The following is a 56,187-nucleotide window of genomic DNA, read 5'->3' as shown; positions in this document are numbered from 1 at the left end:
CTCCCGGACGGCGCCTCGGGCGTCCTGCCGAACCAGTACCTGGACGCGGCGATCCGCGAGGGCGTCGTGCACGCCGGCGGGTTCACCATCCCGCGCGAGAACGTGCAGCCCGCCAGCCTGGACCTGCGCCTGGGCGAGGTCGCCTACCGCATCCGCTGCAGCTTCCTTCCCGGACGGCACGCGGTCGAGCAGCGCATCAAGGACTACGTGATCGACGAGCTCGACCTGCGCCGCGAGGGCGCCGTGCTCGAGACCAACCTGCCGTACCTGATCCCGCTCAAGGAGCAGCTCGAGCTGCCCCCGGGCATGCGCGCGAAGGCCAACCCGAAGAGCTCGACCGGACGGGCGGACGTCTTCACCCGCGTGATCACCGACGAGGGCTCGCGCTTCGACGAGGTCGCACCCGGGTACCGCGGCCGGCTCTACCTCGAGGTGGTGCCGCTGTCGTTCCCGGTGCGGGTGCGCGAGGACCTCGCGCTCAACCAGCTGCGGCTGTCGGTCGGGCACGCCGACCTCACCGACGACGACATCCGCGCCGCGCACCTCGTCGACCCGATGCTGTTCGAGGACGGCGCGCCCGTGCCCGCCGAGCGGCTCTCGCTGGCCCAGGGGCTGTTCCTCAGCCTCAACCTGCGCGGCGAGGACACCGGCGGACGGGTCGGCTACCGCTCCCGCGGCAGCGCCCCGCTGCTCGACCTGCGCAAGGTCGGTGCCACCGACCCGGACGCGTTCTGGGAGGCCGTCCGCCGCGAGGACGGCGACCGCGTCGTGCTCGATCCGAAGAGCTTCTACCTGCTGATGTCGCGAGAGGCGGTGAGCATCCCGCCCGGTCTCGCCGCCGAGATGACCGCCTACGACCCGACCAGCGGCGAACTGCGCACGCACTACGCAGGCTTCTTCGACCCCGGTTTCGGCTACGACCCCGACAGCGGGTTCCGCGGCTCGACCGCGGCGCTCGAGGTCCGGGCGCACGACGTGCCGTTCATGATCGAGGACGGCCAGAACGTCTGCAAACTGACCTTCGAGCGGATGCTCGAGGCGCCCACGCAGCTCTACGGGCAGGGCATCGGGTCGAACTACCAGCGTCAGACCGACACGCTCGGCAAGCACTTCCGCCGCGCGGTGCCGCCGACGGGCTGAGACCAGTTCGCCCCGGCCGTCCGAGGACGACCGGGGCGACACCGCGGAGGATATGGGATTTGAACCCATGAGGGGTTTCCCCCAACCCGCGTTCCAGGCGAGCGCCATAGGCCACTAGGCGAATCCTCCGTCGAACAGGATACGGAAGCGGCCAACAGGTCGACCACATGGACCCCTTGGCCCCATCCCGGCGTCGTCAGTCGATCTCCACCGCGACGCGCGTATGGGGCCGAGCAGCGTTCGGTCCGGCTGCGTAGACTCGGACGCCGACCCCCCGCGTGGCGCTCACCCTGCGAACCTCCCCAGGGCCGGAAGGCAGCAAGGATAAGCAGGCTCTGGCGGGTGCGCGGGGGGTCCTCGTACGCCGCCTACGCCGCCTACGCCGCCGGCGCCGACTCCAGGACCACGGTGACGGTGGTGCCCTCGCCGACGCGGCTGCTCATCGTCACCCGTCCGCCCTGCAGCTCGACGAGCTTGCGCACGCTGCTGAGCCCCAGGCCCGTCCCGCCGTCGTCGGTGGCCAACCGGCCGCGGACGAACTCGGTGAAGATGACGGGGACGTCCTCGGGCGCGATGCCGCGGCCCTCGTCGCTGACGCTCAGCTCGACCCAGCTGCCCATGTCGCGGGTGACGAAGTGGATGGGCGAGCCGTCGGGGGAGTACTTGACCGCGTTCGAGACCAGGTTGCTGAGCACCCGCCGCAGCGCCACCCGGTCGGCGGACGCCACCGCGGTGTCGACCTCGATGCTGACGTCCCGCCCGGACAGCAGCGGCTCGTGGGTGCGGACGAACTCGCGGATCGCCTCGCCGAGCGACAGCGGCTCGAGCGAGATCGGCACGGCCCCTGCCCGCAGCTTCGCGTAGTCGAACATCGTCGTGATGAGCGCCTCGAGCTGCTCGGCCTCCTGGAGGATGCGTTCGGCGTACTCGGCGCGGTCGTGCTCGTCCGCCCTCGGCAGCAGCGACGCGTACGCACCGATGCTGGTGAGCGGATGCCGGATGTCGTGCGACAGCGCCGCGAACAGCGAGGCCTGCAGCTGCTCCAGCCGGTGCTGGTCGGTGCGGTCGCGGGTCACCTTCGCGTACCCGGTCAGGGCCCCGCTGTCGTCGTGCAACGCGGTGATGACGACGTCGCCCCAGAACAGGGTGCCGTCCTGGCGCACGCGCCAGCCGGTCTGTTCGACGCGGCCGTGGGCACGGGCCCGGGCGAGCAGCTGCTCCGGCAGGCCGTCGCGCCGGTCGTCGTCGGTGTGGAACATCGAGAAGTGGCGTCCGACGGCCTCGTCGGCGCGGTAGCCCTTGAGCAGTTCGGCGCCGGCGTTCCAGGTGACGACGACGCCGTCCGGGTCGAGCCTGATGATCGAGAAGTCGACCAGCTGCGAAACGAGCGCGAGCGCGAGGGTGGCGTCGTCGTCCACGGTCACGGAATCGAGCGTAGGGCCGTCGGTGACCGCTGTCTCGCGGCCGAGCCGTGCCCGCGCGTGGCCGGGTGTCGGCGCCGCTGGTTAGCCTCGTCGGGTGACCGCAGCCGGGGGCCCGACGAACGGGACGAACACCGCACCGCGCACCCTTGCGCTGTACCGGAAGTACCGATCGTCCACGTTCGCCGAGGTGATCGGGCAGGAACACGTCACCGAGCCGCTGCGTGCGGCGCTGGCCGCGAAACGCATCAACCACGCCTACCTGTTCAGCGGCCCGCGCGGCTGCGGCAAGACCTCGAGCGCGCGCATCCTCGCCCGCAGCCTGAACTGCGCCCAGGGCCCGACGCCCGATCCGTGCGGCGTGTGCGACTCGTGCCGCGAGCTCGCCCCCAACGGTCCCGGCTCCATCGACGTCATCGAGATCGACGCCGCGAGCCACAACGGCGTCGACGACGCCCGCGAACTGCGCGAGCGCGCGTTCTTCGCGCCGGTGCGCGACCGCTACAAGGTCTACATCATCGACGAGGCGCACATGGTGACCACGGCGGCGTTCAACGCGCTGCTGAAGCTGGTCGAGGAGCCGCCCGACTTCCTGGTGTTCGTGTTCGCGACGACCGAACCCGACAAGGTGCTCACGACCATCCGGTCGCGCACCCACCACTACCCCTTCCGGCTCATCCCGCCGGCGGCGCTGCGCGCGCACCTGCAGCACATCGTCGAGCTCGAGGGCATCGCGGTCGAGCCGACGGTGCTGCCGCTCGTCGTGCGCGCCGGCGGCGGTTCGGCGCGTGACTCGCTGTCGATCCTCGACCAGCTGCTCGCCGGTGCCGGCGACGAGGGCGTCACCTACGCGCGGGCCGTCGCGCTGCTCGGTGTCACCGACGGTGCGCTGCTCGACGACATGGTCGACGCCCTCGCGGCCGAGGACGCCGCCGGCGTGTACGAGACCGTCGACCGGGTCGCCGAGGCCGGGCACGACCCCCGCCGCTTCTCGCTCGACCTGCTCGACCGGTTCCGCGACCTGATCCTGCTCGACGCCGTGCCCGACGCCGGCGACCGCGGCCTGGTCGACGTGCCCCAGGACCAGCTCCAGCACATGTCCGACCAGGCGGTGCGGCTCGGCGCCGCGGCGCTCACCCGGTTCGCCGAGATCGTCCACACCGCGCTGATCGAGATGCGCGGCACGACCTCGCCGCGACTCGTGCTCGAACTGCTCTGCGCCCGCATGCTGCTGCCCGACGCCGCCGACGACTCGGCCGCACTGCTGCAGCGGCTCGAGGCGCTCGAGCGGCGGATGACGCTCGGGGGCGCGGCCCCAGCTGCTGCCCCAGCGGCCGCGTCGGCTCCCGCGGTGACCGCCGCGCCGCCGCTCTCGGCGCAGCAGCGTCCGGTGGCGAAGGACCGTCCGGTGCAGCCCGCCGCCACGCCCGCCGCCACGCCCGCCGCCACGCCCGCCGCCACACCGGCCGACACGCCCGCCCGGCGCGCGCACGAGCAGCAGCCGACGTCCGCGGTGCGGCCCGAGGGCGAGGCACGGCCGGCGGCGACCGTCCCGACCGAGGCGGCCGACGAGCCTGCGGCCGCCGAGGCGCGGCCGAGCGCCTCCGGGGGGCTCGACTCGAACGCGTTGCGGCGGTTGTGGCCCGACGTGCTCGAACTGGTCAAGCAGGCGAGCCGCCGCACCCGCGCGCTGCTCGACAACGCGCAGATTACCGACGTCGACGGGCAGACGCTGCACCTGTCGGCGCCGACCGCGCTCGCGAAGATGATCGGCGAGGACAGCAACACCAACGTCCTGAAGACGGCGCTGACCAAGACCGTCGGCGGGGAGTGGAAGGTCGTGGTCGGGGCCGGCGCCGCGGCTGCGCCCGCCGCCACGACGTCCGCGTCGTCCGGCCCGGCCCGATCGTCCGCCCCGCCGCCGCCCGAACCCGACCCGCGCGACGACGAACCCGACGAGCGCGACCTCGGCCCGGGCCGCCCGGCGCCGCCCGACCCCGAGGCCGAGGCGCTCAAGCTGCTGACCAGCGAGCTGGGGGCGCGTCCGCTCGACGGGTGAGTCAGCGGGCGCGCAGGTAGGCGAGAATTCCCGCCGCCACGGCGCTCGCGATGCGGGCCCGGCCCGGGGCGGACGACAGGAGCGCCGCGTCGCCGGCGTTGCGCATGTTGCCCAGCTCGAGGAAGGTCGTCGGCCGCCGCGCCAGGTTCAGCCCGGCCAGGTCGTCGCGGAAGTAGTAACCGTCCGTGCCGATGTAGGTCGAGGGCGTGAGCCCGGACGAATCCGTCAGGGTGCGGTGGATCGCACGGCCCAGCTGCACCGACTGCTGCGTGGCCTCGGCGCTCGCGCCGTCGGGACGGCGGGAGTCCTGATTCACGTGGAACCCGTGCCCTGACGCGTCCGCGCCGTCGGCGTGGATCGACACGCACGCGTCGACGCCCGCCCGGTTGCCGACCGCCGCGCGCTCGTCGACGCAGGGTCCGGTGCCGACGTCGTTCGGACGGGTGAGCACCACCCGCACGCCGCGGGACTCGAGGATGCGGCGCACCCGCAGCGAGACGTCCCAGGTGAACGCGTGCTCGGGGTAGCCGGCGTTCGTGTTGGTGCCCGTGGTGTCGCAGGCCTTGTACTGCCCGTAGCCGGCCGGCACCTGGCGGTTGATGTACGCCTGGTTCGAGGCGTTGCCGCCGTTGTGGCCCGGGTTGAGCACGACCGTCGCGCCGCGGACGCTGCCGGCCGGGTCCGGGGGTGCGGGCGCGGGTGGACGGGACGTGGTCACCGTCCGGGTCGGCGTCGCACGGGCACTCGTGCTGCGTGGCCGGCTCGTCGACGACGTGGCCGCGCTGGTCGTGTCGGGGGCGGACGAGGACGGGGCCGCCGTGCTCACCGGCGCGCTCGTGCGTGCGCTCGTCGCCGGGCTCGCGCTGCCGCTGGGCGCCGGGTCGCCGGGGTCGCTGCTGCACCCGGCGAGCAGCACCGTCGCCGTGAAGCCCGCGACGGCGGCGCGCACGCGAGGACCGGGACGCATCGGTCCAGACTCGCACGCCGACGCGCCCCGCCGTCCGACCCGCCGCCACGGCGCGGCGTCGGCCCCGGCGGATACCCTGGCCCGGCAGAGTTCGACCCGACGGGCGAGACCCGACGAGCAAGGGTGTGGATGCGATCGTGGCCCAACGTGGCGGCGGCTTCCCCGGTGGCGGGCAGCCCAACATGCAGCAGCTGATGAAGCAGGCTCAGAAGATGCAGGAGCAGATGCAGGCCGCGCAGGCCGAGCTCGCTGCCGCATCGGTCACCGGCACCGCCGGCGGCGGCCTCGTCACCGCGACGCTCACCGGCTCCGGCGAGCTGACCGCCCTGACGATCGACTCCAAGGCCGTCGACCCCGACGACGTCGAGACCCTGCAGGACCTCGTCGTCGCCGCCGTCCGCGACGCCAACCGCGCGGCGAGCGAGCTCGCGGCCGAGAAGATGGGTCCGGTCGCCGGCGGTCTCGGCGGCGGTCTCGGCATCCCCGGGCTCTAGTCCGCCCGTGTACGAGGGCGCCGTCCAGGACCTCATCGACGAGCTCGGCCGGTTGCCGGGAGTGGGGCCCAAGAGCGCCCAGCGCATCGCGTTCCACCTGCTGGCCACCGAACCCGCCGACGTCGAACGCCTCGCGGGCGTGCTGTTGCGGGTCAAGAACGAGGTCAAGTTCTGCACCGTGTGCGGCAACGTGTCGCAGGCGGACGTGTGCCGCATCTGCAGCGACCCGCGCCGCGACACCACGGTCATCTGCGTCGTCGAGGAGCCCAAGGACGTCGTCGCGATCGAGCGCACCCGCGAGTTCCGCGGCCGCTACCACGTGCTGGGCGGCGCGATCAGCCCGATCGACGGGGTGGGCCCCGACGACCTGCGCATCCGCGAGCTGCTGGCCCGGCTGCGCGACGGCGTCGTCACCGAGCTGATCCTCGCCACCGACCCGAACCTCGAGGGCGAGGCCACGGCCACCTATCTCGGGCGCCTGCTCGGACCGATGGGTCTGGTCGTCAGCCGCCTGGCGAGCGGGCTGCCCGTGGGCGGTGACCTGGAGTACGCCGACGAGGTGACGCTCGGCCGGGCCTTCGCCGGGCGCCGCCGGATGGAGTAGCGCCGGTGCGCCGCGCGCTCTACTGGACGGCGCTCGTGCTCGCGCTCGCCCTGGCCGTCGGCGGCGGGTTCGTCGCGGTGCGGGAGTGGGTCGACGGCGACGGCCCCGACGGCGCCGTCCGCGGGTACTTCCAGGCCCTGGCGGACGGTGACGCACCGACCGCGCTCGCCTACGGCACGATCCCCGACGGGCCGCGGGCGCTGCTCACCTCGTCGGTGCTGCAGGTGCAGCAACGGCTCGCGCCGATCGACGACGTCTCGGTGCGCACCACCCTGCAGACCGGTGACCGCGCGCGCGTCGAGGTGTCGTACTCGCTCGGGTTCGCCGACGGGGCGCAGCGACAGCAGGCGGTCGTCCCCGTGCACCGCACCGCCGACGGGTGGCGGCTGAACTCGGTCGCCGTGGCCACGCAGGTGCAGTTGCTCACCGCGCAGCAGCGGGCGACGCTCGCCGGCCGCGCGATCCCCGAGGGGACGACGCTGCTGTTCCCCGGCGCCGTGCCCGTCGTCTTCGACACCCCGTACCTGCGCACCACCGGCGGCGAGGACGCCGTGTCGGCGTCGTCCGACCCGACGACCCAGGTCGGGGTGACGGTCTCCGCGGCAGGACGCCGGGCCGCGCTCGCCGCGGTGCGGACGGCCCTCGGCCGCTGCCTGCGGCCCGGCGCGCCGCTCACCTGCCCGCTGCCCGAGGGTCGTTACGTGCCGGGCAGCCTGCGCGGCAGCGTGACCGACGACGACGGCCTCACCGTGTCGGTGTCGTCGAGCCGGGTGGGGAAGCTGCGGGTGAAGGGCGACGTCGGCGTGCGCGGCAGCTACCGGCGCCTCGAGTTCGACAACACCGTCACGTCGCGCGACGGCACGACGTTTCGGCTGCCCGTCGTCGCGCGCACCTACGCCACCGCGCCCCTGCGCGTCACCTGGGACGAGTCGTGACCCGGCGACTGCTCGCGGTGCTGGTCGCGGTGACGCTCGGGGTCGTGATCGCGCCCCCTGCCGCCGCAGCACTCCCGATTGCCGCTGCCGCAGCACTCCCGATTGCCGCTGCCGCAGCGCCCGGACCGGGCAGCGCGCCGCAGTACTGGTTCGACGACTGGGGCGTGTACGACCTCTGGAACGCCGGCGCGCGCGGCCAGGGCGTCACCGTCGCCACGATCGACACCGGCGTCAACGCCGCCCTGCCCGAACTGTCCGGACGGGTCCTGCCCGGCACCGACCTGGGCCTGGGCGGCAACGGGCAGACCGACCGTGACCGCAGCCGCTTCGGGCACGGCACCGCGATGGCGTCGATCATCGTGGCCCGTCCGGGACTGCTCGACATCACCGGCGTCGCGCCGGACGCACGGGTGCTGCCCGTGGCGGTGCCGCTGAACGGCACCACCGACGCCCAGCGCCCAGACCGGCTGCCGGAGGCCATCCGCTACAGCGCCGACCGCGGCGCGAAGATCATCAGCATGTCGCTCGGCGGCAAGCGCGACGCCGACGAGGACCAGGAGTCGTGCCCGGCGGACGAGCAGGCCGCCGTCTTCTACGCCATGCGCAAGGGCGCCGTCGTCCTCGCGTCGGTGGGCAACACCGGTCCCCGGCGCAACGTGATCGAGGAACCGGGCGTCTGCCTGGGCGTGGTGTCCGTCGGCGCGGTCGACGCCGCGGGCCGCGTGGCGAGCTTCTCGACGCGGCAGCCCTACCTGACGATGGTCGCCCCCGGCGTCGAGGTCGCCTCGCTCGGACGGGTGGCCGGCAGCGCGTTCTCCGGCGACGGCACCAGCCAGGCGACCGCGCTCGCGTCGGGCGTGGCGGCAATGGTGTGGTCGCGCTACCCGACGCTGACCCCCCGGCAACTGGTGGCGCGGTTGCTCGCGACGCTCGACCGTCCGCGCGGCAGCCGCAGCGCCTACGGCCTCGGCGAGCTGAACGCCGCCCGCGCCGTCACCGACCGCGTCCCCGCGACCGCTCCGAACCCGGTCTACGACGCGGCGGCGCCGTTCCTGCGGCGCTCGGCGGCGCTCGGCCGTCCGGCCGCGGCGGGGGCTGCGGCACCGCGCCCCGCCCGTGCCACCGCCGCGCCCGACCCCGCCACCGTGGGGTCGGTGCCGCGCGTCTCTTCGACGCTCGTGCTGTCCGCCGCCGCCGGGCTGCTCGGCCTCGCCGCCGCGATCGCCCTCGTCGTGGTCGGGCTGCGCCGACGGCGTCGCCGTTCGCTCTACGGGTGGTCGATGGACGCGTTCGACGAGGCCCGTCCGCCGGGCTGACGGGTCAGGAGCGCTTCAGACCGCGTGAGGCGAGCCAGCCCACGAGCTGCTTCGGGTTGCGGGTCTGGGTCCAGACCCGTCCCGGGCCGGTCACGTCGAACACGAGCGACTCACCGGACTTGAGCGACTGCACGAGCCCGGCGCTCACGTCGCGCATCTCGTAGCGGACGCCGGCGTCGAAGGCGACCAGATGACCGGTGTCGACCACGACGCGCTCGCCGTCCGCCAGGTCGAGGACGTCCAACGCGCCGAAGCACGACACCAGTACCAGACCGGGGGAACTGCCCTCGTTCGTGACACGGGTGAGGAACCCGCCCTCGCCGCCGGCGAGGTTCTTGAACCCGGCCCACCTCGTGTCGAGACGCAGTGCGTCGGAGGACGCGACCCAGCAGCCGCGGGTGAGCTCGACGCTGCGCCGGACCTCGATGACGGTGACGTCGCCCGGCAGGCGGGGCGCGAGGTCGATCCACCCCGCGCCGTCCTCGGCGGCGAACCGGCTGACGAACAGCGATTCGCCGCCGAGCAGGCTGCGCTTCACGCCCTTGACCAGCCCGCCGTCCGCGGACGCGGTCACGGTGATGCCCGGTGACATCGCCATCATCGCGCCCGACTCGGCCCGTACCGCCTCGCCCGCGTCCAGCGCGACGCGGGCGACGGCGAAGGACGGCGCGTGACGGATGTCGATCTTCATGACGGCGACGCTAGGCGCCGCCGGAGCGCCTCGGCATCCGCCGCAGGGCTACGGCCGGGTCGACTTTCGTCGGACGATCAGGCCGAGCGGCGCCGCGCGGACCGGTTCACGGCACTGAGCACCGCCTGCAGCGAGGCCTGGGTGGTCGACTCGCTGATGCCGACGCCCCACAGCACCTCGTCGTGCCCGATTTCGATCTCGAGGTAGGCGGCGGCCTCGGCGTCCTTGCCCGAGGTCAGCGCGTGCTCGGCGTAGTCGAGCACCCGCACCGACAGCCCGCCGTAGCCGAGGTCGACGTCGCTGAGGGCGTCGCAGAACGCCGACACCGGACCGTTGCCGATACCGCTGATCTCGTACTCGCGGCCGGAGACGGAGACCTTCGCGGTCAGCCGCTCGGTGCCGCCGTCGGTGGACGACTGCCGATCGAGCAGCGCGACCGGACCGTCCGCCCGCAGGTACTCGCCGGAGAAGATCTGCCACATGAGGGCACCGTCGACCTCGCCGCCCTCGCCGTCCGCATGCTGCTGGATGACGTGGCTGAACTCGATCTGCAGCCGGCGCGGCAGGTCGAGCTTGTGGTCGGCCTTCATGATGTAGGCGACGCCGCCCTTGCCCGACTGCGAGTTGACGCGGATGACCGCCTCGTACGAGCGTCCGACGTCCTTGGGGTCGATGGGCAGGTACGGGATGTTCCAGGGCATCTGCTCGACCGGCCGGCCCGCCTCGGCCGCCTGGCGCGCGAGGTCGTCGAAGCCCTTCTTGATCGCGTCCTGGTGCGAGCCGGAGAACGACGTGTAGACGAGGTCGCCCGCGTAGGGATGCCGCTCGTGGACGCCGATGCGGTTGCAGTACTCGGCGGTGCGCCGGATCTCGTCGATGTCGCTGAAGTCGATCATCGGGTCGATGCCCTGGCTGTACAGGTTCAACCCCAGCGTCACCAGGTCGACGTTGCCGCTGCGCTCGCCGTTGCCGAACAGGCAGCCCTCGACGCGCTGCGCGCCGGCCAGCACTGCGAGCTCGGCGTCGGCGGTGGCCGTCCCGCGGTCGTTGTGCGTGTGGACGGACAGGCAGACGTGGTCGCGACGCGAGAAGTGGCGCGACATCCACTCGATCTGGTCGGCGTAGACGTTCGGGGTCGAGCGCTCGACGGTGCACGGCAGGTTGAGCACGATCTCGCGCTCGTGGTCGGGCTGCCACACGTCCATGACCGCCTCGCAGATCTCCAGCGAGAAGTCGAGCTCGGTGTCCATGAAGATCTCGGGCGAGTACTCGAGCCCGAAGCTGGTGTCGGCCAGGTGGATGTCGACGTACTTCATGATCGCCTGCACGCCGTCGACGGCGACCGCGCGGGTCTCGGCGCGGCCGTCACCGTCGAAGCCGAAGACCACCTTGCGGAAGACGGGCGCGGCGGCGTTGTACATGTGGACGGTAGCGTTCGGCGCGCCGACCAGCGACTGGATCGTCCGCTCGATCAGTTCCTCGCGCGCCTGCGTGAGGACGGAGATGCGCACGTCGTCCGGGACCCGTCCCGACTCGATGAGCGAGCGGACGAAGTCGAAGTCGGTCTGGCTCGCGGCCGGGAAGCCGACCTCGATCTCCTTGTAGCCCATGCGGACGAGCAGGTCGAACATCGCGTTCTTGCGCGCGGCGTTCATGGGGTCGATGAGGGCCTGGTTGCCGTCGCGCAGGTCGGTCGACAACCAGCGCGGGGCCTCGGTGACGGTGCGCGACGGCCACTGGCGGTCGGGCAGGTCGACGGCGGGGAACGGGCGGTACCGGTGGCACGGCATGCCGGAGGGCTGCTGCGGGAAGGGACGGGTGCTCATGACTGCTCCTGGGACTCACTCGGTGCTGAGGTGGCTGGAGTGGTCGGCGCAGTGCAACGGCCCGCGACGAGGGGCCGACCGGAACGTTGTTACCGGGCCTCGCCGCGGCCGCGAAGAAGCAGCGCGCGCGTCATGATGAGCCGAGGCTAGCCGGTGGCCGCGCGCGGCGTCCAACCACCCACCCGGCCGGTTCCTGCCGGACCCTTTCTTCTAGGACTCTCAGCGGTTACCGTCCGGTCGCACGGTTGTCCGATATCCGAGGAACGACCGGCATGTGATGAGGCGGGGGCCAGGATGCAGTGGCGCAAGCTGACCGCGGGGATCGCGGTCACGATCACGGCGGGGGCGATGGCGGCAGCCTTCGGCCCGGTCGGCACCGCGCAGGGACGGCAGGTGTCGGCGACCCCGGCACGCGTCGACCCGGCGCTCGGCAACGGACTGGGACGTCTCGTCCCCTCCTCGGCGGCCCGGGCCAAGCTCGCGGTCGGCGGGGTGCGCATCGACCAGGGTGCGCTGGCCATCCGTGACGCGCAGGGTCGCGTCCTGATCGACATGACACCGCAGGCCGGCGTCGACCGCGCGGCGTTTCGCGCGCGGGCCGCGGCCGCGGGTCTCGCGGTCACGGCGACCGACGCGGCCACCGGCACGCTCGAGGGCTACGTCGCGACGTCGGCCATCCGGTCCGTCGCGGCCGTCGCGGGCACCGGCACGATCAAGATGGTGCCGCGGCCGACGTCGCACACCGGCTCGATCGAGTCGCAGGGCGTCGCGTTCCAGCGCATCGACAAGGTCCTCGCCAAGGGCGTCGACGGCAAGGGCGTCACGGTCGGCATCCTGTCCGACTCGTACGACACCGCCACCGAGACCTACACCGGTGAGCCGCTCACGATCCACGCGCAGCAGGACATCGCCTCCGGCGACCTGCCCGGCTACGGCAACCCGAAGTACCCGACGCCGGTCGTCGTCATCCAGGACCTGCCCGCCGCGGGCGGCGGCCACGACGAGGGCCGTGCGATGGCCCAGATCATCCACGACATCGCCCCGGCCGCGAAGCTCTGCTTCGCCACCGCCTTCGCCGGTGAGATCCAGTTCGCCGACAACATCCGCCGCCTCGCCGACCCGGCGGGCAAGTGCAAGGCGGACGTCGTCGTCGACGACGTCGGCTACGGCGACGAGCCCGTGTACAGCGACGGTCCGGTGGCGCAGGCCGTCGACGACGTCGCCAAGCAGGGGGTCTCGTACTTCTCGTCCGCGGGCAACGCCGACCGTCCCGGCTCGTGGGAGTCGCCGCTGAAGCTCGTCCCCGCCAAGAAGGCGGCGAAGGGCACGAACCTGGACCTGTCCGAGGTGCCGCCGGCGCTCATCAGCGGCGGCCTGCAGGACATGAACCCGGGTTCAGGTGTCGACGTCGCGCAGTCGGTCACGCTCGGCGACTCGGGCAGCATCACGCTGCACTGGGACGACCCGCTCGACCGCGACGGCACCAAGTACGGCGCGTCGATCTTCCACGCGGAGGGCGAGCTCACCGCGTCCACCCGCTCGGTCGACTACCAGTTCACGCCGTCCGCCGCCGACCTCGGCAAGCAGGTGTCGGTGAAGGTCGACGGCGTGCCCAGCGGCTCGACCGACGTCATCGTCACGGTCACCCGACCGGACGGCTCGACCGTCGGCCCGATCGACACCGGCAGCTCGCCGGAGTTCGCGGGTCTCACGCTCACCCAGTCGGGGACGTACACGATCACCGTCGACGGCTTCGACTCCTCGGTCGGCGGGTTCACCGTCGACGTGCTGCCGGTGACGAGCCTGTCGAAGGTCACCACCGACTTCAACGTCCTGCTGTTCACCGAGAGCGGCGAGTTCGTGGGCTCGAGCGGTGACGACAACCGGCTGACCGGTCTGCCCGTCGACATCCTGTCGCTCGGGGGCCCGGCGAAGCTGCAGATCGCCATCGCGAAGACGGGCACGGCACCGACGCCGGTCACGCACCTGAACTACATCGCGCAGGACGACTTCTACCAGACCGAGTACTACCGCTCGCTGGCGAACGCGATCTACGGCCACCCGGCCGCGGCGGGCGCGAACGCGGTGGCGGCGTACGACCCGTACAAGTCCTTCCTTCCCGAGTCGTTCACCTCGCCCGGCGGCAAGCTGCCGTTCTACTTCGACCGCAACGGCAACCGGCTGTCCAAGCCCCAGTACCGGGCCAAGCCGGACATCGCCTCGACGGACGGCGGCAACACGACCTTCTTCATCAGCGACACCCCGCAGGACCCCGACCCGGCGCCGAACTTCTTCGGCACCAGTGCGGCCGCGCCGCACGCGGCGGGCATCGCGGCGCTGATGCTGCAGCGGGCGGGCGGCAGCAAGTCGCTCACCCCGAAGCAGGTCACCGCCCGCATGAAGCAGACGGCGTTCCGGCACGACCTCGACCCGGACCGCGCGTCCGGGACGGCCGGGGGCCTCACGCTGAGCGCGAAGGGTCCGCAGGGCAGCGAGGGCGACACCGTGCCGCGCTCGATGAACGACCCGCGGTTCTTCACCCTGAGCTACACCGGCAAGGTGCCGCTGCGCTCGGTCACGCTCTACGGCGAGACCGCCAGCCCGACGGCCTTCGGCAAGCTCGACCCGCCGTCGTCCGACGGTGTCGTGTTCGACCCGCGCCCGTTCACCGGCTCGGCGCCGTTCTACGACCAGGGCTTCCCGTTCACCGTGGGCGGGGCGTCCGGGGTGAAGGCGTCGTCGGTGACGCCGACCTACGGCGTGCCCTACGGCACCACCGGCACCTACCGCCACCTGCGGCTCAACTTCACGCAGGGGCTGAAGAAGGGCGCGACGCTGCGCTTCGGTGTCGACCGCGACCTCGCGGTCTGGGCGCCGGGCCTGCCGCCGCGCCAGGGCAACGGGGCCGACGAGCTCGGCGGTGCGGTGTTCCTGCCGCAGGGCAGCCTGGTCCGCGGTGGTCTGACCTTCCAGGCCGTCCGCGCCGACGGTTCGGTCATCCGCGGCACGCTGGTGAACCGACTCGGCACCGGGTGGACCCCGCTCGACGGCTGGGGCATGGTCAACGCCCAGCGGGCGGTGTTCGGCTCCTGACCGACCGGTAGACCCGATCGACGGACGGCCCGGCGCGGTGCGCCGGGCCGTTCGTCGTCCCCGGGGACGTCAGCGCAGCGTGTCGACGGGCAGCGCGCCGCGGCTGCGGACGGTGCGGATCGCGAAGGTGCTCAACGCGTTCGTCACCGGCCCGATGGCGAGCACGTGGTCGAGCAGCAGGCTCTCGTAGGACGCCAGGTCGGGAACGGCGGCCTCGACGAGGAAGTCGGCCTCGCCCGAGACCGCATGGCAGGCGACCACCGCGGGGATGGCCAGCAGCGCGTCCTCGATGCGCCGCGACGTCGCGCGGGAGTGCTGTTCGACCCGCAGCGACATGAAGACGGTCAGGCCCAGCCCGAGCCGGCCCCGGTCGAGGTCGGCGCGGTAGCCCGCGATGACGCCGGCCTCCTCGAGCGCCTTCGTGCGACGCAGGCAGGCGGACGGCGACAGGTTGACGGCCTCGGCGAGCTCGACGTTGGGGATCCGCCCGTCCGTCTGCAGGCGTTCGAGGATGGCGCGGTCGATGCGATCGAACTGCGGTGGCACGATCTGCAGTCTAGCGGCGCTTCGAGCGACGATCATTGCGCAGTAGGCGGCCTGGCGCGCAATGTTCGGCATCGCGTGCCGCGCGATCGGCGCCATCGTTGTGTCATGGCGACAACGGATCTCGGCACCGGGCGTGCCGTCGTGCTGTACGTGGGTGCCCTGCTCGGGCCGGGGGTGCTGATCGTGCCCGGCGTGGCGGCGGGGGTGGCGGGACCGGCAGCGGTGCTGGCCTGGCTCGCGCTGCTCACGCTGTCGGCGTTGCTGGCCTGGATGTTCAGCGCACTCGGCACGCGGCTGCCCGACCGGGGCGGTGCCGCCGGGTACGTCGCCCACGCGTTCGGGCCACGGGCCGGGCGGGCGACCGCGGGGTGCTTCGTCGCCGGAACGGCATGCGGCGCCCCGGTCGTGTGCCTGATCGGCGGCGGGTACGCCGCGGCGGCGGTCGGCGGCGGACGGAGCGCCACCGTCGGCGCGGCGGCGCTGATGCTGGTCGTCGTGGTCGGCCTGACCCTCGGCGGCGCGCGGGTGTCGGCGGCCGCGCAGCTGCTGCTCGTCGCCACCCTGACCGCGGTGGTCGTGATCGCCGTCGTCGGGTCGGCACCGCACGCCCGCGCGGCGTACTGGCAGCCGTTCGCGCCGCACGGCTGGACCGCCGTCGGACGGGCAGCCGCACTGCTCATGCTGTCCTTCGTCGGGTGGGAGGCGATCGCCCCGCTCGTCGGACGGCTGCGCGACCGCGAGCGCCGGCTGCCGCGGGTCATCGCGATCTCCTTCGGCGTGACGTCGACGATCTACCTCGGCCTCGCGGTCACCACGGTCGGCGTCCTCGGCCCACGGGCGGGTACGCACACCCCGGTCGCCGACCTGCTGGCCGTCGCCGTCGGTCGCGGTGCGACGGCGATCGCGGCCGTGGCCGCCGTGGCCCTGACGCTCGCCGCGGTCAACGCGTACCTGGCGGGGGCCGTGGCGACCGTCGCCGCGGCGGTGCCCGGACGGCCGACGGCGGGCCGCCTGCTGCCGGCCACGGTCGGTGGGGTCGGCCTCGTCGTGCTCGGTGGCGTCGCCGCCGGGTGGTGGAGTGCCGAGCAGCTCATCGTGCTGCCGACCGCGTGCTTCGTCGCGGTGTACCTCGGGTGCACGGCGTCCGGCGTGCGGGCGTTGCGCGGCGCGGTACGGGTGGGCTCGCTGGTCGCCTGCGTGGCCGTCGGGGTCGTCGCGGGGTTCACGGGGTGGTCGATGGTGGTGCCGGCGTGCGTCGCCCTGCTGGCGATCACGGTCCGGATTCCGTCGTCCGAACGGGCGGACGGAACGAAATCGGTTGTTGAGCCCACCCGGGTCACGCGGCTAGCGTGACAGCGTGGCCGAGAAGCGCAAGGTGCAGAACTTCATCGACGGCAAGCTCGTGGACGCGAAGGACGGTGCGACCACCGACCTGATCGACCCGACGACGGGGGAGGTCTTCGGATCGGCGCCGTTGTCGACGCAGGCCGACGTCGACGCCGCCTACGCCGCGGCGTCCACGGCGTTCGAGTCCTGGGGGACGACGACCCCGAGCGAGCGGCAGCAGGCGCTGCTGAAGTTCGCGTCCGCGCTCGAGGACCGCGCCGAGGACCTCATCGCCGCCGAGTGCCAGAACACCGGCAAGCCGACCGAGCTGATGCGCAGCGAGGAGATCCCGCCCGCGCTCGACCAGATCCGGTTCTTCGCCGGTGCCGCGCGCGTGCTCGAGGGCCGAAGTGCCGGGCAGTACATGGCGGGTTTCGAGTCCTACGTCCGCCGCGAGCCGGTCGGCGTCGTGGGCCAGGTGACGCCCTGGAACTACCCGTTGATGATGGCCGTCTGGAAGTACGCGCCCGCGCTCGCCGCCGGCAACTGCGTCGTGCTCAAGCCGTCCGACACCACCCCGGTGACCACGGCGCTCATGGCCGAGATCGCCGCCGAGCACTTCCCGCCCGGCGTCTTCAACGTCGTCTGCGGCGACCGTGACACCGGCCGCGCGATCGTCGCGCACAAGACCCCGGCCATGGTGTCGATCACCGGTTCGGTGCGCGCCGGGTTCGAGGTCGCGAAGGGCGCGGCCGAGGACCTGAAGAAGGTGCACCTCGAGCTGGGCGGCAAGGCGCCGGTCATCGTCTTCGACGACGCCGACCTCGCCGACGCCGCCGAGAACATCGCGATCGCCGGCTACTTCAACGCCGGTCAGGACTGCACCGCCGCCACCCGCGTGCTCGTCGCCCCGGGCGTGGCCGACGAGTTCACCGCCGCGCTCGCGGAGCAGGCGAGGAACACGAAGACCGGCCTGCCCGACGACGACGTGCTCTACGGGCCGCTCAACAACGCCAACCAGCTCGAGCGCGTCAGCGGCATGGTCGAGCGCGTGCCCGACCACGCGCAGGTGCTCGCCGGCGGCGCCCGCCGGGGCGACAAGGGCTACTTCTGGCAGCCCACCGTCATCGGCGGCCTGCAGCAGGACGACGAGCTGAGCCAGAACGAGGTCTTCGGGCCGGTGATCACCGTCCAGCGCTTCACAGACGAGGACGAGGCCGTCCGGTGGGCCAACGGCGTCGAGTACGGCCTGTCGTCCTCGGTCTGGACGAAGGACCACGGCCGCGCGATGCGCATGACGCGACGCCTCGACTTCGGCTGCGTCTGGGTCAACTGCCACATCCCGCTGGTCGCCGAGATGCCGCACGGCGGCTTCAAGCACTCCGGGTACGGCAAGGACCTGTCGATGTACGGGCTCGAGGACTACACCCGCATCAAGCACGTGATGCACAACGTGAACATCTGAGCGGGCCCTAGGGTGGACGCATGAGTCACGTGCTGGGCGCCGAGATGGTCGCGACGGTGCACTCGGTGCACGTGCAGCCCGGCGACCGGGTCGAACCGGCCACGATGGTCGTGCTGCTCGAGTCGATGAAGATGGAGATCCCGGTGCTCGCCGAGGTCGACGGCGTCGTGACGTCGGTCGACGTGACGGCCGGCGACTCCATTCAGGAGGGCGACCGCATCGCGGTCATCGAGGAAGTGACGTCATGACGATCGAGCAGAAGCGTGCGTTGGTCACGGAGATCCCGGGTCCGCGGTCGGTGGCGTTGCAGCAGCGCAAGGCGGCGGCGGTGTCGTCGGGTGTGGGCACGACGTTGCCGGTGTACATCGAGCGGGCCGGTGGCGGGATCCTCGTCGACGTCGACGGCAACCAGTTGATCGACCTCGGCTCCGGCATCGCCGTCACCACGGTCGGAAACTCCAACCCGCGGGTGGTCGAGGCGGTGCAGCGGCAGGTCGCCGACTTCACCCACACCTGCTTCATGGTCACGCCGTATGAGCAGTACGTCGCCGTCTGCGAGAAGCTCAACCAGCTGACCCCCGGCGAGCACGAGAAACGCTCGGCGCTGTTCAACTCCGGCGCCGAAGCGGTCGAGAACGCGATCAAGATCGCCCGCCACGCCACCGGCCGGCAGGCCGTCATCGCCTTCGAGCACGGCTACCACGGCCGCACCAACCTCACGATGGCGCTGACGGCCAAGAACATGCCCTACAAGCACCGCTTCGGCCCGTTCGCCGGCGAGATCCACCGCGTGCCGATGGCCTACCCGTTCCGGTGGCCCACCGGGCCGGACACCTGCGCGGACGAAGCCTTCGCCCAGTTCGTCGAGCTCGTCCACACCCAGGTCGGCGAGAGCAACACCGCCGCCGTCGTCGTCGAACCCATCCAGGGCGAGGGCGGGTTCATCGTCCCGGCCCCCGGCTTCCTCGCCCGCGTCGGCGAGTGGTGCCGCGAGCACGGCATCCTCGTGATCGCCGACGAGATCCAGAGCGGGTTCTGCCGCACCGGCGACTGGTTCGCCAGCGAGGCCGAGAACCTCGTGCCCGACCTGATCACCACCGCCAAAGGCATCGCCGGCGGCCTGCCGCTCGCCGCCGTCACCGGACGGGCCGAGCTCATGGACGCCGTGCACACCGGCGGCCTCGGCGGCACCTACGGCGGCAACCCCGTCGCCTGCGCCGCCGCCCTCGCCGCGATCGAGTCGATGCAGGCCGACGACCTCGCCGCGGCCGCCCGCCACATCGAGTCGGTCATGCGCCCCCGCCTGGCCGCCCTCGCCGACAAGCACCCCGTGATCGGCGACATCCGCGGCCGCGGCGCCATGATCGCCGTCGAACTCGTCGAACCCGGCACCAAGAACCCCGACCCCGCCCGCACCGCCGCGGTCGCCGCTGCCTGCCATCGCGACGGCGTCGTCGTGCTCACCGCCGGCACCTTCGGCAACGTGCTGCGCTTCTTGCCCCCGCTCGTCATCGGCGACGACCTGCTCACCGAGGCCCTCGACGTCCTCGAGGCGGCCTTCGACGCGACGGCCTGAGCGTCACCGCGTCCGGCGGCGTTCCAGCTGCTCGACCAGGTTGCGGGCCCACCCCTCCGGCGAGAGCCGACGTGACAGAGCGGCGCTGATCTGCGACATCTCGCCGAGCCGCGCCTCCGGCAGGGCGGCGACGCGGGCCAGCGCGTCGGCCCACGCCTCGACGTCGCCGGACGGCACCTGCCAGCCGTTGTAACCGTCCTGCACCAGGCCGGGCGCGGCGCCTGCGAAGTCGGTGACCAGCACGGGCAGGGCGGCGCACGTGGCCTCGTGGACGACGACCCCGTACGGCTCGATGCGCGACGGTACGACGACGCACGAGATGCGGTCCATGAGCCGCGCGACGGCCGGCGGCTGGACGAAACCGTGCATCGTCACGCCCGGCAGGTCCTGCAGGTCGGACGCCAACGGTCCGGTGCCGGCGACGTGCAGGTCCCACGGCTCCCGTCCGGTCGCCAGCGAGCGGGCGCGGTAGCGGGCGTAGGCGCGCGCGAGCACGTCGGCGCCCTTGTGGCCGACCAGCCGCCCGACGTAGAGGAACGCGCGGCGCTCGGCCAGGTCCCCGCCGTCGCGGGCCGTCCGCCCGAACAGCGTGACGTCGGCCGACAACGACCCGCGGACGACGTCGTCGGGGCCGAAGCCGAGCCGGCGGGCGTAGAACTCGGTGCGATCGCTCGGCACCATCGCCATGTCGGCGACGGGGTCGACGTAGACGCGGTGGGTCAGCCGTCCGAGCCACTGCTTCGCGGCCGCACGCCACAGGTTGTCCATGATGATCAGGCGGACGACGTCGCCCGGCACCGCCTTCATCACCGCGCGGTACGACGGCGCGAAGTTCCACGACGTCATCGCCACCGCGTCGGGCCGGAACTGCCGGACGCGCCGCACGAGCTCCTCCGGCTCGGGCACCATCGTCCACGCCCACGTCTCGGCGTAACCCTCGACGTCCAGCCGGAAATCGGTGTCGGCCATCGCCTCGAAGACCGTGACGTCGGCCGGGTAGGCGACGAACAGGTCGTGCCCGAGGGCCCGCAACGCCCGGTACTGGGCGTCGAGGTAGCCGGTCATGCCGTTCAGCAGGAACGCGATGCGCACGGTGCCTAGGATCCCGGGGATGGGGGCGATCTCGCGAATCGGGGAGTGGGCATGGGCCCGCCGGCATCCCGAATGGGCGGATCCGCCGCTCGTGCCCGGCGATCAGCCGGCGCGGCACCCGAGCCTGCACCTCGGGATGAGGACGCTGCCCCGCCACGCCGTCGACCGCGTGCGTGCACGGCGGGACGGCCGCCGCCTCGACATCGAGCACTATCCGTGGGTCGGGGTCGAGGCAGTGTCGCGGCTCGAGCAGGTGTGCGCCGGCGGTGGCACAGCCCTGGAGTTCGGCTCCGGCGGCAGCACGCGCTTCTTCGCCGAGCGCCTGCACCGGTTGTACAGCGTCGAGGAGTCGCCCGCCTGGCACGCGGCCGTGACCCGGCGGCTCGCGGAGGCGGGCCTCACGAACGTCGACCTGACGCTCGCGGACGTCGAGCGGCTCGGGCGCGCCACCACCGCCCACCGCGACGCCTACGTCGAGGCCCACCCGCAGCTGGAGGACGCGAGCCTGGACCTGGTCTTCGTCGACGGCGAGTACCGCGACGCGTGCGCGCTGCGCGGCCTGCGCCTGCTGCGTCCGGGCGGGGTGCTCGTGCTCGACAACGCCAACACCTACCTGCCCGGGCCCACCCGCTCGCCGTGGCGCGTCGCCGAACCTGCGTCCGCGCGGTGGCAACGCTTCGCGGAGCTGACCCGCCGGTGGGACCGCACCTGGACGACGAACGGCGTGTGGGACACCGCCTTCTGGGTACGTCCCTGACGCCGCACCGGCGGCCGCCGAGAACGCTTTCCGTGCCGCCGGTATCCTGAGGGCTCCGCCCGGAAGTCGTCGAAAGGGCACGTGCCGTGGGTCTCGTCGTGCAGAAGTACGGCGGCTCGTCCGTCGCCGACGCCGAGCGCATCAAGCGGGTCGCCGAGCGCATCGTCGCGACCAAGCGCGACGGCCACGACGTGGCCGTCGTCGTCAGCGCGATGGGCGACACCACCGACGAGCTCATCGAGCTCGCCGAGCAGATCGTCCCCGTGCCCGGCGGGCGCGAGTTCGACATGCTGCTCACCGCCGGCGAGCGCATCTCCATGGCGCTGCTCGCCATGGCCATCAACTCGCTGGGCTACAAGGCCGAGTCGTTCACCGGTTCGCAGGCCGGCGTGCTGACGACGTCCGTGCACGGCAAGGCGCGCATCGTCGACGTCACCCCGGGCCGCATCGAGAACTCCATCGCCGAGGGCAACATCGCCATCGTCGCGGGCTTCCAGGGGTTCTCGAAGGAGACGATGAACATCACCACCCTGGGCCGTGGCGGGTCCGACACCACGGCCGTCGCCATCGCGGCAGCGCTCGAGGCCGACGTCTGCGAGATCTACACCGACGTCGACGGCGTCTACACCGCCGACCCGCGCATCGTCCCCAACGCCAAGCGGCTCGAGACCGTGACGTTCGAGGAGATGCTCGAACTCGCCGCCTGCGGCGCGAAGATCCTGCACCTGCGCAGCGTCGAGTACGCGCGCCGCTACGGGCTGGCGATGCACGTCCGCTCGTCCTACTCGAACAAGCCCGGCACCCTCGTCACCGGATCAATGGAGGACCTCCCCGTGGAGCAGGCGATCATCAGCGGAGTCGCGCACGACCGCTCCGAGGTCAAGGTGACGGTCGTCGACGTCCCCGACAAGCCGGGCCAGGCGGCGGTGATCTTCCAGGCACTCGCCGACGCCGAGATCAACATCGACATGATCGTGCAGAACGTGTCGACCGGTGGCACCGGTCGCACCGACGTGTCGTTCACGCTTCCGGGCACCGACGGCCAGACCGCACTCGCCACGCTGCGCCGCATCCAGGACTCGGTTGGTTTCTCCGACCTGCTGTACGACGACCACATCGGCAAGCTGTCCCTCATCGGTGCGGGCATGCGCTCGCACCCGGGCGTCTCGGCGCGTTTCTTCACCGCTCTGTCGCAGGCCGGCATCAACATGGAGATGATCTCGACCTCCGAGATCCGCATCTCCGTCGTCTGCCGCGACACCGACCTCGACGACGCCGTCCGCGCCGTCCACGACGCCTTCGAGCTCGGCAGCGACGAGGAAGAGGCCGTGGTCTACGGCGGTACCGGCCGATGACCGGGATGCGTGGCCTGAAGGTCGGCGTCGTCGGCGCCACCGGCCAGGTCGGCGCCGTGGTGCGCCGACTGCTCGCCGAGCGGCGCTTCCCCGTCGCGGAGATCCGCTACTTCGCCTCGGCCCGCTCGGCCGGCAGCACCCTGCCGTGGGAGGGCGTCGACGTCCGCATCGAGGACGCCGCGACCGCCGACCCGAGTGGGTTGGACATCGCGATCTTCTCGGCGGGCGGGTCGACCAGCAAGGAGTTCGCGCCGAAGTTCGCGGCCGCCGGGGTCACCGTCATCGACAACTCCAGCGCCTGGCGCATGGACCCCGAGGTGCCGCTCGTCGTCGCCGAGGTCAACGGCGAGCGCGCGTTCGAGCGTCCGAAGAACATCATCGCCAACCCGAACTGCACCACCATGGCGGCGATGCCGGTGCTCAAGCCGCTGCACGAAGCGGCGGGGCTGCGCCGGCTGATCGTCAGCACGTATCAGGCGGTCTCGGGGGCGGGCATCGCCGGCGTCGACGAGCTCGACGGGCAGGTCCGCAAGGTCGCCGATCAGGCCGCCGCGCTCACCCACGACGGCGAGGCCGTCGCGTTCCCCGAGCCGAACAAGTTCGCGCGCACCATCGCCTACAACGTCCTCCCGCTCGCGGGCTCGATCGTCGACGACGGCGAGTTCGAGACGGACGAGGAGAAGAAGCTGCGCAACGAGTCGCGCAAGATCCTCGAGATCCCCGAGCTGCTCGTGTCGGGCACCTGCGTGCGGGTGCCGGTCTTCACCGGACACTCGCTGTCGATCAACGCCGAGTTCGACCGCCCGCTGCCGGTGGCGCAGGCGCGCGAGCTGCTCACCGGGGCCGCCGGTGTCGAGCTGTCCGACGTGCCGACCCCGCTGCAGGCCGCGGGCAAGGACCCGTCCTACGTCGGACGGCTGCGCCAGGACCCGGGCGTGCCGGATGCGCGCGGACTCGTGCTGTTCGTCAGCAACGACAACCTGCGCAAGGGTGCCGCGCTGAACACCGTGCAGATCGCCGAACTGCTGCTGCAGCGTTAGACGACGGGTTTCGCCGGCACCCCCACCACGGTGGCGCCGGCGGGCACGTCCTTCGTCACCACGGCGTTCGCGCCGATGCGGGCGCGGTCGCCGATCGTCACCAGGCCGACCACCACGGCGTGCGCGCCGAACTCGACGTCGTCACCGACGGTCGAGGACCCCCACCGGCCGTCGCCCAGGTGCACCGGTTCGCCGAGCGTGACCCCCTGGTGGATGCGGGCGCGGGCGCCGATCACGACGTCGGGCCCGATGACGACCCCCGTCGAGTGGACGAGGAACAGCCCGGGCCCGATGGTCGCGCGCGGGTGGATCTCCGCGCCCGTCCGCCGCACCGAGCGCGCCCGCAGCAGCATCGCCAGCGGACCGAGACCCCGCGCGGCCAGCGCGTGCGCGACGCGATGGGTGACCACCGCCCGCAGCGCCGGGTTGACCGCCGCCTTGCCGAGCGCGCGCGTCCAGTAGGACACCGCGCCGTACTGCCGGAAGTTCGGATGGGTGGCGGCCTCGATGTCCGAGCGGAGCAGGGCCACCAGGCCCCCGCCGTCCGGTGTCAGTCCTCGTTCCACTCGTACCGCTCCATGTCGCGCAGCACGCGACGCCGCCGGTTGCGGGGCAGGTGGTCGATGTAGAGCACGCCGCGCAGGTGGTCGGTCTCGTGCTGCAGGCAGCGGGCGAAGAAACCGGTGCCGCTGACCTCGACCGGGTTCCCGTCCTTGTCCAACCCGCGGACGGTCGCCTGGGTCGGCCGTTCGAGTTCGTGGTACGGCCCGGGGACGGACAGGCAGCCCTCGTCGGCCTCCTCGAGCGGCCCGGACGTCTCGATCGTCGGGTTGACGACGTGCCCGCGCTCGCGGGTGCCGCGTCCGTCGACCGGGCAGTCGTAGACGAACACCTGCAGGCCGACGCCGATCTGGGGGGCGGCGAGGCCGACACCCTCGGCGACGGCCAGCGAGGCGAACAGGTCGTCGACGAGGCGGCTGAGGTCGGCACCGAAGTCGGTGACCGGTGCGGCCGGCTCGGCGAGCACCGGATTGCCGACGACGGTGATCTTCGGCGGGTGGTGGGCGGGGGTCGTCATGCGGTCACGGCTCCGAGATCGGACGGGCGGCGGGCGTGTCCGGGCCGCGGCCGGGCGGGTGCGGACAGGGGTGAGACGGGCAGGCCGAGCGCGGTCGCGGTGGCGCGGACCAGCGTGTCGAGCTCGGCGACGGCGGTCCGGGCGGCCGTCCGCGCCTCGTCGTCGAGCCGGCCGCGACGGTAGGGATCGGTGACCTCGTCGAGCTCGGGCGGCACCGGCCCGCCGTGGCCGCGGCGGGCCGCGGCGGCGGCGATCACGTCCCGGCCGCGGTCGCCGGCGGGTCCGTCGGCCAGGCGGACGAACTCCCGCAGCGTGAACACGCGCCGCCACGCGGCCGGCACCTGCTCGATGACGGCGTCGCGGTGGGCGCGTTCGGCGGTCAGGACGAGATCGGCGTCGGCGGCCATCCACGGCTCGAAGCGGCGGGCACGGTGGCCGGACGGGTCGATCCCGCGTCGCGTGAGCTCCGCGGCGACGGCGGCGTCGAGGCCCTCACCGACCAGGGCCCGGACACCCGCACTCGCGACGGCGACCGACCGGCCGCAGCGGGCCCGCAGCAGCAGTTCGGCGACCGGCGAGCGGCAGACGTTGCCCGTGCACACGAACAGCACGGACGCCCCAGCGGGCGCCGCGGGCACGGACGTCGACACGTCCGCCAGTATGCCGGGGGCGTATCGGGCCCGCCGGGCGGCGATCCGAGGCTGCCGGTCTGCTCCGGGTTGCACCGCGGTTATCACGAAATGTCCGCTCGGTGAAGAAGGGCGTGGGGTGTTCCTCGGTCACGATCCGAGCGCAACCCCTCGGTAACTTCGTCGTTGGTCCCGGCATGCGGATCAACGTTCACGACTTCAGCGGTCACCCGTTCCAGGTGCAGCTGTCCCGTGAGCTGGCGGCGCGCGGCCACGACGTCCTGCACGGTTACAGCACCCAGTTCGTCACGGGGCACGGTCGCCTGGCCGTCGAGGCGGACGACCCGGAGACGCTGCGCATCGAGGGCATCACCTGCGACCGTCCGATGATCAAGTACTCGCCGGTGGGACGCACCCGGTTCGAGATGAGCTACGCCCGCGCCTGGACGCACGCCCTCGAGAGCGAGCAGTTCGACCTCGTCGTCGCGTGCAACGTGCCGCTGTTCTCGCTGGCCGCCGTCCAGACCTACTTCACCGCCCGCAAGCAGCCGTGGATCCTCTGGCACCAGGACCTCTACAGCCTCGGCGTCGGGGCCGAGTGCAGCCGCAAGCTGCCCGCCGCACTGGCCGGCCCGACCCGCCGCGGCGTCGAGCGCGTCGAGTGCGCCCAGGTGCGCGGCGCGTCCGGGGTCGTCGCCATCACCGACGCGATGGTCGAGCAGTACCGCGCCTGGGGCATCGAGCGCACCGACGGCGTGCACGTGATCCCGAACTGGGCGCCGCTGGACGACATCGTCCCCGGCGAGCGGGACAACGCCTGGACCCGCCGCCACGGCCTGCCCACCGGGCCGGTGCGCCTGATGTACGCGGGCACGCTCGGCCGCAAGCACAACCCGCTGCTGCTGCTCGACATCCTCGACGCCACGAAGGCGCGCGGCGTCGACGCGATCCTCGTGGTCGCGTCCGAGGGGCAGGGCGCGGACGACCTCGCCGCCGCCGCGAACGGCCGCCGGGACGTCCGCATGGTCGGCTTCCAGCCGGCCGAGGACTTCGGCGACATGCTCGCCGGCGCGGACGCCGTCGTCGCGCTGCTCGAGCCCGACGCCGCGACGTTCTCCGTCCCCAGCAAGGTGTTGAGCTACCTGTCGGCCGGAAAGCCGATCGTCGCGCTGATGCCCGAGGGCAACCCCGCCGCCGTCGACGTCGCCGCGACCGGCGGGTTCGTCGGCACCCCGGACGCCGCCGGTGCCGCCGGTGCCGCCCGCTGGCTGGCCGAGGCCGACCCCGACACGCTGCGCATGGTCGGCCGCCGTGCCCGGCGCACCGCCGAGGAGCGCTTCGACGTCGGCCGCATCGCCGACCGGTTCGAGGTCGTCTTCGACGAGGCGCTCGGCCTGTCGCGCGTGCCGACCCTGCGCCGCCGCGCGGCCGCCGTCGCCGGCAACCGGGTGCCCGCGTCCAAGGGCTCGCCGGCCCGGGTCGCCGTATGACGGGCATCGGTTACCCCCGCCGGACGGGACTCGGCGGACGGTCGCTCGAGTTCGTCTCCACCATCCCCGACCCGCGCGCGGCCACGTTCGCGCCCGCGGCGCGCAACGCCGCCGCCCGGTCGGGCTGGACGCGCCGCTACGTGGCGACCCTGGCGGCCGCCGACGCCCTGGCCGCGGTGCTCGCGATCGCGCTGGGGTGGAGCCTGCGTTTCGGCATCCCGTCCGACTCCGACCTCGGCGCGTACGGCGGCCTGAGCGTGCTGATCACCCTCGGCTGGCTCGTCGCGTTGCAGAGCAAGGGCGCCTACGAGCTGCGCGGCGTCTCGTCCGGCACCGGCGAGTTCGGCCGGTTGCTGCGCGCGGCGCTCACCCTCGCCGGCGGCGTGGCGATCGTCGCCTACTTCTCGCACCTGCTCGTGGCGCGCACGTTCATCGCCATCGTCATCCCCGCCGGGCTGGTGCTGCAGGTGATGGTCCGGTACGCGGTGCGGCAGCAGGTGTACCGCCGCCGTGCCCGCGGCGAGTGGGTCTCGACGATCCTCGCCGTCGGCACCGCCGAGTCGGTGCGCCACCTCGCCGAGACCACGCGCCGGGAACCGTTCGCCGGCCTCGTCGTCACCGGCGCGTGCGTCGAGGACGCCGAGCCGGGCACCGAGATCGTCCCGGGCGTGCCGGTGCTCGCCGACACCGCGCGCGCCGGCGCGATGGCCGAGCAGATCGGCGCCGACATCGTGGCCGTCGCGGGCTCGGGCCTCGGGCCGCGCCGCATCCGCGAGCTCGGCTGGGCGCTCGAGGGCTCCGGCCGGCAGATGGTCATGGCGCCGGGGCTCACCGAGGTCGCCGGCCCGCGCGTTCACGTGACGCCGGTCGAGGGCCTGCCGCTGATGTGGGTCGACCAGCCGCAGTTCACCGGCGCGCGCCGCGTGCTCAAGCGCGCCATGGACGTCACCGGATCCGTGCTGCTGCTCGTGCTCGCCTCGCCGGTGCTGCTGCTCATCGGCGCGCTCGTGCGGCTCACCAGCCGGGGTCCGGCGCTGTACCGCAGCACCCGCGCCGGACTGAACGGGCAGCTCATCACGGTGTGGAAGTTCCGGTCCATGTACGTCGACGCCGACGCCCGCCGGTCCGAGCTGCTCGGCGACAACGAGTACGCCGGCGGGGTGCTGTTCAAGATGCGGCGCGACCCGCGCGTCACCCGCATCGGACGCGTGCTGCGCAAGTTCTCGCTCGACGAGCTGCCCCAGTTGCTCAACGTGCTCGGTGGGTCGATGTCGCTTGTCGGACCGCGTCCGCCGCTGCCCGACGAGGTCGAGCAGTACCACTCCGACGTCCACCGCCGGCTGCTCGTCAAGCCGGGCATGACCGGGCTGTGGCAGGTCAGCGGCCGCTCGGACCTGTCGTGGGACGAGGCCGTGCGGCTCGACCTCTACTACGTCGAGAACTGGTCGCTCGGCCTCGACCTGTCGATCATCGCGCGCACGGTGTGGGCCGTGCTCCGCTCCCGCGGCGCGTACTGATGTCGTCGCTGCCCCGCGCCGTGCTGCTCAAGCGCGGGCTCGCGGTCACGGCGGTGCTCGTCCTCGTGCTGGCCGTCGTCCTGGTCGTGCAGCTGGGCAGGGACACCACACCCGACACGTCCGGATCCGGCCGCGCGGGCGGGCTGCCCAGCGACGCGCTCGACAGCGTCGTCCCGTCGCTGAGCCCGTCGTCCGCGCCGTCGTCGGGCGCGAAGGGCAGCGTCGTGACGCTTCCCGGCGGACGCACCCTCACGTTCGCCGCGCAGGGCGGCAGCGGCTTCGTCATCACGCCGGCGAAGCGCTACACGCTCACGCTCACCGCGCGGTCGGCGGCGCCGATCGGCACGCTGGGGTACCTGGTCCCGACGTCGGACGACTCGTCGCGCGGCGTGATCAAGAACGTGGGGACGTCGTGGTCGTTGACCACCACCGTCACCGGCCGTCCGAACTACGCGGTGCTGTTCGTGCAGGCCGGGGCGAGCGGGGCGTCGATCAGCTGCTCGGTGCGCATCGACGGACGCGTCGCGGACGCCCGATCCACATCCGGCGCGTACGGCCGCCAGGTCTGTTACGCCTGATCGCCCTAGGATCCACTCGTGCCGGAGCTCGGGCGTGCCAAGGAGTACGCGAAGATCGCGCTGCGCTCCGCGCTGCACCACCGCAACCTCGACCTGGTGCGCAACCCGTACCCGAACCGGGTGGCGACGACGCTCGCGCACCTGCGGTTGGGCACCGTGCTCGACGTCGGCGCGAACATCGGGCAGTACGGGTCGGCACTGCGCGCGGCGGGCTTCCGCGGCCGGCTGATCTCGTGCGAGCCGCTGCCGGACGCGTTCGCGCACCTCGAGCGCCGGGTGCGTCGCGACGACAGCTGGACGGCGGTCAACACCGCCGTCGGTGCCGAGCCGGGGGACCTCGACATCAACGTCTCGGCGAACTCCTACAGCTCGTCGGTGCTGCCGATGACGTCCGCGCACACCGAGTCGGCACCGGGGTCGGAGACGATCGGCACGGTGGCGGTGCCGGTCACCACCGTCCGCGACCTGGTCGACGCGCAGGGGGTCGACGTCGCGCGCACGCTGCTGAAGGTCGACACGCAGGGCTACGAGGGCCCGGTGCTCGACGGGGCCGGCGACCTGCTCGCCCGCTTCGCGGCCGTGCAGCTCGAGCTGTCGTTCGTGCCCCTCTACGCCGGTCAGCTGCTGTACGACGACCTGGTGTCCCGCCTGCACGGGCTGGGTTTCGTCACCTACGGCCTCGAGGCCGGCTTCGCCGACCCGCGCACCGGGCGGACGATGCAGTGCGACGGTCTCTTCGTCCGCGCCGACGCGCTGGCCGAGGCGGGCTGATGGCCGAGTCGTTCAAGCGCCGCGCCCTCGTGCGCGCGCGCCTCGCCGTGCAGGCCACCGGGTTCGACGTCGTCCGCGAGGACTTCAAGCACCGCTTCGTTCCCACCCTGGAGCACCACCGCATCGAGACCGTCGTCGACATCGGCGCCAATACCGGGCAGTTCGGCCACGCGCTGCGCCGCGCGAACTGGCCCGGCCGCATCGTGTCGGTCGAGCCGCTGCGCTCGGCGTTCGACGAGCTGCGTGCCGCCGCGGCGGGCGACCAGGACTGGTCGGTCGAGCGGGTCGCGATCAGCGACCGTCCCGGCACGATCACGATGAACGTCGCGGGGAACTCCGTCTCGTCGTCGGTGCTGCCGATGCTCGAACGCCACACCGAGGCCGCGCCGCAGACCGCCTACGTCGCCACCGAGGAGGTCGAGGCGACCACCGTCGACGCGCTCGTCGAGAAGCACGGCATCGACCTCGCGCGCACGCTGCTGAAGGTCGACGTCCAGGGGTTCGAGCGCGCTGTCCTCGCCGGTGCCACCGCGACCCTGCCGCACGTCGCCGGGGTGCGCAGCGAGCTGTCACTCGTGCCGCTGTACGACGGGCAGGCGCTGATGGACGAGGTCGTGTCCCTGCTCGGCGGGCACGGGTTGGACCTGTGGTTGATCGAGCCGGGGTTCAGCGACCCGCGCACGCGACGGCTGCTGCAGGCGGACGGGACGTTCTACCGCGGCGAGTGATCGTCTCCCGGGTCTGCCCGCGCGCGGAGCTGGCGTGTCGACGCCGAGATTCTTATTCAACACTTATGTTCGCCTTGACCACGCCAGTGGTCCTGACGACAGGAGTGTCCATGTCCCTCTCGCGAATGCTCGCGTCGGCTCTACTCGTGGCCGGCGGGTCCACGGCGATTGTCGCCGTCGGCGCCGCGCCCGCCTCCGCGGCGTGCGCTCCGGACCCCGGCACGGCCGTCAAGCAGACCGGCATCTCCTACCTGTCGACCGGAAGCGCCGCCGGCAAGCGCAACGGGTCCACCCAGACCTCGACCCTGTCCGTGTCGCTCAGCCTGACCAAGACCCAGTCGTCGGCGTGGCAGGTCGGTGGCGGGGCGAGCGTCGACTTCGGCGTGGCGAAGGTGGAGGCCAACACCAACTACACCGTGACCCGTACGACCGCGGTCAACAAGACGGTCACGGACACCGTCTCGGTGCCCGGGCACTACTACGGGTACGCGCAGCCGAAGGCGGAGGTGCGCACGTTCCACATCTACAACTACGAGACCACCCCGCAGTGCGGATACGCGGTCACCCACGACTACGGGTACTTCGACGCCATCACCGCGGCGCCGTTCTTCGCCGAGTGCGTGGCCACCTCGCCCTGCACCCCGAAGCCGTGATGGGCGTCCGGGTCCGGCCCTCGAGGCCGGGCCCGGACCGGTGGACCTGCGGCCGCGCGGCCGCGTCAGGCCCAGCGGCCGTAGACGAGCCGCAGGACCGCCTCGACGACGTCGGACACGACGAGCTCGCCGTCCGTGTCGGGGTCGCTGGTCATGTGCGCCATCCGTCCGTCCCGGAGGTCGAGGACGAGCCCGGCGAGGGTGCGCGCGTCGATGCCCTCCGGGGCGAGTCCGGCGGCGCGGTCGCGGGTGATCTTCGCGGCGAGGCCGTCGACGAAGCGGCTGCGGGCGCGGTCGCCGAACTGTTCGAGGGGCGCGTACGACTCGCCGGACGCCAGCGTGCACGCCAGCACCTGGCCGTGGTCGCGCCAGACCGCGAGCACGGCGGTGGTCTGCTCGCGCAGCTCGTCCGGTGACGGTCCGGCGGTGTCGAACCAGGCGTGCGTGGCGCCGAAGTCGGACCAGGCCTGCTCGATCAGCGCGGCCAGCACGGCCTGCTTCGTCGGGAAGTAGAAGTAGAAGCCGGTGCGGGAGATGCCGGCGGCGCTCGCCAGGTCGTCGATCGTCACCGACGCCAGCGGACGCTCGCGCAGCAGTGCCCGAGCCGCCTCGAGAATCTGCGCCTCGCGTTGGTCGCCCTTGCTTCGACCGGTGCGTCGGCGCACCGCGGAGGGGTCGTCGCTGCGGGCCGGGGCGGTGGTCACGGCGTCGAGGGTAGCGTCGCGCCGGGCCGTAGTCGACGTCACGTCGGCAAAAATCGACACAGTGTCAATTCCTGGGCTACCGTCCTCGGGTGACCTTGCCGCGTTCCGCCGTTCCCGCTCCACGCACCGCCTCGCCGGCTGCCATCACCGCGACCGCCGCCGTGGCCGTGCTGCTGCTGTCGGCCGTGCAGTCCGTGGTCATCCCGGTGCTGCCGCAGATCGGCGCCCAGCTGAACGCCGGCGTCACCGCCACCGGCTGGGTCACCACCGCCACGATGCTCACCGCCTCGGCCGTCACGCCGCTGCTCGGGCGGCTCGGCGACGTCCGCGGACAGAAGCCGGTGCTGATCGCGGCGTTGGTCATGACGCTCGCGGGCAGCCTGCTCGCCGCGACCACGCACTCGATCGGGCTGCTGATCATCGCCCGCGCGCTGCAGGGCTTCAGCTTCGGGCTCTTCCCGCTGGCGATCTCGGTGCTGCGCACCGAACTGCCGACGGCCCGCCTCACCGGCGCGATGGCGATCACCGCGTCCGGGCTCGGCGTCGGCAGCGGTCTCGCCCTCGTCGCGACCGGCCTGCTCACCCGCGGCGACGCCGACTACCGCCGCGTCTTCTGGCTCTGCACCGTGCTGACCGTCATCGTGCTGGCGCTCGTCGTGCGGCTGCTGCCGTCGCGCAAGGGCCAGGGCGGACGCGTCGACTACCTCGGGGCGCTCGTGCTGTCGGCCGGGCTGGTCTCGCTGCTGCTGCCCGTCTCGCAGGGCCACGACTGGGGCTGGGGTTCGACCCGCGTCATCGTCCTGTTCGCGCTCGCGGCCGTGCTGCTCGTCGGCTTCGTGGCCCTGCAGCGGCGAACGGCGGCGCCGCTCGTGTCGCCCGCCCTGCTCGGCCGCCGGCCCGTGCTTGTCACCAACCTCACCGCGCTCTGCGTCGGCTTCGGCATGTTCGCGGTCTTCGTCGGCGCCACCTACTTCGTGCAGAGCTCGCGGGCTCTCACCGGCTTCGGCTTCACCGCGTCCACGCTGGAGACCAGCGTGGTGTTCATGCTCCCGGGCGCGGTCGCCGGTCTCTTCGCCGGACCCGTCGCCGGACGCCTCGTCGCCGGCATCGGCCCCCGTCGCGTGCTGATCCTGGCGTGCGGCATCGGCGTGCTCGGCATGCTCGGCCTCGCGTTCCTGCACGGCACCAGCGGCGAGGTCGTCGCCTCGCTGGTCATCGCGAACGTCTCGATCGCCGTCGCCTACGCGGCGATGCCCGCGCTGCTCGTCAGCTCGGTCGCGCCGCACGAGACCGGCATCGCCAACTCGATCAACTCGATCATGCGGACCGTCGGCGGTGCCATGGGCAGCGCCCTCGTCGTCACCATCCTCGCCTCGGACGTCGCGACCCACGCCACGCCCGCCGGCCCGCTCGCCCTGCCGGTCGAGGGCGCCTACCGGCTCGTGTTCCTGCTCGGTGCCGGGTTCTTCGTCCTCAGTGCGCTGCTCATGACCTTCGCGATGCCGAAGGCCGGGCGGCCGCTCTCGGTCACCGCCGTCCACGAGGACGAGGCCATCGGTGCGGCGGGCGAGTTCGCGATGGCATCCGTCGACATCGACGCCGACACCCCCGGACGGGCTCCCGCGACGCGCTGATCCGGGTCGCGGGGGTACGCCCTTTTCGAATCTGTAATACGCGCAGAAATGCGTGTATTACAGATTCGCGGAGAGGGCGGGTCGGCCGGTCACTCGCGCACGACGTGGGCCTCGCCGACGTCCATCTCCTCGCCGGCGGTCATGCGCTCGAGGCACCAGCGCAGGTGCCACTCCGGCTCGACGTCGTGGTCGACCAGCCCACGGGCGGCGAGGAAGTCCGCCGCCTCGCCCACCGAGCCGAACCTCGTGCGGGCATCGGAGGTCTCGATGACGAAATCGCCGGCCATCGGCGCTACTTGACGGCTTCGACGGCGAACTGTGCGCCGGCCTCGTCGGTCCGGGTGTCCAACCCACGCAGTTCGGGGTGCTCGCTCTGGCCGAGTTCCACGCGCACGGCGGGCCGGAAGCCGGCCCGCTGCAGCTCGGCGTCCAGGGTCTCGAAGTCGTACAGGTAGCCGACGTGGTGACCGAACGACCCGATCGGGATGCGGACGAGGTCGATGGGGTGCTCGACGGTGAGCCCGAGCGCACGGTACTGACGGCCCGGCTCGCTGTCGACGGCGCTGCGACCGCTGAGGTACAGGTCGATGTGCGCGCGGATGTCGGGGGTCACGGTGCGGATCACGCCGCCCGGACGCAGGCACCGGTAGGCCTCGGCGAGCATCCGTCGGGCCGCCTCGAGCGGCACGTGCTCGATCACGTTGTCGTTGTAGACGTGCGAGACCGATCCGTCCTCGAGCGGCCACGTCGTCGTCGCGTCGAGGTAGTTGCGCGTCACGGCGTTGACGTTGGTGACGACCCACCCGTCACGCCGCTGCAGGCCGCCGATCTCGAGCTTGAACGGGCGCGGGGCGTTCGCGAGCGCCTTGGTCAGACGGGACTTCGCGATCGGCGTGTTCACCGCGCGCACGGACGCGCGCGCGACGGCGTAGAGACGGGGATCCACGGGGCGAACCTATCGGTAGGGGAGAGGGCGTCGCCTGTCCAACGACGGTTGCGGACGGGACGGTGCGGCCGGTCCCGGACGGGGTCGCGGTCGTGGCGCCACGGCGGCCGGGAGCGGCGCGTCCGCCCGGGCCACCGTCCGACGGCGGTCGAACAGCAGCGCGGGCAGCGTCTGCACGAACAACCCCACGAGGAAGGTCGCCAACAACGGGCCCGGGGCGCCGTACGCCTTCGCGAACCAGATCGAGAGCCCGACGTTGAGCGGCAGCGCCAGCAGGGTCATCGCCGCCACGAGCCGCACGCCGGCGGGATCGGTCAGCTTCATCGCGACGGGATACGACACGGCCTGCGTCGTCACGCTGAGCGCGGCGGCGATCGGCAGCACCCAGCCGAGGTCGATCGCGTCCCCGCCGATGGCGGTGCCGATGGGGTCGGCGACGAGCACCAGGACGAGGCAGACCAGCGCGGTGCCGGTGCCGAAGATCGCGACGATGCGCCCGAGTGGCGGTCCGGGTCGGCCCTCGGCCCGCGCCCGGGCCCAGATCGGCCACAGCGGTTGGGCCGACGCGGCGATGAGCGCGACGAGCGGCGCGAAGATCTGGATGACCACCGAGTAGTCGGCGAGCGCCTGTTCCGACGACACGTGGCTCAGCACGATGCGGTCGCTCTGCAGCATCACCGGGACGGCGAGCGTGGTGATCAGCATCGGTCCGGAGATGGCGCGGATGCTCTCGCCAGGATGCCGGCGCCGGTCCGGGACCTGACGCAGCGTCGCCCACGGAAAGGACGTGGCGCGCACCGCGACGACGGCGGTCACGCCCATGATCACGACCAGCGCGACGGGCGGGACGACCAGCAGCCATTCGGGATCGAGGTCGAGCACCACCACCGCGCCGACCAGTACGAGGATCAGCGGCGTGAAGAACGTCTGGATGATGACCGTGACGTGGTTGCGGTCGACGCCGAGCAGCATCCGCTGACCGAGACCGGGCACGAAACTCAGCGCGAAGATGCTCATCGCCACCGCCACGACCGCGTTCGGTCCGGACGCGGCCCCGAGCAACGACGGCCACGCCCCGGCCGCTCCCAGGAGCACCGAGACCACCACGACCGCCGCAGCGGACGCGCACAGCACCCGGGTCGAGGTCAGCAGCACCCGCCGCGAGTACGCCGAGTCGGGACCGTGCTGGGCGACCGCCGACGTCACCGCGGCGCCGACTCCCAGGTCGTTCAGCGGGATCAGCGCGATGAGCGCCACGATCAGCGCGAAGCTGCCGAACGCGCCGATGCCGTAGTGCCCGATGATCAGCCGGCTCGTCACCAGGGTCGCGACAGCGGTCGGGAGCAGCGACGCCGCTCGGGCGACACCGCTGCGGACGACCGGCCCGATCGCGGACACGACAGTCAGCCGCGCCGGTACGGAACGCCGAGCAGCACCGACGCGAACTCGTCCGCGGTGGCGACGGGTACCCGTCCGCCCGACACCGTGACCTCGCCGCCGAGCACGCGGCGCAGGCCGTCCGAGACGCCGTCGACGGTGAGCTCGGTGGCGACGCCCCCGCCGGTGGCCTCGAGCTCGCGGGCCCGCACCTGCGAGCCCGCGGACACCACCGGGACACCCGCTGCCAGTGCCTTGCCCATGATGCCGCTGGGTCCGTTGTTGGTCAGTGCGATGACGCACGCGTCGCACGCCGCGACGAGCTTGTCGAGTTCCTCGTTGGGCAGGAAACCGTGCCGCGTGACGATGCGGCGGCGGACCTCCGGCGGCTGCGCCTCGATCCACGCGGCGACGTCGGGCTCGATGAGACCGGCGACCACGAGGTCGGCGTCGTCGCGGGCGTGCATCATCGCGTCGACCGTGAACGGGATCTTCTTGCGCTCGGTGATGACCCCGAAGATGCCGACAAGCTTGCGCTCGGCGGGAAGTCCGAACTCGTGACGGATTTGCGCGCGATCGCGCGAATGGGCCGAGCAGATCGCCGGATCCCGTGCGCGTTTGACGATCCACCCCCTGCTCAGGTCATCGCGTCCGGCGAAGCCCGCGACGCGGTGAACGGTGCGGGTGGCCATCGCGGCGAGCGCGAGAAGGGCCTTCGAGACCCGCAGCGTCCACCCGAACCGGTCGGTCAGCGCGAGGGTGGCCGGGTAGCGGGTGAGCATGAAGACGACTCGCGGGCGCCGTGGCAGGCCGCGGAACTCTTTCGCCGCCACGTACCACCAGCGCTTGAGCGACTGGTCGGCGTCCATCACCAGTGCCTGGTCGACGTCGGCGCGGCGTGCCCAGTCGGCGACCGCGCGCGCCATCTCCCGTGTCGGCGGGTGGATCCCGTCGAACCGCTCCTCGACGGTGACCGGGGCGTCGGCGAGGTACGTCGCGAACTCCTCGGACGCGGCCGCCCCCCGCGAGGTCAGCAGCACCACCTCGCCGCTGCGCGCGGCGAGGCGCGCGACGTTGGCGGCCGCCTGGAAGCGGTGGCCGCCGTTGTCGGGCTCGACGATCAGCGTGACCGGCATGGCGTTCCCGTCACCCGGTCAGGCCACCGTCGACGACGATGACCTGGCCGGTGAGGTAGGAGTTGCGCGGGTCGGTGAGGAACTGTGCCACTCGCGCGATGTCCTCGGGCTCGCCGAGGCGGCCCGCGGGCGTGCGCCGGACGATCTGTTCGAGCTGCGCCTCGTCGAGGCCGTGGCTCATCTCGGTGCGCAGGTACCCGGGCGCGATCGAGTTCACGGTGATGCCCCGCGAACCCAGTTCGCGTGCGAGAGCGCGGGTGAACCCGTCCAGGGCGGCCTTGGTCGCGCTGTACACCGCGAGGCCGCGGTACCCGGACCGTCCGACGATGCTCGAGATGTTGACGATGCTGCCGCCCGCGCCGCGGGCCAGCATGCGCCGGCTGACGAGACGGGTCACGTAGAAGGTGCCCTTCAGGTTCAGGTCGACGACGGTGTCGATGTCGTCGTCGCCGAACAGGCCCATCACGCCGTCGCGGGCGACGCCCGCGTTGTTGATCAGGACGTCGACCTGACCCCATTCGGCGATGACCGCATCGACGAAGCCCTTCGCGTCGGCGGACTTCGCAAGGTCCGCTGGGGCGAACACGAGACGGCCGGGGAACTCGGCCGCGAGCGCGTCGATCTCCGGGGTGCGGATGCGGGCGCAGGTCCCGACCCGGTCGCCGGAGGCGAGGTACGCGCGGACGATGCCGAGGCCGAGCCCGCGGCTGCCACCGGTGACGAGGACGACGCGGCCGTCGCTCGGGCTGTCGATCACGGCGTTCTCCTGACGATCTTGCCGCCGGTGGTGGTCACGTCGTCGACGATGGCGATGCGGCGAGGGCGGGCGGCGGCGGGCAGGTCGGCGCAGGCGGCGCGGACGGCCGCCTCGACGGCTTCGGGGTCGGCGCCGTCGGCGAGGACGAGCTCGACGGCGACGATCGCGCCGGTGAGCTTGTTGGCACGTCCGAACACGCGCGCCATGTCGACACCGGCCACCGCGCCGACACGCTCCTCGATCGGCAGCGGGTGGACCTTCACCCCGCCCACGTTGATGATCTCGGAGCTGCGGCCCCGGAACAGGATGCGGTCGCCGACGACCTCGACGAGGTCGCCGGTCGCGCGCCAGCCGTCAGGGTCGACGTGAGGATCGCCGTGGTATCCGAGCATCCCGACGCGCGAGCGCACCCAGAGCTCGCCGTCGACGATCTTCATGGCGATGTCGGCGTCCTCGCCCCGCTGCAACACCTCGGTCGACAGGCCGCTGCGGCCGTCGCGGACGGACCCGCTCGACCCGAACTCGCTGGCGGCGTAGACCTGCGAGATCGACGCGTCGGGGAACGTCGCACGCAGGGTGTCGAGCAGCGGACCGGGCACGGCCTCGCCGCCGAGCGTGATCTGGCGCAGGGCGGGCACCGGACCGCGGTCGGACCGCAGCTCGGCGAGCAGGAAGCGCCAGTAGGTGGGCGTGGCGCTGGCGTGGTCGACGGCGTGCGCGCGCATCGCGGCGAGCCCCTCGCGCGGTCGGCGTGGTGCCGGCGCGACGAGTGCCGCACCTGCGGCCATGACGTGCACGACGATCTGCAGGCCGGCGAACTGGTGCAGGCCGTAGGCGAGCAGCCAGCGCTGGTCCGGAGCGGGCTTGATGCGCCGCGCCGCGCGCAGCAGCCGCGACCAGTCGTGGCGGACACCGCGCGGAGCGCCCGTCGTGCCGGTGGTGAGCACCAGCAGCGGCCGCGCGTCCGGCATGTCGGCGGGCGCGGGTGCGCCGTCGCCGGGGCCCAGCAGCTCGGCGGGCGTGATCGTCCGTGCGAGCGCGACGTCGGTGCGGGCGGTCAGCAGCACGTCGTGGCCGAAACGCGCGGCGAGCTCGGACGTCTCCGTCGCGTCGGCCGTCGGCGGGTACTGGCACACCTCGGCGCCCGCCAGCGCCGCGCCGGCGAGCAGCGGCAGCACGACGTCGGCATCGTGGTCGAGCACGGCGAGCCGGGTGATGCCCTCGGACGTCAGCCGCGCGGCGACGGCCTCGGCGCTCGCCAGCAGTTCGCGGTAGGAGACGGTGCGCTCGTCGAGGACGATCGCCGGCCGGTCACCGCCGTCCGCGACCGCGCGGCGCAGGAGTTCGATCACCGGCGGACGGGCTCACGCCGCCGTGCGGGCGTAGAAGGCGACGATCTCGCCGAGCGTCTGCGGCATCTCGTCGGCGCTGTACGGATCGGTGCCGAGCGCGTCCTCGAGCGTGGCCGACAGCTCGGCGGTCTCGAGCGAGTCGAGGCCGACCCCGTCCGCGTACAGCGGGGTGTCGAGGGCGAGGTCGTCGATCTTCTTCGTGCGGCGCACGAAGTCGCGGACGGTCTGCTCGGCAAGCTCCGGCGTGGCGGCCATGGCGGGGGTCTCCTGTCGCTCGCGTTCGGTCGGAACTCTAACGGAGCACGGGGTTTCCGGCCCGTCGGCGGAGACTCCTCACGACAGGGTGACCCGCGGGCGCACTCGCTCGTTAGGGTCCGTGTCAGCTCTCTTTCGTCCCTGCCGGAGGACGTCCGCATGACCGCACCGTTGCCTCTGCCGCTGCGCGTCCTCGTCAAGGGCGCGTCGACCGTCATCGCGCTGGGCGACCGCGACTGGCAACGCGACGACCTCGCCTTCCCGCGGGCCATGGAACGGGCCGTGCTGCAGAGCGGGCGCCCGGTCGAGGTGCGAGTGTCGGGAGTGGCGTCCGAGCGGACGAAGACCGCGCTGACGGTGTGGGAACGCGAGGTCCTCGCGTGGTCGCCCGACGTGGTCGTGCTCGTGTACGGGCACTACGAGTGCATCCATCTCGTGCTGCCGTGGTGGCTCGAGCGGCACGCGAACAGCCTCAAACGGCGCCGCAGCCCGCTGCGCGACCTGTACCGCGATCGCCTGCTGCGCAAGGTGTGGGTGTCGCTCGCCGCGCTGCAGTCGAAGCTGGACGCCCGGCTCGACCCGACCTTTCGGCGGCGTCACAAGCAGGTGGTGCGTGACCTCGACCAACTGATCCGCCGCACGTACGAGGCCGGGCACCCGCTCGTGCTGCTGCCGACGCTGCCCGCGCCCACCGGCAAGGCCACGTCGTGGTTCCCCGGCATGGCGCGGCGCATCGACGTGATGAACGCGGCCGTCGCCGATCTCGTCCGCCGGCTCGACGACCCGAACGTCCGCACCTTCGCGGTGCCCCCGGTCGCCGCGACCGTCACGCCCGAGGGCATGTCACCCACTCCGGACGGCTTCCACTACTCGGCCGACGTGCACCGCGCGATAGGTGAGGCGATGGCGGGTGAGGTGCTCGACTGGGCCGCGACCCAGCCCCACCTCAAGTAGTCAGTCGCGGCGGCGCAACCACAGCGACGAGGGCGGGTTGGGGTCGGCGGCGACCGGCACGTAGTCGTCGAACGCCCGCTGCAGGAACGCCTCGTCGTGGTGGCGCAGCAGAGGGGTCGACAGCAGCATCTCGAACGCGGAGTTGAAGGCCAGGAACGTCTGCACGACCATCGCCTCCTGCCAGTACAGCGGCCACCGCTCACCGAACAACCACGTGTCGGCGGGGAACGGCGTGTTGTACGGGAACGGCACGTCGTGGATGTGCACGAACACGCCCGGCTTCACCCGTGGCAGCACCTCGAGGAACAGGTACGCCACGTCGCTGTCGATCTTCAGCGCGTGGGACGAGTCGATGAACAGCACGTCGCCGGCCTCGAGGGCGGAGAACGTCTCGAGCGGCACGTCCTGCACGACGCTGCGCACCAGCTCGAAGCCGGGCAGCTCGTCGAGCGCCGGGAACGGGTACGGCTCGATGCACGTGATCTTCAGCGGCGAGCCCTCGTCGGCGTTGCGGGCCGCGGCGAGCGTCGCGTAGTACGTCGACAGCCCGGAACCGACCTCGAGGTACCGCGCCGGCTTGTGCTCGCGCAGCATGAAGTACAGCGTGCGCGCGTCGAAGTAGGGGTAGCCCGGTCCGAAACCGGCCTGCTGGTTCGCCAGGTAGTCGCCGGTGACGCGGCGGAACTCTGCGTCCCAGCGCGAGGCCAACGTGCCGAGCCGGTCGCGCAGCGCGTCGACGTCGACGTCCAGGCCGGGCAGCTCGCTGGGCCTGTCCCACCGCGACCGTGTCGCCTCGATCTCGGCGAGCACCGGCAGCGTCGAGTAGTAGTCCGACCGTCGCGCCACGTTCAGCCCGAGCAGCCCGAGCAGCCGGTGGATCAACCGGATGCGGCCGCGGCGCAGGGCGAACACCAGCCTGTCGAGGACGCCGAAGACGGGCGCGGGCAGCGCCCGCTTGACCCGCTGCACTGACCGGCTCATGATGCTGCCTCCGCCGTGGTCGGTTTGTCGGCCGCGAACAGGCCGTACCCGAAGGTGCCGTCGCGCCAGAAGCCTTCGAGGATGTCGCAGGAGCGGACGAACGCATCCCGGCCGTCGGCGCCGATCAGCCGTTCGACCTCGTTGCGGAAACGATCGGCGTTTGCGCGCCATCGAGCAAACGTCGGCAACGTCGACTGCGTGAGGTCGTCGACGACGTCGACGACGAGTCCGTGGTCCGCGGCGATGGCCGTGTACCAGTCGAGGGGCTCGAAGTGCGCGTCACCGAACGCGGTGCGCAGCACCACGAAGTCCTTCCGCCGCTCGCGCACCTCGCTGAACGGGATGGTGCGGTGCCGGGTCAGGTCGCAGAGCACGAGCCGGCCGCCGGGCCGCAGCACACGGGCGCACTCGGCGATCAGCCGTTCGCGCTCGCGCATCAGGTGCGCGGACTCCAGCGCCCACACGACGTCGAAGGACGCGTCGGGGAAGCCGTTGTCGATGCCGTCGCGCTGCTCGAACGAGACTCCGTCGAGGCCCTCGGCGGCGATGCGGGAGCGGGCGGTCTCGACCCCGACCGCACTCGTGGTGATGCCGACGACCTCGACCCCATGCTCGCGCGCGAGCCGGGCGGCGGGCGCCCCCGAGCCGCAGCCGACGTCGAGCACCCGCAGGCCGGGACGCAGTCGCGCCGCTTCGGTCATGCGCCGGGTCAGCTCACCGGTGGCCTCGGGCAGTGGCTCGTCGCCGGTGGCGAACACGCCGTAGTGCAGCTCCTCGCCGAGCAGCAGTCGCCACGCCTCGGTGACGGCGTCGTAGTGCGTCGCGGGATCGTAGGTCTCGGTCATGACTCGTCCCTCGTCCCCACCTGGCGAGCCGGGTTGCCGAGGACGACGGCGCGGGGCGCGACGTCCTTGAGCACCGTGGAGTTCGCGCCGATCATGGCGCCGTCGCCGATGACCACGCCGCCGACGAGCACCGCGTGCGCGCCGACGACGACGTCGTCACCGATCGTCGCGAACTCCTGGTCGCCGTGGCCGTCCTCGTAGTAGCGCGCGGCGGCGGTGGCGCCGCCGGCGAGGGTGACGTTGTCGCCGATGCGCAGGCCGAAGCCGATGGTGACGCCGGCGGGGTGGGGCAGCATCAGTCCGGTGCCGATGACCATGCCGGGACCGAAGTCGGCGCCCAGCAGCACGTTGCCGAGCGTCCGCAGCAGGTTCGCCGGCAGCGTCCGTCCGGAGCGGTGCAGCACCTGCTGCGCGCGCACGATGACGGACGCGATCATGCCGGGGATCGTGAGGCAGCGCGCGGCAACCTTGAGCCAGCTGGGGTTCGCGTCGGCGCGGTAGCGCGCCATGTCGCTGAACACCAGTTCGCGGAAGCCGAGCGACTCGCTGCTCGCGCCGACGGCGGGGGCGGTCACGGTCGGGAGGTTAGTGGACATCGACACGTCCATCCGTTCGAAGGAGTACGCCGAGCAGCCCGCGCAACCCGTCGAGGTCGACGGTGATGTCGCGGACGAGCGCGCCGCCGCGCGACGTCGCGCGACCCGGCGCGGACAGGTAGCGGTAGCGCAGCCCGGCGCTGCACGCGAGCGCCCAGAAGTCGGGCAGCCGGCACCCGGCAGGGAACAGCTCGACGACCGCGCCGCCCGCGGGCACGAAGGCGAGGTTGGCGAGCGCGGCGCCGTGCGGGGCCACGACGGCTTCCGCGGACCCGAACGCCCGGATCTGGTCGGCCAGCGACATCGCGCCCGGGTCGATCGCGACGAACCCGTGCGACGCCAGCAGGTCGATGACCTCGGCCTCGTTCGTCACGGACCGGTTGTTCGCGGACGGACCGCGCGTCACGTACAGCCGCCGCCGTGTTGTCGGGACGCCCACGCGGGACGCGAGCTGCGAGCGCAGGAACTCGACCACCCACGGCGGGTTCTTCTCCGTCATCGCGGGCGGGGCGGGTACGACCAGCACCTCCGCCCGCACGTGCGGGTGCGCGTCCGCGTCCACGACGTCCCCGAGGTCGAGCAGCTCCGCCGCCTCGCGCTGGAACCCGGTCGTCTGCGGCAGGTACCAGTGGTCGGGCGCATCGAGGCCGGATGCCTCGAGGACGCCCACGCGGGGCAGTACGTCGAAGAGGAAGTGGTAGTAGTTCGCGTCCGCCCGGGACGCGAGCACGGCGAGCCGGCCGGGCACCTCGAGCGGCGGGGCGGGACGCGGGCGCAGGTACAGCGGGTGCTCCCGCGGCCGTGCCGTGCCGAACCAGCGGCTGACGTCGTGCACGAGCGCGCCGCGCGCCGTGACGACCGCGCGGTGCGGGCCCAGCACCCGTCCGCCGGGCAGTTCCGCGGCGTCGACGGCGCCGACGTGCGGGTCGGCAGTGTCCGTGGCGGGCAGGTCGGCGGGCACGCCCAGCTGCGGCGTGCGGTCGAGGGTCTCGGCCGGGCGGGCGGTGACGCACCGCCCGCCCGTCGTGGCGGCGGCCTCGGCGAGCGAGCGCACCGCGGTGCGTGGCAGCCCGAGGCGGGACGTGACGGGCGCGGCGGTGCGCGTGCCGGCGGTGTAGACCGGTTTCAGGTAGGGGAACAGCGGCCGCAGCCGCGGCGGCAGGCGGACCATCGCTCAGCGCACGGGCAGCGGGTCGCGCGAGAGCCACGCGCAGCCGTACCCGTCGAGCGTCTCGATGTCCTGCACGGTCAACCCGACACCGGCGAAGAACTCGCGCAGCTCCGGCCAGCCGTGGCCCTCGACCGGGTGGAACTCGATGACCACGCGGCGGACCGACCGCCAGCTCGCCGGATCGGACCCGAGCACGAGGTCGTACTCGCCGCCCTCGCAGTCGATCTTGACCAGCTGCGGCGGCGAGGCCAGCGCGGCGACCACGTCGTCGAACGCGACCGTGCGCACCTCGGTGGCCGTGCCGGTGCCGGCGGAGCGCGCCGCGAGCAGGCCGTTGAGCCCGCTGCCGGCGCCGTTGTCGTCGAACCCGGCCGACCCGGTGGAGCCGGACAGCGCCGCCTCGGTGACGGTGACGCGGTCGGCGACGCCGTTCTGCTCGACGTTGCGGCGCAGGAACGACGCCGTCGTCGGCGAGGGCTCGAACGCGGCGACGGTCGCCTTGGGGTGCAGCTGCGCGAGGCGGACGGAGAACGTGCCGACGTGGCCCCCGATGTCGACGGCCTGCAGTGGTTCGCGCAGCAGGGGGCCGAGCAGCCACTCGAGGCGGTAGCAGTCCTCGGCGAAGATCTCGTAGACCGGCACCCGGGCGCCGGGCCGGTTCGGGGTGTCGATGCGGACGCCGGTGCGGGTGCGGAACGTGAGCGTGTCCGGACCACGGCCACCACGGCCGAGGGCCATGTGTCTGAACACGTCCGGCCAGTTGGTGAACGTCCGGGGCGTCTGCACGAGACGTCGCGCCCAGTAGACCCGGGCGCGCAGGGCGCGGTTCGCGATGGTCACACGTGTGCCTTCCGGTCTCGGCTGAGCCAGGCGGTGCCGATGCGCGGCGCGTCCGACTCGTGGCGGATGACGTGCAGCCCGGCCTCGGCCAGCCAGCTGCGCAGCTCGTCCCAGGTCTCGCCCTCGACGACGTGGTACTCCATGACGACCCGCTGCACGCTCGCCCACGACGCGGGGGACGAGGCGTAGACCATCGCGTACTCGCCGCCCTCGCAGTCGAGCTTCACCAGCTCGGGCGGACGGCCCGCGGCGGCGACCGCCGCGTCGAAGGTGGTCGTCGGCACCTCGACGGTGTGCCGGGCCGTGAGCTGGTCGCTGCCGTCGACGAGGCGCTCGCCGTCGGCGACCAGCCCGTTGTGGACGCTGCCGCCGCTGTTGTCGTCGAACAGCGCGGTGCCCTCGGTGGCGGCGAGGGCGGCCTCGACGACGCGGACGCGGTCGTCCAGGGCGTTGGCGGCCAGGTTGCGGCGCAGGTAGCGCGCGCTGTCGGCGGACGGTTCGTAGCAGGTCACCTGCGCGTCCGGGTGCAGCCGCGCGAGGTTGACCGTGAACGAGCCGACGTGCGCACCGACGTCCAGGACCGACAGCGGGCGCCCACGGAACGGCTCGAGCAGCGTGCGCAGGCGGTAGCAGTCCTCGGCGAACTGCTCGTAGAGCGCAAGTCGCGCGCCCGGCACGTTGGGCACGGTCAGCCGCGGCCCGTCCTTCACCGCGAAGGTGAGCTCACCGGCGCCGCGACCCAGTTTCTGGGCGGCCATGTCGCGCAGCAACCCCGGCCAGTTGTCGAACGTGCGGGTCGTCTGGCCGACCCGCCGCGCCTCGTGGCGCAACGAGTCGACCTTGGTCGCGAGCGTCATCGGACGGCCTCCTCGAAGCGGGTCCCGGACTTCGGGCGGGGGGCGAACTCGTCGTCTCCGGCGTCCGCGCCGGCCGGCTGGGACGCCAGGTACTCGCGTCCCTTCGTGACCGCGAGCAGGGCGGCGAGGATCGCCTCGGGCAGGTAGTAGAAGCGGTCGGTGAGGCTGGTCTCGACGAAGTTCATGGGCACCTTCGCGACCACCGCCGCGCAGATCGCCGCCGCGATCGGGGTGTTGCGGATGAGCTTGAACGAGTCCCAGGACGCCGCGACGAGGTAGATCGACATGATCGTGAACAGCACGAGACCGCCGGCCTGCAGCTGCTGCAGGTAGACCTGGGACGCGTCGGTCGACGCCTGCATGCCGATGCCCTTGACGGGCGAGAAGAAGAAGTCGCGCAGGCCCTGGTCGGCGACCCGCTCGCGGACGGTGTCGGAGCCCTCCGTGGTGTCGTTGCCGTACAGGCGGGTGGCCTTGAGGATCCCCAGGCCGACGGACGGGAAGACGACGGCGACCACCCCCATGGCCGCCACGCCGCCGAGCACGATCGCCGGCGCCGAACCACGGGTGCGCGGCAGCAGCACGAACGCCAGCACGACGGCGACGAGCAGGCAGACGGTGCCGCCGCGCGAGCCGCTGGCGTAGGTGCCCAGGCTGACGCTCACGAGACTCACCGCACCCACCCAGCGCTCGACCCGCACGTGCGAGGTCAGCAACCAGCAGGCGAAGGGTGCGGCGAGCACGAGCGCCTCGGCCAGGAAGTTCGGATGGTTGGAGAAGCCGACCGCGCGGTCACCCTGCGCAGGCAGGCCGGTGAGCAGCTGCCCGATGCTCGTGCCCAGCTCGCGGTCGGCGAACGCCACGAAGCCCTGGACGGCGTTGCCGACGCAGAACAGGACCGCCATCCAGCGGACGGCCGAGCGGCGCAGCAGCGCCGCCGCGGCGAAGCACACCGGGATGGCGGCGATCGCGATGACGAATTTCAGGGTGACGAGGACGTTGACGACCTCGAGCCCCGTGTTGACGCGGTTCACCGGGTTGCCCTCGGCGCCGAGCACGGTCCGCTGGTCGAGGTACGACGTCGGCGTCGGGAAGAGCACGAGCAGCAGGCACAGCAGCACCAGGCCGTAGGCGAGCTGCTTGATCCACCACGGCGGGGCGCGGAACGCCTGCGGCGCACCGAACGCGAACGACAGCAGAGCGAGCAGCGGCAGGACGTCGCCCGGACGCAGCGGCCCCACGAACCAGCCGTTCCACGACAGGGTGGCGGCCGACAGGTAGGTCGCTCCCAGCCCCACCTTCACCAGGTCGGCGGAGGTGAACACGACGACCGCGGCCAGTGCGGCGACGCCCCCGAGCAGCACGACGCCGAGCGAGCCCGCCCGCAGGGCGAGCACCTCGATCGGCACCATGAGCACCAGCATGACCACGGCACCGATGGGGCCGTGGCGCAGTCGGGCGGACACGTCGCGCATCACGCTCCTGACGGGAGGGTCGGTCGGTGCTCCGGCAGCACCTGCCGTGACCAACGTCCCGGACGCCGGAACGTCACGCAGCAGATCGCTCCGGCGGCAGGACGACCCGGCGGACGGACCGTAACCCAATCGGCTCCGGCTAGTTAAGCCGTGCACCACCAGGGTTCGCCGGGGCTCTGGGCGGCCGGCTCCCCCGGGAGACCCGGCTGCGATCGCCAAGCAGGGGACGGTCCGTCGTGTCGTTGCGTTCGTACTTGCGGATCCTCCGCGAGCGGTGGGCCACTGTCGTGGCCTTCGTGCTCGTGGCGACCGCCCTCGCCGTCGTCGTCACCGCGCTGACGCCGGCCACCTACCAGGCCACCGCCCAGGTACTCGTCGTGGCCAGCAATACCACTGGGGCGCTGCAGAACCAGGACAACACCTACGTGCAGTACCAGGTGACCAGTTACGCCAAGACCATCGACAACCCCGACGTGGCCAAGTACGTCGAGCAGGACCTGCACCTGGGGCTGTCCGCCCGCCAGATCAAGGACAAGATCAGCGCAACCGCCAGTGCGGGCGAGTCGATCATCTCGGTCAGCGCGACCGACGGCAGCGCCGCCCGCGCCACCGAGCTGGCCAACTCGGCGGCGTACGGTTTCCGGGCCTCGGTCGAGAAGTTCAGTTCGTCGGTCAAGCTGTTCGTGACCGGGCCCGCCGACCAGCCGAGCGCGCCGGTCAGCCCCAAGCCGGTGCTCAACGTGGCGCTGGGCCTCTTGCTCGGTCTGCTGCTGGGGGCCGCGGTGGCGGTCGTGCGCGACCTGCTCGACAACCGCATCAAGAACGCCGAGAGCCTCGCGAAGACGGCCGACGCGCCGGTCATGGGGGTCATCGTCGAGGACCCGTCCATCAAGACGGCCCCCATCGCCGCCCGCTCCGACGCCAGGACGACCCGCGCCGAGAATTTTCGGCAGATGCGCGCAAATCTTCAGTTCGCGAACGTGGACGACCACCCGCGCGTGCTGGCGGTGACCAGCTCGATCCCCGCGGAGGGCAAGACGAGCGTGGCCATCAACCTCGCGGCCACGCTCGCCGAGGCCGGCTTCACCGTCTGTCTCGTCGACGCCGACCTGCGTCGCCCGACGGTGGCGTCCGTACTGGGGCTGACCGGCGCCGTCGGCCTCACCAACGTGCTCATCCAGCAGGTCGAACTGCACGACGCGCTGCAGACGGTCGAGCCGAACCTGTACGTGCTGGCGTCCGGTCCGACGCCGCCCAATCCCAGCGAGGTGCTCGCCTCGACCTACGTCCGCGACGCGATCCGCTCGCTTCTCGACACCATCGACTACGTCGTCATCGACACCGCGCCGCTGCTCCCCGTGGCGGACGGTTCCGAGGTGGCGGCGCTGGCCGACGGCACCCTGCTCGTCGCCCGGCAGAACGTCACTACCGAGACCCACGTCAAGCATGCGTCCCAGAACCTGTCCAGGGTCGACGCGCGCCTGCTCGGCGTCGTGCTCAACCGCGTGCCCGTCCGCCGCGGCGAGCGGGACTACGGCTTCGAGTACTACCGCAACGAAGAGGTCGGACAGTCGTTGCAGAAGAAGAACGGCAGGAACCCCAAGGCCAGGAATGCGAAGCCCCTGGCGCAGCTCACGGGCACCCGGACGAACGGTCACGACCGTGAGGCCGACGCAGCTCTTCTCGACGGCGCCCCCGACGCCCGAAGTGCCCGGCACCGCACCATCTCCCCCCGGAACACCTGAGAGGCACACGCTGATGAGCGAGAAGAACCGGACTGTGGACGCCGTGGTGACCGGCGGCGGCGGCTTCATCGGCGGCCACCTGGTGGCGCGGTTGCTGGCCGAGGGCAAGACCGTCCGCAGCGTCGACGTCAAACCGTTGGACGAGTGGTACCAGGTCCACCCGGACGTGCAGAACGTGCAGGCGGACGTCTCGCTGCTCGAGAACGCACGCGCCGCCGTCGAGGGCGCCGCGGTGGTCTACAACCTGGCCGCCGACATGGGCGGCATGGGCTTCATCGAGAACAACAAGGCGCTGTGCATGCTGTCGGTGCTCACCAGCACCCACGTGCTGCAGGCAGCGCGCGAGAACGGGGTCGAGCGCTACTTCTACAGCTCGTCGGCGTGCGTGTACGCCGCCGAGCACCAGACGTCCCCGGACGTCACCGCGCTCAAGGAGTCCGACGCCTACCCGGCGATGCCCGAGGACGGGTACGGCTGGGAGAAGCTGTTCAGCGAGCGCATGGCCCGTCACTTCCTCGAGGACTACGGCGTGCAGACCCGCGTCGCGCGCTACCACAACGTCTACGGCCCGAACGGCACCTGGACCGGCGGCCGGGAGAAGGCGCCGGCGGCCATCTGCCGCAAGATCGCCACCGCCGTCATCACCGGCAGGCACGAGATCGACATCTGGGGCGACGGCCACCAGACGCGCACCTTCATGTACATCGACGACTGCGTCGAGGGCACCCGTCGCATCACCGACAGCGCCGACCCGCACCCGGTGAACCTGGGCAGCGACGAGCTCGTCTCGATCAACCAGCTCGTCGACATCGTCGAGACCATCGCCGGCATCAAGGTCGAGCGCACGCACGACCTCAGCGCGCCGCAGGGCGTCCGCGGCCGCAGCAGCGACAACACCGAGATCCGCCGCCGCTTCGACTGGGAACCGGGCATCACCCTCGCCGACGGCCTCGAGCGCACCTACCGCTGGGTGTACGACGAGGTCAAGAAGTCGCTCGGCTGACGCCGCGCCGACCTGCCACCCGCCATGACGACGCACCGGCCGCGGCCGCTGCCGTCCGGCCTTCCGGTGCGCCGGGGAACCGCCACGGCGCGTCCGGCCCTCGGGCCGCGCCCCGAGCCCGGACCGCCCCCGTCGCGCACGACACGGGTCCCGCGATCGCGGCGGCGCCGGTCGGCGTACGCGGACGCGAACCGGGTGCGCCGGGTGCGGCGGCGACTGCGCCGCTGGTCGCGTCACGCGCGCCGCCGGACGCGAGCCTTCGTCGCGCGGCACCGCCGCGTGCTGCTCGTCTCCTTCTACGGCCTCGCGACCGTCGTGGTGCTGGGCACGCTGTGGCTCGTGATCACGGCGCTGATGGCACGCTCGAAGCTGGACGATCTCGACAACAGATTTGCGCAAGTGCGCGCATTCGTCGCGGCAGGTGACGTCGCGGCCGCCCGCAAGGCGGCCGAACAGATCCCGTCCGACGCGCAGGCCGTGCACGACCTCACCACCGGTCCGGCCTGGTGGACGGCCGCACAGATCCCGCTGCTCGGCGAACCGGTCGAGGTCGCCCGCGGCACCGCCGCCGCCACCGGCACGATCGGCACGCAGGTCGTGCCCGAGCTGGTGCGCGTCTCGAAGGAGATCGACCCGAACCGGGTGCGGGCAGCCGGCAACCGGGTCGACCTCGCCGCCCTCGACCGTGCGGCGCCGGTACTGCAGCGAGCAGCCACGTCGATGGGTACGGCCGTCCGCCGCATCGACGCGCTGCCGGCGAGCACCTGGTTCGGTGCCGTCGACCGCGGCCGCGCGACGCTGACGACGACGATGCACGAGCTGCAGGGATACGTCGATGCCGCGGCGCGGGTCTCGCGGGTGCTGCCCACGATGCTGGGCGAGGACCGTCCGCAGCGGTACTTCGTCGGGCTGCAGAACGAGGCCGAGCTGCGCGGCACCGGTGGGCTTCCCGGCGCGTTCGCGATCGCCGTCGCCGACCAGGGTGTCGTGCGTTTCGTGCGCTTCGAGAGCAACGCCGCGCTGCGCGCGCCGGGCCGGGGCAACCTGTTCGCCTCGGGCGTGAGGTTCGGGCGCGACTACCAGCAGGCGTACGGACGGAGCCTGCCGACGCAGTCGTTCTACAACTCCAACGTGAGTCCCGACTTCCGCTACGCCGCCCGCATCTGGGCGGGCATGTACGAGAAGCTGAGCGGACAGCGCATCGACGGGGTGCTCGCGCTCGACCCGACGGTGCTCGCGTACTTCCTCGCCGGCACCGGTCCGGTCACCGCGCGCGGTCAGGTGGTGTCCGCGCAGAACGTCGTCGCGCTGCTGCAGCGTGATCAGTACCAGATCTTCCGTGACGACTTCACGGGCCGTAAGGAGTTCGTCGTCGACGTCCTGCGCGCGGTGTCGCAGAAGGTGACCAGCGGCGCGGGCAGCGGTCTGGCGATGCTGCAGGCGGCGACGGCGTCGGCCGACCAGCAACGGCTGCTCGCGTGGAGCCGGGACCCCGAGGTGCAGCGCGCCATCGTCGAGACGCACTACGGCGGCACCCTGCCGCCGGCGTCCAGGGCCCTCGCCGGGCTGGTGCTGAACAACGCCTCCGGTGGAAAGATCGACTTCTACTTGACGCGGGAGCTCGCGTACACGCGCACCGGGTGCGGGTCGAGCCGCGACATCGTCGCCACCGTCAAGCTGACCAACAACGCGCCCGCGTCGGGGCTGCCGCCCTACGTCGTCGGTCGCGCCGACGATCCGCCACCAGGCGCGAAGCCCGGTGACGTCCGCCAGGTCATGGACTTCTACGCCAGCGCCGGCGCGCAACTGCTCGGCGTCACCATGGACGGCAGGCGGACGTCCGCCGCCGAGCTGCGCGACCTCGGCCGTCCGCTCTTCCGCATGGAGCTCGAGATCCCCCGGGGCACGACGCGGACGATCATCCTGCACCTGCGCGAACCCGCCGGCGACGGCCGTCCCGCCGTCGTCTGGCAGCAGCCCGGCGTCACCCCGCTCGCGGTGACCACCGAGCAGCAGTCCTGCGGGTGAGGGGACGGGTCAGCCGCCGGTCGGCACCGTCAGCGTCGCGGGGGAGGCCTTCGTCGACGACGCGGTGATCGTCTGCCCGAAGGTGTTGAGCTCGGTGTAGCGCGGGTCGCCGGAGTCGACGACGACGGCGAGCCGGTGGCCGGCCGGGACCGTCCACGAGATCGGCTGCATCGTGATCGTGACCGGGCGCGCGCGGCCGGGTTCCCACCCGGTGAACGAGTACGGCTGCACGGACATCAGCCGCGCCTTCCCGCCGTCGGTGCCGAGGTCGTACAGGTACGCGACAACGGTGCCGCGCGCCCGGTCGGACGCCAGACTCACGCGCAGGGTCGCCGACCCGTTCACGCCGGTGGGCGTCTCGACGACGGGTCCGGTCCAGACGAACGACAGCGATCGGGTCAGTCCGTAGAGGTCGGCACCGACGGGCTCGTAGGTCGCGAACGGCGTCGTGTACGGCCCGCTGGTCGCGACCGAGTCACCGGTCGCGGTGAGGTTCGCGCGCCAGGTGCGGTCGATGCCGGAACCGGTCTGCTTCGTCGATCCGGGGACGCCGAGGGCGATCGCCCGCCCGCCGTCCGGCCACTTCTCGTACGTGTGGACGGACGTGGTGCGGACGTCACGCAGCACGATCGGGTTCTCGTCGGCGATGCCGTTGTCGGCGCCGCGCAGGTAGTGGTCGAGCCAGCTCAGCGCGTCGCCGACGGTGGCGTTGCGCGCGCCCGTCAGTGCGCTGCCCTCGGGCCCGCCGTGGTCTCCGGGCGCCAGCTGCAACCGCTTCGGGGTGGTGAGCCGGTCGAAGAAGGTGACCAGCTGGCCGGGCGGGAAGATCGAGTCCTGGAAGCCGTTCGCGAGCAGCACGGCGGGCTTGTTGCGGTTGAGGTCGTCGACGACGTCGATCGCCGACCGCGTCGGCGACATCGCGCGCAGCGTCGCGCCCACCGTCCGGGGCTTCGTGCGGACGGCCGTGCGCAACGCGGTCAGCCGGTCGTCGAGACGCGCGTCCTTCACACCGAGCAGCTGCGCGAGCGCACGCGTGCCTGGCGTGCCCGCCGGGTCGAACGAGCCGGCGAAGTCGGTCCAACCGCTGAGCGCCGCGACGGCGCGGATGCGCTTGTCGCGCGCGGCTGCCAGCAGTGAAGCGCCTGCGCCGTAGGACATCCCGAACGCGCCGATGCGACTCGGGTCGACGGGCAGACTCGTCAGCGCCCAGTCGATCACGTCCGTCACGTCGCGCTGCGTGCGCTCACCCATGAAGTCGACATCGCCCTGCGACCCCGCGAACCCGCGCTGCGCGTACGCCACCACCACGTAGCCGGTCGCGGCGAACTCGCGCGCGATCGACTCGTACTGGGTGGCGGGCTGCCCCCAACTCGCCGGCATGACCACGAGCGGAGCCTTGCCGCGGTTGCGGGGGCGCACCACCTGCGCCGACAGCGTGGTGCCGTCGTCGGCGGTGATCGTCGCCCTCGCGACGGAACCGACAGCGCCCGCCGCGGGAGCATCACCCTTGTCGCCGTCCGCGGGCCGGACGATCACCAGCACGGCTCCCGCGATCACGACGACCGCGGCCAGCGCGAGCAGCAGCGGACGGACGCGGGTCACGCCTTCACGGTAGAGCCATCGGCCCGCAGCAGCCTGCCGAGAACGTCCGTGACGGTGACGACCCCGAGCATCGCGCCGTCGTCGCCGGTGACGACGGCGAGCTGCGCTCCGGCGCCCTGCATGCGCAGCAGCGCGTCGTGCAGCGTGGTGTCGTGCGGCAGGCGGAACGCCGTCCGGACGAGGCCGTCGAGCGACGCGTCGCGGGGCCGGTCGAGCGTGTCCCGTACATGCACGACGCCGACGGCGCCGCGATCGCCGTCGGCGCCGCGATCGCCGTTGAGCACGAGGATGCGCAGGTGACCGGACGCTCGCGCGGCGTCGCGCACGTCGCCCGCCGTCGCGCCGGCCGCCACCCCGGTGGGACGTTCGCGGCGGACGAGGTCCGCGATCGGGGTCGTGTCGAAGTCGAGTGCCGTGGTGATCGCGTCCGACTGTGCGGCGTCGAGCGTGCCGACGTCGCCCGAGTGCTCGACGAGCTGGCGCAACGCGGCGGGGTCCTGGCCGTTGGCGAGCTCGTCCGCCGGTTCGACGCCGGCGCGACGCAGGCACCAGTTCGCCGACCCGTTCAGCAGGCGCAGCGTCGGACGGAACACCAGCATGAACGCACGCATCGGCAACGCCAGCATGGTCGCTGATCTCTCCGGATGCGCGATCGCCCACGACTTCGGCGCCATCTCGCCGACGACGAGGTGCAGGAACGTCACGACGACCAGCGCGAGCACGAACGCGATCGCGTCCGCGGCCCACCTCGCCAGACCCCAGCCCTCGAAGACCGGCGTCAGCCAGTAGTGCACGGCGGGCTTGCTGATCGCGCCCAGCGCGAGCGTGCAGACGGTGATGCCCAGCTGCGAGCCCGCGAGCAGCAGCGTCAGCTCGGACGCGCTGCGCAGCGCGGCGCGCGCCGACCGGCTCGAGGCAGCGGTGTCCTCGAGGCGGTGCTTCTTGGCGGCGATGACCGCGAACTCGACAGCCACGAAGAAGGCGCTGGCGGCGATGATCGCGAACGTCACGACCACGACCACGACGGGGTTGTCCATCAGCGGTCCCCGTCGGTGGTGGCGCCGGACCCGGTGCTCGCCGAGACGTCGACCCGCAGCCGCACCCGCGTGGGCACGTGGTCACCGACCTCGGTCACTTCGACGACCAGCACGCGACGGGGCGGGTCGTCGAGCAGCAGGTCGTCGGGTTCGGCGGGCAGCGGCACGGCGACGGTGTCGCCGACGGCGGGGAAACCGCCGTGCGCCGAGATGGCGAGTCCGGACACCGTCTCGTAGTCGCCCTCCGGCAGGTGCAGGCCCAGAATGCGCTCGAGTTCGTCGAGGTGGGCGTCGCCCGGCGCCGTCCAGTGATCGGTGCCGTCGCGCCGCACGAGCAGCGGCGGCTCGGTGTCGTGCTCGTCCGTCAGTTCGCCGACGACCTCCTCGGCGAGGTCCTCGAGGGTGACCACGCCGGCCAGGCCGCCGTACTCGTCGAGCACGCAGGCCATCTGCTCGCGCGAACCGGTGAGCGTCGCGAGGGCGCGGGGCAACGGCATCGACTCGGGCACCACGCACGCCGGACGGGCGACGTCGGCGGCGGTCGCGGCGTCGTCGGCGCCGAGGACGTCGACGAGGTGGACGACGCCCAGCACCCGTCCGCGGGGGTCGAGCACCGGGTAGCGGGAGTGGCCGGTGTGCATGATCGCGCGCAATTCGTCGACGGTGGCAGCGCCGAGGACGGTGTCGGCGCGCGACAGCGGCACCATCGCGTGGCGCACGTCCTCGGACGGGAAGTCGATCACGCGGTCGAGCAGCACCGACAGCGGTGCCGGCAGGTCGCCGGTCTCGCGGGAGTCGGCGACGATGCGCTCGAGGTCACGGGTGCTGGCGGCGTGCTCGACGTCGTGCACCGGCTCGATGCGCAACAGCCGCAGCAGCGCGTTCGACGACGCGTCGAAGATCGAGATGAGCCAACCCGTCACCGCCAGGTAGACGACCGTCGAACGCGACAGCGCCCGTGCGACCGGCTCCGGACGGGCGATGGCGAGGTTCTTGGGGAACAGCTCGCCGAAGATCATCTGGACGAACGTGGAGAACAGCAACGCGATGACGGTGCCGATCGCGATGCCGACGCCGGTGGGGACGGACACCCCGCCCAGCAGGTCGCCGATCGACTCGCCGATCAGGGGTTCGGCGACGTAACCGACCACCAGGCCCGTCACCGTGATGCCGAGTTGCGCACCCGACAGCATGAACGACGTGCGGCGGGTGACCTGGAGCGTGCGTTGCGCCGTCGCGTCGCCGTCCGCCGCCGCTGCGCGCAACGTCGCGCGGTCGACCGCCATGTACGCGAATTCCTGGGCCACGAAGTAGCCCGTCGCCGCCGTGATGGCCAGGACCACCACCACGCCCAGCAGCAGCGCGAGGAGCGCCGTCATCCGTGCCGTCATCCCTCCCGGCCGCGCTCATGACGGGGCGGCCTGGCCGCGGCCCGCGCGCGGCGTAGGGAGAATGTTCCCGGACCAGTCTGTGCGCGACCGGGTGCGCGCTGGGAGCTTCCTGTGGGGCGGCGGTGCGGCCGGAGCTCCGGCATCCGGCGCCGGGTGGCGATCTTCAGGCGGTTCGGGTGCTGCGGCGCGTGGCCTGTCTGAAGATCCGGTGCCGGGTGGCGATCTTCAGGCGGTTCGGGTGCTGGGGCGCGTGGTCTGTCTGAAGATCCGGTGCCGGGTGGCGATCTTCAGGCGGTTCGGGTGCTGGGGCGCGTGGTCTGTCCGAAGATCCGGTGCCGGGTGGCGATCTTCAGG

At 72.4% G+C, this 56,187-nt stretch carries 52 protein-coding genes, 1 tRNA gene and 1 other RNA gene (1 of these 54 only partly in view); 26 read left to right on the top strand and 28 right to left on the bottom strand.

From position 1 onward, the window contains the following. Positions 1-1,140, top strand: partial view of a 2'-deoxycytidine 5'-triphosphate deaminase gene (locus tag ACYVP9_RS16510; protein ID WP_460606014.1) — the 3' portion only. Its footprint begins 9 nt before the window's first position; the window shows 1,140 of its 1,149 coding nt (coding positions 10-1,149); its start codon lies beyond the left edge, outside the window; it ends in the stop codon at positions 1,138-1,140. Positions 1,141-1,184: 44 nt separating this feature from the next. Here the strand turns inward: ACYVP9_RS16510 and ACYVP9_RS16505 are convergent. Next, a tRNA-Ser gene (locus ACYVP9_RS16505) sits at positions 1,185-1,269 on the bottom strand. Between the two features lie 136 nt (positions 1,270-1,405). On the opposite strand from ACYVP9_RS16505, the gene ffs reads away from it, so the two are divergent. After that, positions 1,406-1,502, top strand: an RNA gene (ffs, locus tag ACYVP9_RS16500) — signal recognition particle sRNA small type. A gap of 15 nt (positions 1,503-1,517) precedes the next feature. On the opposite strand, the gene ACYVP9_RS16495 is transcribed toward ffs, so the two are convergent. Next, complete coding sequence (locus ACYVP9_RS16495) at positions 1,518-2,564, bottom strand: PAS domain-containing sensor histidine kinase (protein ID WP_460606013.1); 1,047 nt, start codon at positions 2,562-2,564, stop codon at positions 1,518-1,520. A gap of 94 nt (positions 2,565-2,658) precedes the next feature. On the opposite strand from ACYVP9_RS16495, the gene ACYVP9_RS16490 reads away from it, so the two are divergent. Then, positions 2,659-4,620 (top strand): DNA polymerase III subunit gamma and tau, encoded by a 1,962-nt coding sequence (locus ACYVP9_RS16490; RefSeq protein WP_460606012.1) that lies wholly within the window; start codon positions 2,659-2,661, stop codon positions 4,618-4,620. A gap of 1 nt (position 4,621) precedes the next feature. On the opposite strand, the gene ACYVP9_RS16485 is transcribed toward ACYVP9_RS16490, so the two are convergent. After that, positions 4,622-5,569: an N-acetylmuramoyl-L-alanine amidase gene (locus tag ACYVP9_RS16485; protein ID WP_460606011.1), complete on the bottom strand. Its 948-nt coding sequence runs from the start codon at positions 5,567-5,569 to the stop codon at positions 4,622-4,624. A 200-nt stretch (positions 5,570-5,769) separates the two neighbouring features. On the opposite strand from ACYVP9_RS16485, the gene ACYVP9_RS16480 reads away from it, so the two are divergent. The 4 genes from ACYVP9_RS16480 to ACYVP9_RS16465 are packed head-to-tail and all read left to right on the top strand — an operon-like array spanning position 5,770 to position 8,936. Beyond that, complete coding sequence (locus ACYVP9_RS16480; protein WP_460606282.1) at positions 5,770-6,081, top strand: YbaB/EbfC family nucleoid-associated protein; 312 nt, start codon at positions 5,770-5,772, stop codon at positions 6,079-6,081. A gap of 7 nt (positions 6,082-6,088) precedes the next feature. Next, entirely contained in the window at positions 6,089-6,685 is a 597-nt protein-coding gene (gene recR / locus ACYVP9_RS16475; RefSeq protein WP_460606010.1) for a recombination mediator RecR, read from the top strand. Positions 6,686-6,690: 5 nt separating this feature from the next. Further along, entirely contained in the window at positions 6,691-7,620 is a 930-nt protein-coding gene (locus ACYVP9_RS16470; RefSeq protein WP_460606009.1) for a hypothetical protein, read from the top strand. Beyond that, positions 7,617-8,936 (top strand): type VII secretion-associated serine protease mycosin, encoded by a 1,320-nt coding sequence (locus tag ACYVP9_RS16465; RefSeq protein ID WP_460606008.1) that lies wholly within the window; start codon positions 7,617-7,619, stop codon positions 8,934-8,936. Before ACYVP9_RS16470 ends, ACYVP9_RS16465 begins: the two co-directional genes overlap by 4 nt. Before the next feature lie 4 nt (positions 8,937-8,940). On the opposite strand, the gene ACYVP9_RS16460 is transcribed toward ACYVP9_RS16465, so the two are convergent. After that, positions 8,941-9,627 carry an AIM24 family protein gene (locus ACYVP9_RS16460; RefSeq protein WP_460606007.1) on the bottom strand — a complete coding sequence of 229 codons (687 nt, stop codon included), beginning with the start codon at positions 9,625-9,627 and terminating at the stop codon, positions 8,941-8,943. A 77-nt stretch (positions 9,628-9,704) separates the two neighbouring features. Continuing rightward, on the bottom strand, positions 9,705-11,453 hold the full coding sequence (gene leuA / locus ACYVP9_RS16455) for a 2-isopropylmalate synthase (protein WP_460606006.1): 1,749 nt from the start codon (positions 11,451-11,453) through the stop codon (positions 9,705-9,707). 294 nt (positions 11,454-11,747) lie between these two features. Between leuA and ACYVP9_RS16450 the strand changes: the two genes are divergently transcribed. Further along, positions 11,748-14,546 (top strand): S8 family serine peptidase, encoded by a 2,799-nt coding sequence (locus ACYVP9_RS16450; protein ID WP_460606005.1) that lies wholly within the window; start codon positions 11,748-11,750, stop codon positions 14,544-14,546. Between the two features lie 69 nt (positions 14,547-14,615). On the opposite strand, the gene ACYVP9_RS16445 is transcribed toward ACYVP9_RS16450, so the two are convergent. Continuing rightward, positions 14,616-15,128 (bottom strand): Lrp/AsnC family transcriptional regulator, encoded by a 513-nt coding sequence (locus ACYVP9_RS16445; RefSeq protein WP_460606281.1) that lies wholly within the window; start codon positions 15,126-15,128, stop codon positions 14,616-14,618. 69 nt (positions 15,129-15,197) lie between these two features. Here ACYVP9_RS16445 and ACYVP9_RS16440 point away from each other — a divergent pair, with 69 nt between their 5' ends. From ACYVP9_RS16440 to gabT, 4 genes are read left to right on the top strand one after another with little or no spacing between them, the layout of a single operon-like run. After that, positions 15,198-16,445 (top strand): APC family permease, encoded by a 1,248-nt coding sequence (locus ACYVP9_RS16440; protein WP_460606004.1) that lies wholly within the window; start codon positions 15,198-15,200, stop codon positions 16,443-16,445. A gap of 4 nt (positions 16,446-16,449) precedes the next feature. Next, the gene (locus ACYVP9_RS16435; protein ID WP_460606003.1) at positions 16,450-17,883 is read left to right on the top strand and encodes a gamma-aminobutyraldehyde dehydrogenase; all 1,434 of its coding nucleotides are present in this window, start codon (positions 16,450-16,452) and stop codon (positions 17,881-17,883) included. Between the two features lie 20 nt (positions 17,884-17,903). After that, positions 17,904-18,131, top strand: coding sequence for an acyl-CoA carboxylase biotin carboxyl carrier protein subunit (locus tag ACYVP9_RS16430; RefSeq protein WP_460606002.1), 228 nt, complete (start codon positions 17,904-17,906; stop codon positions 18,129-18,131). Then, positions 18,128-19,459 (top strand): aspartate aminotransferase family protein, encoded by a 1,332-nt coding sequence (gabT, locus tag ACYVP9_RS16425; RefSeq protein ID WP_460606001.1) that lies wholly within the window; start codon positions 18,128-18,130, stop codon positions 19,457-19,459. Before ACYVP9_RS16430 ends, gabT begins: the two co-directional genes overlap by 4 nt. Positions 19,460-19,462: 3 nt before the next feature. Here gabT and ACYVP9_RS16420 read toward each other — a convergent pair whose 3' ends face one another. Beyond that, positions 19,463-20,551: a glycosyltransferase family 4 protein gene (locus ACYVP9_RS16420; protein ID WP_460606000.1), complete on the bottom strand. Its 1,089-nt coding sequence runs from the start codon at positions 20,549-20,551 to the stop codon at positions 19,463-19,465. A gap of 136 nt (positions 20,552-20,687) precedes the next feature. Between ACYVP9_RS16420 and ACYVP9_RS16415 the strand changes: the two genes are divergently transcribed. From ACYVP9_RS16415 to ACYVP9_RS16405, 3 genes are all read left to right on the top strand, one after another. Next, positions 20,688-21,308, top strand: coding sequence for an O-methyltransferase (locus ACYVP9_RS16415; RefSeq protein WP_460605999.1), 621 nt, complete (start codon positions 20,688-20,690; stop codon positions 21,306-21,308). Positions 21,309-21,394: 86 nt separating this feature from the next. Continuing rightward, positions 21,395-22,663, top strand: coding sequence for an aspartate kinase (locus ACYVP9_RS16410; protein ID WP_460605998.1), 1,269 nt, complete (start codon positions 21,395-21,397; stop codon positions 22,661-22,663). A gap of 5 nt (positions 22,664-22,668) precedes the next feature. After that, on the top strand, positions 22,669-23,703 hold the full coding sequence (locus ACYVP9_RS16405) for an aspartate-semialdehyde dehydrogenase (protein ID WP_460606280.1): 1,035 nt from the start codon (positions 22,669-22,671) through the stop codon (positions 23,701-23,703). Here the strand turns inward: ACYVP9_RS16405 and ACYVP9_RS16400 are convergent. Genes ACYVP9_RS16400 through ACYVP9_RS16390 form a run of 3 tightly spaced genes read right to left on the bottom strand, consistent with a single transcriptional unit; the run spans position 23,700 to position 25,431 of the window. Beyond that, on the bottom strand, positions 23,700-24,269 hold the full coding sequence (locus tag ACYVP9_RS16400) for a serine O-acetyltransferase (protein WP_460605997.1): 570 nt from the start codon (positions 24,267-24,269) through the stop codon (positions 23,700-23,702). The two genes, ACYVP9_RS16405 and ACYVP9_RS16400, sit on opposite strands and share 4 nt — an antisense overlap. Then, positions 24,254-24,781, bottom strand: a complete 528-nt coding sequence (gene def / locus ACYVP9_RS16395; RefSeq protein ID WP_460605996.1) for a peptide deformylase — start codon at positions 24,779-24,781, stop codon at positions 24,254-24,256. Before def ends, ACYVP9_RS16400 begins: the two co-directional genes overlap by 16 nt. Then, the gene (locus ACYVP9_RS16390; RefSeq protein WP_460605995.1) at positions 24,778-25,431 is read right to left on the bottom strand and encodes an arsenate reductase/protein-tyrosine-phosphatase family protein; all 654 of its coding nucleotides are present in this window, start codon (positions 25,429-25,431) and stop codon (positions 24,778-24,780) included. Before ACYVP9_RS16390 ends, def begins: the two co-directional genes overlap by 4 nt. Positions 25,432-25,607: 176 nt before the next feature. Between ACYVP9_RS16390 and ACYVP9_RS16385 the strand changes: the two genes are divergently transcribed. From ACYVP9_RS16385 to ACYVP9_RS16360, 6 genes are all read left to right on the top strand, one after another. Next, on the top strand, positions 25,608-26,900 hold the full coding sequence (locus ACYVP9_RS16385; RefSeq protein WP_460605994.1) for a glycosyltransferase family 4 protein: 1,293 nt from the start codon (positions 25,608-25,610) through the stop codon (positions 26,898-26,900). Continuing rightward, the gene (locus tag ACYVP9_RS16380; RefSeq protein WP_460605993.1) at positions 26,897-28,417 is read left to right on the top strand and encodes a sugar transferase; all 1,521 of its coding nucleotides are present in this window, start codon (positions 26,897-26,899) and stop codon (positions 28,415-28,417) included. Before ACYVP9_RS16385 ends, ACYVP9_RS16380 begins: the two co-directional genes overlap by 4 nt. Continuing rightward, entirely contained in the window at positions 28,417-28,995 is a 579-nt protein-coding gene (locus ACYVP9_RS16375) for a hypothetical protein (protein ID WP_460605992.1), read from the top strand. Before ACYVP9_RS16380 ends, ACYVP9_RS16375 begins: the two co-directional genes overlap by 1 nt. Positions 28,996-29,013: 18 nt before the next feature. Continuing rightward, the gene (locus ACYVP9_RS16370) at positions 29,014-29,766 is read left to right on the top strand and encodes a class I SAM-dependent methyltransferase (RefSeq protein WP_460605991.1); all 753 of its coding nucleotides are present in this window, start codon (positions 29,014-29,016) and stop codon (positions 29,764-29,766) included. Continuing rightward, complete coding sequence (locus ACYVP9_RS16365; protein WP_460605990.1) at positions 29,766-30,494, top strand: class I SAM-dependent methyltransferase; 729 nt, start codon at positions 29,766-29,768, stop codon at positions 30,492-30,494. Before ACYVP9_RS16370 ends, ACYVP9_RS16365 begins: the two co-directional genes overlap by 1 nt. A gap of 110 nt (positions 30,495-30,604) precedes the next feature. Then, positions 30,605-31,147: a hypothetical protein gene (locus ACYVP9_RS16360; RefSeq protein WP_460605989.1), complete on the top strand. Its 543-nt coding sequence runs from the start codon at positions 30,605-30,607 to the stop codon at positions 31,145-31,147. Between the two features lie 65 nt (positions 31,148-31,212). On the opposite strand, the gene ACYVP9_RS16355 is transcribed toward ACYVP9_RS16360, so the two are convergent. Beyond that, the gene (locus ACYVP9_RS16355) at positions 31,213-31,851 is read right to left on the bottom strand and encodes a TetR/AcrR family transcriptional regulator (RefSeq protein WP_460605988.1); all 639 of its coding nucleotides are present in this window, start codon (positions 31,849-31,851) and stop codon (positions 31,213-31,215) included. Between the two features lie 89 nt (positions 31,852-31,940). Here ACYVP9_RS16355 and ACYVP9_RS16350 point away from each other — a divergent pair, with 89 nt between their 5' ends. Then, positions 31,941-33,485, top strand: coding sequence for an MFS transporter (locus ACYVP9_RS16350; RefSeq protein WP_460605987.1), 1,545 nt, complete (start codon positions 31,941-31,943; stop codon positions 33,483-33,485). Positions 33,486-33,574: 89 nt separating this feature from the next. Here the strand turns inward: ACYVP9_RS16350 and ACYVP9_RS16345 are convergent, their stop codons facing one another. The 7 genes from ACYVP9_RS16345 to ACYVP9_RS16315 are packed head-to-tail and all read right to left on the bottom strand — an operon-like array spanning position 33,575 to position 39,308. Then, positions 33,575-33,772 (bottom strand): hypothetical protein, encoded by a 198-nt coding sequence (locus ACYVP9_RS16345; protein ID WP_460605986.1) that lies wholly within the window; start codon positions 33,770-33,772, stop codon positions 33,575-33,577. A gap of 5 nt (positions 33,773-33,777) precedes the next feature. Next, a complete protein-coding gene (locus ACYVP9_RS16340) occupies positions 33,778-34,431 on the bottom strand; it encodes a class I SAM-dependent methyltransferase (RefSeq protein WP_460605985.1) in 654 nt (217 codons plus the stop codon). Positions 34,432-34,440: 9 nt separating this feature from the next. Continuing rightward, positions 34,441-35,829, bottom strand: coding sequence for a lipopolysaccharide biosynthesis protein (locus ACYVP9_RS16335; RefSeq protein WP_460605984.1), 1,389 nt, complete (start codon positions 35,827-35,829; stop codon positions 34,441-34,443). 5 nt (positions 35,830-35,834) lie between these two features. Then, positions 35,835-36,944, bottom strand: coding sequence for a glycosyltransferase family protein (locus ACYVP9_RS16330; protein WP_460605983.1), 1,110 nt, complete (start codon positions 36,942-36,944; stop codon positions 35,835-35,837). A 10-nt stretch (positions 36,945-36,954) separates the two neighbouring features. Further along, positions 36,955-37,701, bottom strand: a complete 747-nt coding sequence (locus tag ACYVP9_RS16325; RefSeq protein WP_460605982.1) for an SDR family NAD(P)-dependent oxidoreductase — start codon at positions 37,699-37,701, stop codon at positions 36,955-36,957. Next, a complete protein-coding gene (locus ACYVP9_RS16320) occupies positions 37,698-39,053 on the bottom strand; it encodes a class I adenylate-forming enzyme family protein (protein ID WP_460605980.1) in 1,356 nt (451 codons plus the stop codon). Before ACYVP9_RS16320 ends, ACYVP9_RS16325 begins: the two co-directional genes overlap by 4 nt. 12 nt (positions 39,054-39,065) lie before the next feature. After that, the gene (locus ACYVP9_RS16315; protein ID WP_460605979.1) at positions 39,066-39,308 is read right to left on the bottom strand and encodes a phosphopantetheine-binding protein; all 243 of its coding nucleotides are present in this window, start codon (positions 39,306-39,308) and stop codon (positions 39,066-39,068) included. 159 nt (positions 39,309-39,467) lie between these two features. Between ACYVP9_RS16315 and ACYVP9_RS16310 the strand changes: the two genes are divergently transcribed. Further along, positions 39,468-40,262 (top strand): SGNH/GDSL hydrolase family protein, encoded by a 795-nt coding sequence (locus ACYVP9_RS16310; protein ID WP_460605977.1) that lies wholly within the window; start codon positions 39,468-39,470, stop codon positions 40,260-40,262. Here ACYVP9_RS16310 and ACYVP9_RS16305 read toward each other — a convergent pair whose 3' ends face one another. The 7 genes from ACYVP9_RS16305 to ACYVP9_RS16275 are packed head-to-tail and all read right to left on the bottom strand — an operon-like array spanning position 40,263 to position 47,027. After that, complete coding sequence (locus ACYVP9_RS16305; RefSeq protein ID WP_460605976.1) at positions 40,263-41,243, bottom strand: class I SAM-dependent methyltransferase; 981 nt, start codon at positions 41,241-41,243, stop codon at positions 40,263-40,265. Next, entirely contained in the window at positions 41,240-42,088 is an 849-nt protein-coding gene (locus ACYVP9_RS16300; protein WP_460605975.1) for a methyltransferase domain-containing protein, read from the bottom strand. Before ACYVP9_RS16300 ends, ACYVP9_RS16305 begins: the two co-directional genes overlap by 4 nt. Then, complete coding sequence (locus ACYVP9_RS16295; RefSeq protein ID WP_460605974.1) at positions 42,085-42,663, bottom strand: serine O-acetyltransferase; 579 nt, start codon at positions 42,661-42,663, stop codon at positions 42,085-42,087. The genes ACYVP9_RS16300 and ACYVP9_RS16295 overlap by 4 nt, the downstream gene beginning before the upstream one ends. A gap of 10 nt (positions 42,664-42,673) precedes the next feature. Then, a complete protein-coding gene (locus ACYVP9_RS16290; protein ID WP_460605972.1) occupies positions 42,674-43,855 on the bottom strand; it encodes a glycosyltransferase family 61 protein in 1,182 nt (393 codons plus the stop codon). Between the two features lie 3 nt (positions 43,856-43,858). Beyond that, a complete protein-coding gene (locus ACYVP9_RS16285) occupies positions 43,859-44,695 on the bottom strand; it encodes an FkbM family methyltransferase (RefSeq protein WP_460605971.1) in 837 nt (278 codons plus the stop codon). Continuing rightward, positions 44,692-45,552 (bottom strand): class I SAM-dependent methyltransferase, encoded by an 861-nt coding sequence (locus ACYVP9_RS16280; RefSeq protein WP_460605970.1) that lies wholly within the window; start codon positions 45,550-45,552, stop codon positions 44,692-44,694. Before ACYVP9_RS16280 ends, ACYVP9_RS16285 begins: the two co-directional genes overlap by 4 nt. After that, the gene (locus ACYVP9_RS16275) at positions 45,549-47,027 is read right to left on the bottom strand and encodes an O-antigen ligase family protein (RefSeq protein WP_460605969.1); all 1,479 of its coding nucleotides are present in this window, start codon (positions 47,025-47,027) and stop codon (positions 45,549-45,551) included. Before ACYVP9_RS16275 ends, ACYVP9_RS16280 begins: the two co-directional genes overlap by 4 nt. A gap of 236 nt (positions 47,028-47,263) precedes the next feature. Here ACYVP9_RS16275 and ACYVP9_RS16270 point away from each other — a divergent pair, with 236 nt between their 5' ends. From ACYVP9_RS16270 to ACYVP9_RS16260, 3 genes are all read left to right on the top strand, one after another. Next, the gene (locus tag ACYVP9_RS16270; protein ID WP_460605968.1) at positions 47,264-48,772 is read left to right on the top strand and encodes a tyrosine-protein kinase domain-containing protein; all 1,509 of its coding nucleotides are present in this window, start codon (positions 47,264-47,266) and stop codon (positions 48,770-48,772) included. A 13-nt stretch (positions 48,773-48,785) separates the two neighbouring features. Then, positions 48,786-49,775 (top strand): Rossmann-fold NAD(P)-binding domain-containing protein, encoded by a 990-nt coding sequence (locus ACYVP9_RS16265; protein WP_460605967.1) that lies wholly within the window; start codon positions 48,786-48,788, stop codon positions 49,773-49,775. Between the two features lie 204 nt (positions 49,776-49,979). After that, on the top strand, positions 49,980-51,803 hold the full coding sequence (locus ACYVP9_RS16260; RefSeq protein WP_460605966.1) for a DUF4012 domain-containing protein: 1,824 nt from the start codon (positions 49,980-49,982) through the stop codon (positions 51,801-51,803). Between the two features lie 9 nt (positions 51,804-51,812). Here ACYVP9_RS16260 and ACYVP9_RS16255 read toward each other — a convergent pair whose 3' ends face one another. From ACYVP9_RS16255 to ACYVP9_RS16245, 3 genes are read right to left on the bottom strand one after another with little or no spacing between them, the layout of a single operon-like run. After that, positions 51,813-53,405 carry a hydrolase CocE/NonD family protein gene (locus ACYVP9_RS16255; RefSeq protein WP_460605964.1) on the bottom strand — a complete coding sequence of 531 codons (1,593 nt, stop codon included), beginning with the start codon at positions 53,403-53,405 and terminating at the stop codon, positions 51,813-51,815. Next, a complete protein-coding gene (locus ACYVP9_RS16250) occupies positions 53,402-54,442 on the bottom strand; it encodes a hemolysin family protein (RefSeq protein WP_460605963.1) in 1,041 nt (346 codons plus the stop codon). The genes ACYVP9_RS16255 and ACYVP9_RS16250 overlap by 4 nt, the downstream gene beginning before the upstream one ends. Next, the gene (locus ACYVP9_RS16245) at positions 54,442-55,821 is read right to left on the bottom strand and encodes a hemolysin family protein (RefSeq protein ID WP_460605962.1); all 1,380 of its coding nucleotides are present in this window, start codon (positions 55,819-55,821) and stop codon (positions 54,442-54,444) included. Before ACYVP9_RS16245 ends, ACYVP9_RS16250 begins: the two co-directional genes overlap by 1 nt. Positions 55,822-56,187 lie beyond the last annotated feature (366 nt).

This window comes from Jatrophihabitans fulvus, from assembly GCF_054781375.1.
This window is presented reverse-complemented; position numbering and strand designations above follow the sequence as displayed.

Bases quoted from the DNA above. Each gene is read 5' to 3' on its own strand.
- ACYVP9_RS16415 (WP_460605999.1), top strand. From the start codon at position 20,688: ATGAGGACGCTGCCCCGCCACGCCGTCGACCGCGTGCGTGCACGGCGG.
- ACYVP9_RS16345 (WP_460605986.1), bottom strand. From the start codon at position 33,772: ATGGCCGGCGATTTCGTCATCGAGACCTCCGATGCCCGCACGAGGTTC.
- ACYVP9_RS16245 (WP_460605962.1), bottom strand. From the start codon at position 55,821: ATGACGGCGCTCCTCGCGCTGCTGCTGGGCGTGGTGGTGGTCCTGGCC.
- ACYVP9_RS16250 (WP_460605963.1), bottom strand. From the start codon at position 54,442: ATGGACAACCCCGTCGTGGTCGTGGTCGTGACGTTCGCGATCATCGCC.
- ACYVP9_RS16330 (WP_460605983.1), bottom strand. From the start codon at position 36,944: ATGCCGGTCACGCTGATCGTCGAGCCCGACAACGGCGGCCACCGCTTC.
- ACYVP9_RS16365 (WP_460605990.1), top strand. From the start codon at position 29,766: ATGGCCGAGTCGTTCAAGCGCCGCGCCCTCGTGCGCGCGCGCCTCGCC.
- gabT (WP_460606001.1), top strand. From the start codon at position 18,128: ATGACGATCGAGCAGAAGCGTGCGTTGGTCACGGAGATCCCGGGTCCG.
- ACYVP9_RS16440 (WP_460606004.1), top strand. From the start codon at position 15,198: ATGGCGACAACGGATCTCGGCACCGGGCGTGCCGTCGTGCTGTACGTG.
- def (WP_460605996.1), bottom strand. From the start codon at position 24,781: ATGACGACCCCCGCCCACCACCCGCCGAAGATCACCGTCGTCGGCAAT.
- ACYVP9_RS16265 (WP_460605967.1), top strand. From the start codon at position 48,786: ATGAGCGAGAAGAACCGGACTGTGGACGCCGTGGTGACCGGCGGCGGC.
- ACYVP9_RS16310 (WP_460605977.1), top strand. From the start codon at position 39,468: ATGACCGCACCGTTGCCTCTGCCGCTGCGCGTCCTCGTCAAGGGCGCG.
- ACYVP9_RS16360 (WP_460605989.1), top strand. From the start codon at position 30,605: ATGTCCCTCTCGCGAATGCTCGCGTCGGCTCTACTCGTGGCCGGCGGG.
- ACYVP9_RS16405 (WP_460606280.1), top strand. From the start codon at position 22,669: ATGCGTGGCCTGAAGGTCGGCGTCGTCGGCGCCACCGGCCAGGTCGGC.
- ACYVP9_RS16280 (WP_460605970.1), bottom strand. From the start codon at position 45,552: ATGACGCTCGCGACCAAGGTCGACTCGTTGCGCCACGAGGCGCGGCGG.
- ACYVP9_RS16430 (WP_460606002.1), top strand. From the start codon at position 17,904: ATGAGTCACGTGCTGGGCGCCGAGATGGTCGCGACGGTGCACTCGGTG.
- ACYVP9_RS16460 (WP_460606007.1), bottom strand. From the start codon at position 9,627: ATGAAGATCGACATCCGTCACGCGCCGTCCTTCGCCGTCGCCCGCGTC.
- ACYVP9_RS16480 (WP_460606282.1), top strand. From the start codon at position 5,770: ATGCAGCAGCTGATGAAGCAGGCTCAGAAGATGCAGGAGCAGATGCAG.
- ACYVP9_RS16275 (WP_460605969.1), bottom strand. From the start codon at position 47,027: ATGCGCGACGTGTCCGCCCGACTGCGCCACGGCCCCATCGGTGCCGTG.
- ACYVP9_RS16375 (WP_460605992.1), top strand. From the start codon at position 28,417: ATGTCGTCGCTGCCCCGCGCCGTGCTGCTCAAGCGCGGGCTCGCGGTC.
- ACYVP9_RS16450 (WP_460606005.1), top strand. From the start codon at position 11,748: ATGCAGTGGCGCAAGCTGACCGCGGGGATCGCGGTCACGATCACGGCG.
- leuA (WP_460606006.1), bottom strand. From the start codon at position 11,453: ATGAGCACCCGTCCCTTCCCGCAGCAGCCCTCCGGCATGCCGTGCCAC.
- ACYVP9_RS16290 (WP_460605972.1), bottom strand. From the start codon at position 43,855: ATGGTCCGCCTGCCGCCGCGGCTGCGGCCGCTGTTCCCCTACCTGAAA.
- ACYVP9_RS16445 (WP_460606281.1), bottom strand. From the start codon at position 15,128: ATGATCGTCGCTCGAAGCGCCGCTAGACTGCAGATCGTGCCACCGCAG.
- ACYVP9_RS16305 (WP_460605976.1), bottom strand. From the start codon at position 41,243: ATGAGCCGGTCAGTGCAGCGGGTCAAGCGGGCGCTGCCCGCGCCCGTC.
- ACYVP9_RS16380 (WP_460605993.1), top strand. From the start codon at position 26,897: ATGACGGGCATCGGTTACCCCCGCCGGACGGGACTCGGCGGACGGTCG.
- ACYVP9_RS16315 (WP_460605979.1), bottom strand. From the start codon at position 39,308: ATGGCCGCCACGCCGGAGCTTGCCGAGCAGACCGTCCGCGACTTCGTG.
- ACYVP9_RS16300 (WP_460605975.1), bottom strand. From the start codon at position 42,088: ATGACCGAGACCTACGATCCCGCGACGCACTACGACGCCGTCACCGAG.
- ACYVP9_RS16385 (WP_460605994.1), top strand. From the start codon at position 25,608: ATGCGGATCAACGTTCACGACTTCAGCGGTCACCCGTTCCAGGTGCAG.